The 43332-nt window shown below is 36.9% G+C and carries 36 protein-coding genes and 3 pseudogenes; 18 read left to right on the top strand and 21 right to left on the bottom strand.

What is annotated here, in order from left to right; genetic code table 11:
• The 4 genes and pseudogenes from HCUR_RS02860 to prfB form a co-directional block, all read left to right on the top strand.
• On the top strand, positions 1-1260 hold a 1260-nt coding region (locus HCUR_RS02860), incomplete at its 5' end, for a hypothetical protein (RefSeq protein WP_165780679.1).
• A gap of 833 nt (positions 1261-2093) precedes the next feature.
• Complete coding sequence (locus HCUR_RS08385) at positions 2094-2270, top strand: hypothetical protein (RefSeq protein ID WP_165780678.1); 177 nt, start codon at positions 2094-2096, stop codon at positions 2268-2270.
• Positions 2271-2856: 586 nt separating this feature from the next.
• Positions 2857-2952 (top strand): annotated as a pseudogene (locus HCUR_RS09545) (IS630 family transposase); the annotation flags it as partial.
• A gap of 127 nt (positions 2953-3079) precedes the next feature.
• Positions 3080-4190, top strand: a protein-coding gene (gene prfB, locus HCUR_RS02845; RefSeq protein ID WP_423751888.1) for a peptide chain release factor 2 whose coding sequence is annotated in 2 segments (ribosomal slippage) — positions 3080-3148 and positions 3150-4190 — 1110 coding nt in all. Because the reading frame shifts where the segments join, the coding sequence is not laid out codon by codon here.
• Between the two features lie 359 nt (positions 4191-4549).
• On the opposite strand, the gene HCUR_RS02835 is transcribed toward prfB, so the two are convergent.
• Positions 4550-4828, bottom strand: a complete 279-nt coding sequence (locus HCUR_RS02835; RefSeq protein ID WP_104206651.1) for a hypothetical protein — start codon at positions 4826-4828, stop codon at positions 4550-4552.
• Between the two features lie 1029 nt (positions 4829-5857).
• Between HCUR_RS02835 and HCUR_RS02830 the strand changes: the two genes are divergently transcribed.
• Positions 5858-8005, top strand: coding sequence for a mechanosensitive ion channel family protein (locus HCUR_RS02830; protein ID WP_104206650.1), 2148 nt, complete (start codon positions 5858-5860; stop codon positions 8003-8005).
• Between the two features lie 161 nt (positions 8006-8166).
• On the opposite strand, the gene HCUR_RS08380 is transcribed toward HCUR_RS02830, so the two are convergent.
• Positions 8167-8319, bottom strand: coding sequence for a hypothetical protein (locus HCUR_RS08380; RefSeq protein ID WP_165780677.1), 153 nt, complete (start codon positions 8317-8319; stop codon positions 8167-8169).
• Between the two features lie 1093 nt (positions 8320-9412).
• Here HCUR_RS08380 and HCUR_RS02825 point away from each other — a divergent pair.
• Positions 9413-9757, top strand: coding sequence for a hypothetical protein (locus tag HCUR_RS02825; protein ID WP_104206649.1), 345 nt, complete (start codon positions 9413-9415; stop codon positions 9755-9757).
• Between the two features lie 1547 nt (positions 9758-11304).
• On the opposite strand, the gene HCUR_RS02820 is transcribed toward HCUR_RS02825, so the two are convergent.
• The 4 genes from HCUR_RS02820 to HCUR_RS02810 form a co-directional block, all read right to left on the bottom strand.
• Positions 11305-11502, bottom strand: coding sequence for a hypothetical protein (locus HCUR_RS02820; protein WP_104206648.1), 198 nt, complete (start codon positions 11500-11502; stop codon positions 11305-11307).
• Positions 11503-11527: 25 nt separating this feature from the next.
• Positions 11528-11701: a hypothetical protein gene (locus HCUR_RS08375; protein ID WP_165780676.1), complete on the bottom strand. Its 174-nt coding sequence runs from the start codon at positions 11699-11701 to the stop codon at positions 11528-11530.
• Positions 11702-12833: 1132 nt separating this feature from the next.
• The gene (locus HCUR_RS02815) at positions 12834-13931 is read right to left on the bottom strand and encodes a ribonucleotide-diphosphate reductase subunit beta (RefSeq protein WP_104206647.1); all 1098 of its coding nucleotides are present in this window, start codon (positions 13929-13931) and stop codon (positions 12834-12836) included.
• Complete coding sequence (locus HCUR_RS02810) at positions 13922-15823, bottom strand: ribonucleoside-diphosphate reductase subunit alpha (protein ID WP_104206646.1); 1902 nt, start codon at positions 15821-15823, stop codon at positions 13922-13924. Before HCUR_RS02810 ends, HCUR_RS02815 begins: the two co-directional genes overlap by 10 nt.
• Before the next feature lie 286 nt (positions 15824-16109).
• On the opposite strand from HCUR_RS02810, the gene HCUR_RS02805 reads away from it, so the two are divergent.
• The gene (locus HCUR_RS02805; RefSeq protein WP_165780675.1) at positions 16110-17804 is read left to right on the top strand and encodes a protein-disulfide reductase DsbD family protein; all 1695 of its coding nucleotides are present in this window, start codon (positions 16110-16112) and stop codon (positions 17802-17804) included.
• A gap of 2 nt (positions 17805-17806) precedes the next feature.
• Entirely contained in the window at positions 17807-18055 is a 249-nt protein-coding gene (locus HCUR_RS02800; protein WP_207760885.1) for an exodeoxyribonuclease VII small subunit, read from the top strand.
• Between the two features lie 148 nt (positions 18056-18203).
• On the opposite strand, the gene HCUR_RS10135 is transcribed toward HCUR_RS02800, so the two are convergent.
• Positions 18204-18335, bottom strand: a complete 132-nt coding sequence (locus HCUR_RS10135; RefSeq protein WP_423751891.1) for a transposase — start codon at positions 18333-18335, stop codon at positions 18204-18206.
• Positions 18336-18546: 211 nt separating this feature from the next.
• Between HCUR_RS10135 and HCUR_RS07760 the strand changes: the two genes are divergently transcribed.
• The 3 genes and pseudogenes from HCUR_RS07760 to HCUR_RS08370 all read left to right on the top strand — a co-directional run bounded on the left by HCUR_RS07760 (position 18547) and on the right by HCUR_RS08370 (position 20080).
• Positions 18547-18783, top strand: coding sequence for a hypothetical protein (locus HCUR_RS07760; protein ID WP_129591864.1), 237 nt, complete (start codon positions 18547-18549; stop codon positions 18781-18783).
• Positions 18784-19022: 239 nt separating this feature from the next.
• A pseudogene (locus tag HCUR_RS02790) lies at positions 19023-19640 on the top strand (transposase); the annotation flags it as partial.
• Between the two features lie 251 nt (positions 19641-19891).
• Positions 19892-20080 (top strand): hypothetical protein, encoded by a 189-nt coding sequence (locus HCUR_RS08370; RefSeq protein WP_104206643.1) that lies wholly within the window; start codon positions 19892-19894, stop codon positions 20078-20080.
• A 704-nt stretch (positions 20081-20784) separates the two neighbouring features.
• On the opposite strand, the gene HCUR_RS02780 is transcribed toward HCUR_RS08370, so the two are convergent.
• The 4 genes from HCUR_RS02780 to HCUR_RS10130 all read right to left on the bottom strand — a co-directional run bounded on the left by HCUR_RS02780 (position 20785) and on the right by HCUR_RS10130 (position 26231).
• Positions 20785-21054: a hypothetical protein gene (locus HCUR_RS02780; RefSeq protein ID WP_104206642.1), complete on the bottom strand. Its 270-nt coding sequence runs from the start codon at positions 21052-21054 to the stop codon at positions 20785-20787.
• 512 nt (positions 21055-21566) lie between these two features.
• On the bottom strand, positions 21567-24917 hold the full coding sequence (gene dnaE, locus HCUR_RS02775) for a DNA polymerase III subunit alpha (protein ID WP_104206641.1): 3351 nt from the start codon (positions 24915-24917) through the stop codon (positions 21567-21569).
• A gap of 253 nt (positions 24918-25170) precedes the next feature.
• Entirely contained in the window at positions 25171-25503 is a 333-nt protein-coding gene (locus HCUR_RS02770) for a hypothetical protein (RefSeq protein WP_104206640.1), read from the bottom strand.
• A 581-nt stretch (positions 25504-26084) separates the two neighbouring features.
• The gene (locus HCUR_RS10130; protein WP_423751890.1) at positions 26085-26231 is read right to left on the bottom strand and encodes a transposase; all 147 of its coding nucleotides are present in this window, start codon (positions 26229-26231) and stop codon (positions 26085-26087) included.
• Positions 26232-26772: 541 nt separating this feature from the next.
• Between HCUR_RS10130 and HCUR_RS10125 the strand changes: the two genes are divergently transcribed.
• The 3 genes from HCUR_RS10125 to HCUR_RS08360 all read left to right on the top strand — a co-directional run bounded on the left by HCUR_RS10125 (position 26773) and on the right by HCUR_RS08360 (position 27350).
• Positions 26773-26868, top strand: a complete 96-nt coding sequence (locus HCUR_RS10125) for a transposase (protein ID WP_104206666.1) — start codon at positions 26773-26775, stop codon at positions 26866-26868.
• A gap of 211 nt (positions 26869-27079) precedes the next feature.
• Positions 27080-27226 (top strand): hypothetical protein, encoded by a 147-nt coding sequence (locus HCUR_RS08365; protein ID WP_165780674.1) that lies wholly within the window; start codon positions 27080-27082, stop codon positions 27224-27226.
• Entirely contained in the window at positions 27198-27350 is a 153-nt protein-coding gene (locus HCUR_RS08360) for a hypothetical protein (RefSeq protein ID WP_165780602.1), read from the top strand. Before HCUR_RS08365 ends, HCUR_RS08360 begins: the two co-directional genes overlap by 29 nt.
• Before the next feature lie 2190 nt (positions 27351-29540).
• Here the strand turns inward: HCUR_RS08360 and HCUR_RS02750 are convergent.
• The 3 genes from HCUR_RS02750 to rpmI are packed head-to-tail and all read right to left on the bottom strand — an operon-like array spanning position 29541 to position 30395.
• Complete coding sequence (locus tag HCUR_RS02750) at positions 29541-29777, bottom strand: DUF2312 domain-containing protein (protein WP_104206637.1); 237 nt, start codon at positions 29775-29777, stop codon at positions 29541-29543.
• Positions 29774-30175 carry a 50S ribosomal protein L20 gene (gene rplT, locus HCUR_RS02745; RefSeq protein WP_104206636.1) on the bottom strand — a complete coding sequence of 134 codons (402 nt, stop codon included), beginning with the start codon at positions 30173-30175 and terminating at the stop codon, positions 29774-29776. Before rplT ends, HCUR_RS02750 begins: the two co-directional genes overlap by 4 nt.
• Before the next feature lie 13 nt (positions 30176-30188).
• Positions 30189-30395 (bottom strand): 50S ribosomal protein L35, encoded by a 207-nt coding sequence (gene rpmI, locus HCUR_RS02740; RefSeq protein WP_104206635.1) that lies wholly within the window; start codon positions 30393-30395, stop codon positions 30189-30191.
• An 850-nt stretch (positions 30396-31245) separates the two neighbouring features.
• On the opposite strand from rpmI, the gene HCUR_RS02735 reads away from it, so the two are divergent.
• The 3 genes from HCUR_RS02735 to HCUR_RS02725 all read left to right on the top strand — a co-directional run bounded on the left by HCUR_RS02735 (position 31246) and on the right by HCUR_RS02725 (position 34270).
• Positions 31246-31506 carry a hypothetical protein gene (locus tag HCUR_RS02735; protein ID WP_165780673.1) on the top strand — a complete coding sequence of 87 codons (261 nt, stop codon included), beginning with the start codon at positions 31246-31248 and terminating at the stop codon, positions 31504-31506.
• Positions 31507-31829: 323 nt separating this feature from the next.
• Positions 31830-32591, top strand: a complete 762-nt coding sequence (gene sfsA, locus HCUR_RS02730) for a DNA/RNA nuclease SfsA (RefSeq protein WP_104206633.1) — start codon at positions 31830-31832, stop codon at positions 32589-32591.
• Positions 32591-34270, top strand: a complete 1680-nt coding sequence (locus HCUR_RS02725) for a metal ABC transporter solute-binding protein, Zn/Mn family (RefSeq protein ID WP_104206632.1) — start codon at positions 32591-32593, stop codon at positions 34268-34270. The genes sfsA and HCUR_RS02725 overlap by 1 nt, the downstream gene beginning before the upstream one ends.
• Before the next feature lie 183 nt (positions 34271-34453).
• Here HCUR_RS02725 and HCUR_RS02720 read toward each other — a convergent pair.
• A pseudogene (locus tag HCUR_RS02720) lies at positions 34454-35346 on the bottom strand (integrase core domain-containing protein).
• Positions 35347-35886: 540 nt separating this feature from the next.
• Here HCUR_RS02720 and HCUR_RS09080 point away from each other — a divergent pair.
• Positions 35887-36159, top strand: coding sequence for a transposase (locus HCUR_RS09080; protein WP_207760884.1), 273 nt, complete (start codon positions 35887-35889; stop codon positions 36157-36159).
• A 1128-nt stretch (positions 36160-37287) separates the two neighbouring features.
• Here the strand turns inward: HCUR_RS09080 and HCUR_RS02710 are convergent.
• From HCUR_RS02710 to HCUR_RS02685, 6 genes are all read right to left on the bottom strand, one after another.
• On the bottom strand, positions 37288-37461 hold the full coding sequence (locus HCUR_RS02710; protein WP_129591862.1) for a transposase: 174 nt from the start codon (positions 37459-37461) through the stop codon (positions 37288-37290).
• Between the two features lie 115 nt (positions 37462-37576).
• The gene (locus HCUR_RS02705) at positions 37577-37933 is read right to left on the bottom strand and encodes an IS630 transposase-related protein (protein WP_423751889.1); all 357 of its coding nucleotides are present in this window, start codon (positions 37931-37933) and stop codon (positions 37577-37579) included.
• 193 nt (positions 37934-38126) lie between these two features.
• Positions 38127-39164, bottom strand: a complete 1038-nt coding sequence (locus HCUR_RS02700; protein ID WP_104206630.1) for a hypothetical protein — start codon at positions 39162-39164, stop codon at positions 38127-38129.
• A 154-nt stretch (positions 39165-39318) separates the two neighbouring features.
• Positions 39319-40809, bottom strand: coding sequence for a cell division protein FtsZ (ftsZ, locus tag HCUR_RS02695; protein ID WP_104206629.1), 1491 nt, complete (start codon positions 40807-40809; stop codon positions 39319-39321).
• Between the two features lie 25 nt (positions 40810-40834).
• Complete coding sequence (gene ftsA, locus HCUR_RS02690) at positions 40835-42088, bottom strand: cell division protein FtsA (protein ID WP_165780672.1); 1254 nt, start codon at positions 42086-42088, stop codon at positions 40835-40837.
• Positions 42075-42851: a cell division protein FtsQ/DivIB gene (locus tag HCUR_RS02685; protein WP_104206627.1), complete on the bottom strand. Its 777-nt coding sequence runs from the start codon at positions 42849-42851 to the stop codon at positions 42075-42077. Before HCUR_RS02685 ends, ftsA begins: the two co-directional genes overlap by 14 nt.
• Between the last annotated feature and the right edge of the window lie 481 nt (positions 42852-43332).

Here is a 43332-nt window from a genome sequence, read left to right as displayed (position 1 = left end):
CATCTTCCAGCTCCCGCCCCTCAGCTTGCGCAGGATTTTCAAGATGCTTCAGATATCGATTTAGGCAGAGCGAATAAGCCTTTAGACAAGCCTAGTCTCCATGCTCCGCTTGTTCCCGCTCAAAAGAATGCTCAAGCGCAGTCTTTATTTTTACTGCTCGAGCCTCCAGTTCTTCAAGGTTTCGTTCGAAATTCCAAACCTTCTAATAAGAGTAAGGTTAGGTATAAAAAAAGAATTTTAACTGGAAGGATAAAAAAAGTTGACCATCTAAAAATTGATCATTCGCAAAGGGATGCTGAAGAATTAGCAAGACTCAAGAAAAAAGTGGCTGATGAAAGACAACGAAGAAAGAACCTTGCACTCTTAAAAGCTGAAACAACAGAAAAACTTAAAAAAGAACGCGCTAAAATTAAAGAACAGGAAAAAAAATTCAAAAAAGAAATTACTCAAGCAATTTCCGAGGAGCTGAAAATAAAGAAGTATAAATTTCGCGCTCAAAAACAACAAGAATTATTAATTAAAGCACACACAAACAAAACACAGAAAGAACTTTCTGAAAAACTTAAAAAGGAGAGAACCGATGAAAAGCAACAACGACAAGAACAATTTATTCAAATGAAGGCTAACGACCAAGAAGAGAAGAAACAGACAGTGAGTGCTCAAAAACAAAAAGAGTTGGTCACTAAGACAAGAATAAAAAAAATCCAGAAAAATGCATCCCTGTTACTCAGAACATATGGAACAGATGAAAAGCAAAAACGACGAAAGGAATTTTTTCAAGCAAATGTTCAAAGACTAAGCGAAAATAAAGAAAAAGTAGATGCTCGACGAGCACAGAACAAAAAAGGTGTTACTTTTAATACCTTAGACTTTAAAGAAAACTTACTTGAAAAATTTTCTAAATTCGCTACAGAACTGCAGCCTTTAGGAACAAGCAATAAAAACGAGTCTACTGCTAACACTTTCAATCAAACCCTGCATTCTTTGATGGATCTAGAGTTTATTCAAACTTTAAATAAGCCGGAAAAATTAAGTATTGTTCCTAGTCGTAAAAATATAGAAAATTTGTTGCCTAAAATACAGCGCTTAAAAAATGGAACCCCTCAAGAAGAACTTGATCGGTTCATGATAAACAATCAACAGGATGATTTATCTTCTGAAAATCTTTTCAAAAAGGACAATATATGTACACCTCAGACCCCCCTCCTTGAAGACTCTGCTGTTGCAAAAAAATTATGTCGTTTCAGAGATGAAAATTAGACGATCTAGTCATAAGATATTATCCCGGAAACACAACTATGGTAGGACGAAAAAAAATGTCTACAAGCGCATAGATACAATGATTTTAAAAAAAAAGTAATCCATTCCCTAAAAAAAACAAAATGTCAAAAGTGTTTGAGGTACACAGAAAGACAGTAAGGTGGGGGCATAATCAATATAAGACAGAAGGAAAATACAATGCTAGAAAATGTTTAGGATGTAAACAGAAACTAAACTATTCAAAAATAGAATTCTTTCTCACAGATCATAAGAAGACTAGATTGAAAAATATTGGTGTTGAGTTCACTATAGTAATTTAGCCTAAAGATAAGATTTTAAAGAATTGAAGTAAGGCTTTATATCATTGAGTACATTGAGTACATTGAGTAATAGTGCGGTTATTTCATCGTTTCATAATAGCCCAGAATTTCTCAATGGTGTTTAGGACAGGGGAATACGGGCCCGCAGTACAGCGATTCTATCGATTCTTTTGTTTTATAAGAAAATGAGGTATGATCCAAAATGCCTCCTCGTCCGAGCTTTAGCGCCTGGGTTAAACAATGTTTTGCCCAATAATTGAAACGCTTCATAGCGCAAGACTCAGTAAATATTATGGGTTTTATGGATTCGTTATTCGCTAAGGAAGCTTTAGTTTACTTACGCGCTTTTCGCTTTTTTAACCAATCCCCTATCTTTGAAAATTGTTATATGTTTTATGATTTTTAGGTATCCATCTCGCTTTTCTTGCTCTGCTTCCCCAGAGGAAAAGGTTTTTTTGTTGCTAAATTCTGGCGATTGTAGTCACGAGATAAATTGTGTTGAGATAGAGTGATATGCAAACATTCCCTGAAAAAGCTCATGGTCTCTATGATATTTCGGATCATGTTTGGAGACTTTTTAAACCCTATTTTCTAGGTCGAGAGGGGCTTTGGGGTGGGCCTTGCCAAGAGACAACCGGTAATTTAATCAATGATTTTTTGGATTTTGAGAACAGACGATTCGTGGGGTAATTTTCTGCCTAATTAGCACTTTTTGGCTGAAGTAGTCTATGATCACCACGATATCGTGAATCAAGGGGCTAAAATGGTGTGATTTTCGTGATTTCAACGCAAAAAAATGCAGAATTCAACGAAATTACGACAAAAAGCCTTTATAAACTACGTTATTTGATTGAAAATGCCTCACTTCATCTCAAACAATGGCGCAGCATTAGCACACGCTATGCCAAAAAAGCATCCTTATTCCTGGCTGAGGTTCACATCAGATGTCTTGCGCTCTGGCTTAAAATTTTGTGACTACACTCTTTAGAATTGAACGATAAAAAAACTTTTTTCTCTGGGGAAACAGAGTAAAAAAACGAGATAATTATGTAGAAGTAATACAAGAAATATCTCCTGTAATACTTCGATATTTTGATAAAAATTGGATTGAACGAACCACCTACAAAGAATAAAGGTTAGGAAAAAAAGCGAAAAACTCCTAGGTAAAAAGCGTGGTCAATATTACAAAAAAACCATAAGATAGCTGACTTAGCGAATAATCAATCCAGAGCACCCCTAACGGATTTTATAATACAGCTCTTTTTAAATCAAAGCGCTAAAACCCGGCCAAACTATAGATCATGCTTCATTCCATAAATCACAAAAAATAAGAGTGCTCATCGAATCGGTTGATTGCACAATAATATTTATAGGCAATCGAATCTATTTTTATGAACATTGAAACAATGTGTGCTCAGTGTGGAAGAATTGAATGCTTGTAGATTTAGATTTTTTTTTATACACTACGTGTCTGGACATAATAGAAAAAAAGTGTTTTTATGTTAGAGCGTATTATTGAAGTTTTACATAATATAGAAAAAGAACAAAAAATTTTATGGAGGTTTCTTTGACAAAACGTCTATCCAAAAAAAACTTCAAGATCTTGAAGAGCAGTTAAAAGCGCCAGAAACTTGGAACTCTCCTCAAGCTTCAATTCCTTTACTGAAATTGCAAGAAGTTTTGCTACGCAAGCAAAGTCTTATTCAGCATATTGACCAAGAAATTTCTGATATTAATGTTTGGGTTCAGTATATTCAAGAGACCCAAGATATGGAATTTGTTCAGGAACATTACCATAATGTGATTGCCTTAGAGAAAGAGATTAAATCTTTGCGAATGGAAGAATTTTTTACCGATGAAATAGATAGACACTCTTGCTTTCTATCGCTACAAGCAGGGGCTGGAGGAACTGAAGCCCAAGACTGGGTAGCAATTTTGTTAAGAATGTATACCCGTTGGTGTGAAGCGATTGGGTACAAGCTAGAAATTGTGGACGAAACTATGGGAGAAGAAGCGGGTATTAAGTCTGTAACTCTGGCTATCTCAGACGGTGATTTTCCCTATGGTTGGCTAAAGGGGGAAAGTGGCGTACATCGTTTAGTACGATTGTCACCTTTTGATACTGCAAAAAGACGGCATACCAGTTTTGCTTCCGTACTTGTTACTCCTGTTCTGGAAAAGTTAGAGGAATCGGTTATTGACGAAAAAGATTTGCGTATTGATACTTACCGGGCTTCTGGAGCCGGAGGACAGCACGTAAATAAGACAGACAGTGCAGTGCGTATCACACACGTGCCTACGGGGATTGTCGTTCAATGTCAAAGTGATCGTTCTCAACATCGAAATAAGGCTACTGCGCTAAAAATGTTGACTTCAAAACTTTTTGCTTTGGAAAAAAAAGAAAAAGCAGAGCATGCAGCGGCACTACAGCCTGAAAAGAAAGGCATTAGTTGGGGACAACAAATTCGATCTTATGTGCTACACCCCTATCAAATGGTTAAAGACTTAAGAACTGGTGAGGAAACATCCGATACTAAGGCGGTACTAGATGGACAAATTCAAAGTTTTTTAGAAAGTTATCTTGTGCATCAGGTCACGAAAAATGACTAAAATCTAAAGACTTTTTGTTTTTAATGTGTAAACAGGCCTAAGATTAGGTAAAGCATTCGTTTAAAGCTTATTTTAAAGAAATTTTCTCTTTTTGGCTTTAACCGTAAGTATAGGAGGATTTTTTTCTACTGTAAGTTTCTGTGTACTTTTGTTCAACTTTAGTATTGTGCAAGAATTAGAGGGGGGAATAAAATGTACAAAAATTGGAATGAAAACGTGTCTTTATAACGCATCACACATTGTTTCACTTTTTATAAAAATAGATTCGTTTGTATTTTCTTAAGTCACAAGGATATAAAATTCCAATGGAAAGACTGGGAAAAAGAGATTAGATGGTGTCGATATTGACAGAAAACTAACTATAGAACGGTTATCGAGAATAGCACGTCAATTAAACAATTTCTAAAACATCTTATCTGTTTAGCGTGAGCCCATTTGTGCTCAATAGGATTAAGGTCAGGAGAATAAAGAAGGAGGTAAAGTAAAATATGACCAGCATCCCTAATAATTTTTTGCATAGCGTTACCTTTAATGGCGCTGCCGCTTTTGTCTAGGATATTGAGTAAGAACATTTCCTCTACCCAACACATCAATACCTCTACAGAACCCGTAAGCAATCTACAGTCAAGTGGGGCCAATTAAAGCGCTTATAGCATTTGTTCTACCATTCCCACTCTAATTCTGTTTTCTGTAATAATGCTTTCCTTTTAGAGAATATTCGTGAGTTCTTGACATATCATGAGTAAGTCCAAGTTCATCAATTTTGCTTTTTAATTCATCACGTTTTCAAAACGCCAACATCCCTAACCCCACAGCGCTCCGCTCGATCTGGCTAATCAGCATCAGTGGATATCGTGTTCTAAACAGTCCATGTCAATTGTACTGGCTGGCTTATAGCGAACGAATTTCGGTTCTAAACGCCTACTCCCTTTATAGTCTGATTACCCATTCGAAAACGTCTACCCGATTTCTCATAGCTCACCCCTTATTTCTTCTGAATGCATACACTCTCACAACGAAAATCCTATGAATACGAAAAATTTAAATATCTTTTTTTTATTATAACTGTTCTATAGTGAGTTAAGTATATATTATGGATTATTTTGTAATATATACCACCCTTGTTACTAATCAGTTTCTCGATTTTTTCACCAACCTCTGTTTTTGCAAATAGTCCTCTCTATACCACCTTCGTCAATACATACAAGATTTGCATACGCTATATCGTTTGATTGTTTCTTGATCAAGAATCCATATCAGTAAAAGCTTTTTTATCGCTAAAGCCTAACTTTTTAAGTTTTTTATAGACAGAAGCAATACTTGCATTAAATAGCCTAGCGATTTCTCCTCGTGACTTTTACTCACCATAACTATTTTTTCGCTTTTTTTTGATCATTAATTAATTTTATGTATTCTATTAAAATTTACTTTAAATTTATACTCTATTGTTGCTTCATTTTCTGAAAATTATTATTTGGGGAACAAGTTAAGATCCGTAAAATTCTAAGTATACTTTTATAACTTCTTCTTTAGACAGTATAATTTTTTATTGGATGTAAGCTCCTTTTCCTAGGAAAGTATTAAGCACAAACCTTGAAACCTTTCTTAAAAAAAATTATTCTATCAAGGGAAAAGTAAGAAGCACTGCTTCAAAAAAGATAAGTAAAATGTTGTACAAAGTTTTTAGGTACAGGCTTCTTCACATTCTTCTAGGCCTCGGGCTTGGGGGAAGTGCTTCACTTTTGGCCCCCCCTCAAGAATCCAGTGTTTCTTCAGAGTCCTCCTCTAGAACGCGCGCTAAAAATACTCCCAAAGAAATGCAGAAATTTTTAAAGGAAGTAAAAGAAGCAAAGCAGCATCTTAAAAAAAATCAAGAACAGTTAGACCGTATCTTGAAGCGTCTTCAAAGCTACGATGTGCCACTTCCAAGCGTTCAAGAGGAACAAAAAGTTGACAAAAGCTCTCCTCTACTCACTCATTTAGAATTTTTTTCTTTTCAGTTGAAACGTGTATTACATAATTTTTTTTTCGGATTTGAACATTTATTTCGGTTGGTTTTTGCCCCAGGATTTAGTCCTAAATCTTTTGGGGTAGTACTATGGATGCTGGGAATTTTTATTGTAAGCGGATTGAGCAACATTTTGTTGTACCGAAATTTTTATACAGAGATCCATAGAATTTCTGGAGGAACGGGATTCAGAAGTATTATTTTTCTTGGAATTCCTTTCCTAGTCTACGCAGGACTTGGGCGCATATGGTTTTTTAAGCGCTGGTTTCTTCCCTCGGCGTGTACTGAATTTTTGGCTTACTTACCGTTGTATACGTACACGTTAATGGTAGGATATTATAGTGTGGCCACTTATTTTACTTCGGTCATCCGGGTACAGTTCACCACTCCAGGAGTGCAAGTAGCACTCCATGCGTTTCAAAGAATTTTTTTAATTCATTTCGCATCTAAGATACTTAAAGAAATTTTAACATTAACCCAGGCGGATTCCTTGGTATTTTCTACATTTACTCAAAGTTTTGCGATTATTTTTAGCTTAGGTTTGTGGAATGCACTAAAGAAATTTAAATATATGATTTTATCTGAGATAAAAATTTCCGCTCAGAGAAATCGTCTAATTTTGTTGTTGAGTTTATCCCAGTGGGGCGTAGGTTTATTCCTAACCCTTTGGTTGTTTTTCCCTGGAATTTTTATGGCATTTTTTATTCCTACCTTGGTAACGGTTGGGGTATTATTGAGCATAAACACAGTGCAATTTAAAATTTATCGATTATTTTTAGAATTTCTTTGGAAAAGAAAATATCAATCTTTTATTTTTCCTTTATTATATCAATACCGAAAAAGTGTTTTAACTGTTACAAAGGCTCTGGTTTATATCGGCCTACTGACACTATGGGGAGAAGTATTTCAAGAAATCCAAAATAATGCGATATTTAGCGTAGTTTATTGGTTGTCTCCGATTTTTATTAGTCCTTGGGTGACCCGTGGTTTTAATGCAGCCTTAGTGGGAGTAGCATCGTTTCTGCTGATTAAAATCATTAATAAAGTTTTGAGGTATTATGTTGAGGACCGATATAGCGTTCAGTCCTCAGAAAATAATTTTTTATTTACGCGGCTTAAAACAATGATGGCTATTATCCGAACGATTGTGAACGTATTGGTGGGGGGACCTGCATTAATTTTTATGATTTCTCACATTTTTGGTGTACAACTTAAAGAATGGGCTGCCAGTGTGGGGGTTGCAGGATTTGGATTAACGTTTGGGTTACAAAATATTGTTCGGGATTTTATTACGGGATTTTTTATAATTTTTGAAAATAACCTTATGGTGGGAGACGAAGTAGATATTGATGGTCGCACAGGGAAAGTTGAGGCTATTGCGGTAAGAACAGTAAAAATTCGAAGTGAAAACGGAACTCTCATGACCATTCCCTTTGGTAATATTATTGTTATTGGAAACCGTAATAAGCACTTTTCTGCAGTCCTTATGAATATTTCTGTGGCCTACCATGAGGATCTGGACAAAGTACAAAAATTAATTGAAAAAGCTTTTTATATATTGAAAAAAAACTCCCCCGTAAAGCGTTATGTTTTGGGAAATTTAGAATTTAGAGGGGTAAATGAAGTAACACCCTATTCTGTAGTACTATTAGCTAAAATTCGCACCACGCCAAATTGTCAAGATCAAGTACGTCGACAATTTAATCGGGTGTTAAAAGAGCTGTTTGATGAGGCAAATATTAAGATTCCCTATCCTCCCAATATAGCATTGAATTCTACGCCAAGCTTAACCAATACACATATTTAAAAAAATTTTAGAACAAAGAAAGATATATAGTAAAATAACTATAAAATGATTATAGAGAATAGCGCGTCAATTGAACAATGTGTAGAACGTCGTATCTGTTGAGCGTAATCCCATTGTTTCTTAATGGGATTACGCTCAGAAGAATAAAGAAGGAGGTCAAGTCAAGTATGACCAGCATCCTTATGCATGACAATATCAGGGTTTTCTGGGATATTAGGGAGTACTATTTCCTTTACCCAACCCCAACAAGTCAATATCTTTGCTCCTAAAGTAAAGCCTATTAAAGCCCCTATAAATCTTGTTTTCCGTAACAACGCTACTCTTTTATAGAATACTCGTGCGTTCTTGGCATATCATGGGCAACTCCACGTTCATCAACTTTGTTTTTTAATTCATCACGCTTTTACTACAATACAGATCTTTTTTCTGGATCAACCTTTGGATAATTTAAGGTTTTTTTATCACGAACACCAAAACGTCTCAGGGCTTTCAAAATGCCAATAGCCCTAACCCCAAAGCGCTCCGCTCACTCTGGTTGATAAGGCATCAGAATATATCATGATATCGTATTCTAAAGAGTTCATGTCAATTGTACTGGCTGGCTTATAGCGAACGAATTTCGGTTCCAAACACGTCCTCCATCTATACACTGCCTTCTGACCTATTCTAAAACGTCTACCAGAGTGCTCATAGTACCCCTTCTTTCTTTTTAATGCCTCACCCCTTACGACGAAAATTTAATGCATACGACAGCTTTAAATGTCTTCTCTTTTCTTCTACTGAAACCATTCTATAGTTAGTTTTTTATAAACTTTAAAAGCCGAAGGCATGAATTGAATCTATTAGAGGTAAAATTTTTTCTCCCACCATATTCTAACGATTTAAATCCAATAATGTAACGATGGATCAAGGATAAAATTATTCAATGTAATAGAGTGTACGATGCCTTGTTTCATTTCTTTAATACTCAAACTTCAACTTACTTTACTATATTCAAGTACTCTACCCAAAAGCTTATAAAATACACATGATTCTCGATCGCGGACCTTACAACATAAGTATCGAAATTAAAAAGCCGCTTTTGAGAGAAGCGTTCAGCTGCATTATTTTTCCACCTTACCGCCTCAACAAAAACTCTATTACTCGGGTGGAAGAGCATGAACGAACAGGTGCACCATAATCGATTCTTTACCTCTGACGATAATTTTTAAAAGGAAAATTATGCACTTTTTTAAGAGAACTTGTCAAACGATTACTAGGGATATGACTGCGCGTGTTAACAATAACTTTTAGTATATCGTCGCAGTTCCTTCAATTTGAAGGGATATATGTAGACTGGTTTACTTTTTCAGAAAATTAAATTTCTCCCTTTATAAGAAAAAATTTATATTTTTTTTCTAAAAAAAATTGTACACTGAGTCTGAATATTTTTATGATTTTACATATATGTGTGCATTTCACCCCTTACAAAAACTTTTATATGTTATAACTATTTTTGGATCTTCGGTCTTAGCAGAAAACATACTCCCCCCAGAAAATTCTGTATCTACACCCAATAATTTAGCCGCTCCACTTCCTTTAGAGTCAAACTCTGAAACTAATAGCCCCCCTCCAGACAATGAAACTTATGAAGAGGAGCCTTTATCTAAAGAAGCACAACAAGAAAAAGAGCTGTATGATTTTAATGCTTATTTCGACAATTACATGGATCCTAGACCTTTTGTTATTGGAAGTACAGAATTTGGTACGTAATTTACAGTTTAAAAACTCCTGTAGGCCAACTTTTAAAAAGGTTCTACAGCCTCAGTCTTTTTGTATTCAGAAGTTTCCAAATTTTTTGAATACTTCTAAGTAGATCTACTGATCACTTCCTCTAATTAATTTTTTAATTTATGGAGTCGACATTGAGGATGTATGTTGAAAGAACCACAGGATTTTTTCTTTTAGGTAAGCAATACCTACCAGCTTTTTGTGGAAAACGTCATACATTTTGGTGTAGATCAGATTTATACCCCCAAGATCTGGAATAGCTAATCCATATCGGTGAGGGTGCACTGGATTATTGATGTAGTTGGGTAGTCAATACTTGCTGTCCAAGGTTTATTTAGAAGATGGAATAGATACAAAGAGCACGCGTTATTAAAAGCTATGGTCTTCCAAAAGGGAGTAATACAAAAAGAGGAGAAAAAAATTTTTGGCTTCCCCTTGCTTTTACCTTGATCACGATAGTGATGATAGTAAAAGGTTTTGAACGTTCACACAAAAAGTGATGGGCACCTTTTTCTTAAATAAATTATGTCTGAATTAATACCTTTTCACTGATTACGGGAGAGCATCTCTATTATTATTTCCTTTCTTTTCCTTTCACACAGATCTCTAGGAGAAGAATAATCTACTTTAGTTGTTCTAGGTAAAAACGATTATATTCACTGGACATTTTTTCAAAAAAAACACCTAATACTTATGGTCTCAAACAAATGAAGCATTAAAAATAGCAGTCTTCTAACAAACTCAAGTGCATTCAATACATAGCTCCTATATCCAATCTCCTTGAATTAGGTACATGAAGGTGGTATAGCAGAAGGAATTGAAGAATAATATATTAAAAAACGCACTGATTGTTTGATATAAACCTTGATATCGCGCAACTTTTTCTAATGCATGGTTTGGTAGTAGCTCAGTATGAATAAGAGAGTAAAAATACTATCTTTGAGGCAACAGATTCGATAAGCACTCTTATCTTTTCTGATAGATCTAATGAACAGTGAGCGATAATTGGGCTGGGTTTTAGCACATTGATTCAAAACTGTTCTCTCCAATGATTAAAAAGATTAACATTGAAAGATCCGTTAAACTCTATTGGTTCTATAGATTGGTTATTCACTATAGTAATTTAGCTTGAAAATAGGATTATATTTTTCATCATTGTCAGAAGACAATAAAAATACAATAGAGTCCAGACTTAAAGGAAAGCGTCATAGAATACATAAACTTAGGTAATGATTAAAAGACAAGCGCAAAAATAATTATGGTGAGAAAAGTCATAAGCAGAAATGACTAGGTTATCTAACACAAGCATCGCTTTTGTTTATAGAAGGCTTAAAAAGTTAAACTTTAGCGATAAAAAACTTCTACCTAAGGAAAATCTTATGAAGAAAAGGGAAATAAATATCAAGAAAAAATCAACAATATAGCCCCTTAAAATCTTATATATAGCCAAATAACTATAAAATAATTGTAGAGAATAGCGTGTCAGTTGAACAATGTGTAGAACGTCATATCTGTTTAGCATAAGTCCATTATTTCTCAATGGGATTAAGTTCAGAAGAATAAGAAGGTAGGTCAAGTAAAGTACGATCAGCATCCTTATCCATGACAATATCAGGGTTTTCTGAGATATTGGTGAGTACCATTTCCTCTACCCAACAAGTCAATATCTCTACCCCTAAAGTAGAGTCTATTAAAGCGCCTATAAACATTTCTTCTACTTTTTGCACCCCAATCTTGTTTTCCGTGACAACGCTACCCTTTTATAAAATACCCGTGCCTTCTTAGCATATCATAGGAAACTCCACGTTCATCAACTTTTTTTAATTCATCACGCTTTTGGCACAATACAGATCTTTTTTCTGGATCCACCTTTGGATGATTTAAGGTTTTTTTATGGCGAACACCAAGACGTCTTAGGGCTTTCAAAATGCCAACAGCGCTAACTTCAAAGCGCTCCGCTCGCTCTAGCTGATAGTCTTAGGATATATCGTGTGATATCATGTTCTAAAGAGTCTATATCCATTGTTCTGGCTGGCTTAGAGCGAACTAAGTTCGCTTCTAAACGCGTACTCCCTCTATAGTCTGCTGACCTATTCCAAAACGTCTACCTGATTCCTTATAGCTCACCCCTTCTTTCTTCTTAATGTCTAAACCCTTACGACGAAGATCCAATGAATACGATATCTTTAAATATCTTCTATTATAACCATTCTATCGTGAGTGGGCTATATTTTAGCGTAATACTAAAAAAGTGGTGGTAAAAAGAGTTACATTACGTGTTCTTTTTAGGTCATAATAAGCCTGGTCGCTGCTATACATTGGAACTCTCAAATATAATTTTGACAATTTTTCTCTATTATTGAAGCTATGAGGATAAAAATTTTGTAGAATACTTTTTTATATCTCAAGAGTCCAAATCTTAGACGTTCTGCGTAAGGATCAAATTTTAAGATGAAAAGTTGAACGTTAGGTAAAAAAGTGACGAAACTATGGCAATACCCTAAAAAGTAAATTCCTATAGGAATAACTTTTTTGAGGCTATTTGATGTAAGACCGAAACAAGCACAAAAAATAAGCCAAACATCCTAGCTTTTATGAAAAAAAAGATTCTCGGCCGCTATAAAAAACCTTGGCATAACTTAAAATCCCATATTCTGTTAAAGCATGCCAAAGTAACGCTGTGGGAACTCCCCAGAAAACTGCTTCTATGAAGCGACGAGTGTCTTTAGGTTCACGCCTCTTTGCTGTGAACAGGGATAAAAGCCACTCTAATTTTTTCTAAACTGTGTCATCAATAACTATTCTTACTAGCGTCACTCCTGCTTTTCACTTAGGTCGCAAGAGTATAGGTGCTGAATTGATTTAGGAACACACTTTAGATACACAATCAATAGATCTAGATTTATTTCATAAGTCAGACCATCAAAAACCCACGCCCTACCTAAGATTTAAAACAACTCTTAGCAAAAATGACTCTTATTTGTTTATTCTATAATCAGAAAGGTGTAATAAAGAAAAGTGAAAAAATTCACTCTTTATAACCTTTCTGAACGTGTATTTACCCGAAAGATAAATTTTTAGCGTTTTCTCGATCTAACTTTGCAAATGTGTCATCCCAGGATCCCTGGGTAGCACTTTTTGTATATTCTGTAGCGCGATTTTCAAAAAAATTTGTGTACTCAATGCCGCTAAGCAAAGGATCAATCCACTCCAACGGGTTTTTTGTTACATGATACACAGGCTTCATAAACAACTGCTCAAATCTCCTGTCCGCAATATAATGGATATATCCCTTCACCATTTCTGGAGTTAACCCTTCAATGGGCCCCTGCTCAAAGGCAAGATCAATAAAAGCTTCCTCATGAGAAACAATAGTTTTTCCAATAAACTCCACCTCCGCCTTCATAGCCTCTGTCCAAACTCCTGGGTGTTCTTGTAAAATAGTATAAAATAGCTTAAGCAAAGAATGTACGTGCAATGTTTCATCACGGATAGACCAAGTTACAATTTGTCCCATTCCTTTCATTTTATTAAATCTTGGAAAATTCAATAACATAGAAAATGACGCAAATAGTTGAAGCCCTTCTACGAACGCAGCATACACCACCAATGTAACGATCAAATCTCGAAGCGTAAATTTGTTTTTAAAGCGCTTCATGTAATCCCACTTATCTTTCATTTCTTTATATTGTAAAAATGCTTCGTATTCCACTTCTGGTATTCCCAAACTATCCAAAAGGTAAGCATAAGCAGCAATATGTACCGTTTCCATATTGGCAAAAGAAACCAACATCATTTTCACTTCAGTGGGCTGAAAAATGCGAAGATAGTACCCAGTATAACACCCCCCAACTTCAATATCAGATTGAGTAAAGAATCGAAAAATGTGAGTTAATAAGTTCCTCTCTTGGTCGGTAAGTACTAACTTCCAATCCCGCACGTCATTATAAATCGAAACCTCTTCTGGAAGCCAGTGCATACGCTGCTGCGTTTCCCAGATTTCGTAGGCAAACCCATATCGAAACGGTTTATATACTGGATTTTCTCGAAACAAAAATGACTGACTGTCTTCAATCGTAGAACGCTCTGAAATCCAGCTGGACTTTATTGAATGATTTTTTTGAATACTCACTTTTCGTACTCCTGTTATTGACATACCAAGCACTCCTCGTATTCTAAACGCAACATTCCATTTTCTGAATGATTTTGAGGTAACATTGATAAAAAACTTTGGTGTGCTTGTTTTGCGTCATGGTGCGTTTCTCCAGAACGTAAAGCTCTGGAACGTAAATAATACAAGCTTTTTACTCCTTGCTTCCAAGCACTCCAGTGGGCATTGTGTAACTCCTCTTTTGATATATCTGGAGCCAAAAATAAATTAAGAGACTGCCCTTGATCAATATAGGGAGTACGGTCTCCCGCAAGTTGAATAAGATCCTTGGGATCAATTTCATAAGCGGTTAAAAATACAGCTTTTTCTTCTTCGGATAAAATATCTAAATGTTGTACAGACCCGTCATTTTCTAAAATAGAATCCCATATTTCTTTTTTATCTTCTCCCTTTGCTCTGAGTAGTTCCCTCAAGTATGGATTTTTAATAAAAAACGAACCACTCATTGTTTTATGGGTATAAGCATTGGCTACAACAGGTTCAATACCTGGAGATGTTCCCCCACATAAAATAGAAATGGAAGCCGTAGGCGCCACAGCCCTGGTATAAGAAAATCGCTCCATAACATTCTTTTCCTTAGCATCTTTGCAAGGTCCCCGCTCTTGAGCCAAAACTCTAGAAGCTGCTTTGGAAGCGTTATGAATATGAGAAAAAATATGTTTATTCCATGTGCGCGCCAATAATCCGTGCATGGGGATTCCAAGAGACTGAAGAAAAGAGTGCCATCCCATAACACCAAGCCCCACTGCTCTCCCCCGCTCTACACCGTACACAGCATGGGCAAAGGAAGACGGTGCGTTACGAATAAAATCTTCTAATACATTATCTAAAAACCGTAGGCAATCTTCAATAAAAGTGGCGTGTTTTTGCCAATCCAAAAACTTAGTTAAATTTAAAGATCCCAAACAACATACTGCTGTGCGATTCACGCCATACTGATCCAAACCGGTAGGTAAAAAAATCTCAGTACATAAATTAGACGTCTTAATCTCCAAACCTAACTCTTTCTGGTACTCAGGAATAGACGCATTCACGTGATCAATAAAGATCAGATAAGGTTCACCCGTTTCTAGACGAACGGTCAGTAACTGAACCCATATTTCCCGTGCATCTAGAGTCTCTACAACAGTTTGAGTTTGGGGGTTGATAAGATCCCAGGGTTTTCCATACTGGACTGCCTTCATAAAGGCATCTGAAAGCAGTACACCGTGATTTAAATGAAGAATTTTACGTTGTGGATCTCCTCCAGAAGGACGCCGAAATTGGATAAAATCTATAATTTCTGGATGAGAAACAGGCAAGTAGACCGCAGCAGCACCTCTTCTCAGTCCTTGAGAAACACATTGGGTAATAGATTCTATAATTTTTGCAAAAGGAATAATTCCGGCAGCGTCTTTAAGCCCAGTTTTTCCCGCAGGACGCAAATTTCCGAAATAACTTCCGATACCTCCCCCTCCAGCACCTAGAAACATATTTTCCATCAGCAGTCCTGCCACTGAATCCAGAGTATCTTGGGCTTCATTTAAGTAGCAAGATATAGGTAAATGTAATGAAGCCGCTTTTTTATGAGTTTGTTTATGAAAATCAATAAGACCTGCATTACCCAGTACAGGAGTTGCGGGCATAAACCAAAGAGAGGAAATATACTCGTACATACGCTGTCCATGCGCATTATCATCCGCATAGGTGCTGGCAACACGCTCAAACATTTCTTGATACGACTCACCCGCGTAAAGGTATTGATTTTGCATAGTTATTTTTCCAAACTCTGTTAGGAGCTCATCTTTTTCAGGATTAAGATTGACAAATCCATTACGTAAAACAGAATAATTTGCAGTACGCAATAAACTTTTTTTATTTTTTATAGAAGATATCATGGAATTAATACTTCTCCAAAAATTCACTTAAAGATTTTATCACAATCTGTTTACAAAACCCATAGCTTACCCCAAAATTACCAAAAGTCTGCTATAAGAAAAGAAGCGCATACAAGAAGACATTTAGACAGTACTTTCAATTCTTGTGAAAAATATTTGCATAATAGAAATGATTCATATATAATTTCTCCATCCTTATATGAAATCTTTTTTTATTTATATATAAATGTACAGAAGAAAATTAAAGTTTATTAGGACCTTTTTAACTATTTTACTTTTTTACGTTTTGAATATAAATATTCTAGGAGCATCTCCAGAATCCCCTGTAAAGTTGCAGTGGGGAGAAGTCGTTTATGAAACTGCAACCTATGTAAAAGTCCCTTTAAAAATTTTTATTACACCCCCGTGGAAATTAATGGGCCCCAAAGTCATTGGCGATACTTTAAGCTATCCTCCAGAAATTTTTTGGAAAAATTCTGAAAATATATACGATGTACAGGTGCTATGGCCTGCAACGATTACATGGTTTGAAGCTAAGCAAAGAGGTCAGATTTATCGTCATCACGTATTTGCTATGCTTTACGTGCAACTTAAAGATCGCAACGGTGGAAAATTAAATATTGAATTTCGGGGACAGTGCTGTGGAAATGTATGCCAAATGGTCAAGGAGACACTTTCTTTATCCTTAGATTCCAATCATATGTTTCGTGGAAGAAGCTGGAAAATGCTATTGTTTGCGTTTTTAGGAGGAGCCATCTTGAATGTAATGCCCTGTGTATTACCAGTTTTGGGCTTAAAACTTAAAGGATTATCCCAGGTATCTCCTTTTTTGTTGCGACGAACATTTTTAATGACCAGTTTAGGAATTTTTCTGGGTTTTTGGTTGTTGGCGATCATAACAATCTTATTAAAATTTGTATTCCAAAGAGAAGTAGGGTGGGGAATTCACTTGCAGAATCCATACTTTTTGGTCGCACTTTGCTTGGTGATGGTCATTGCGTCTTACAGTCTTTTAGGACTGTTTCAATTTAATATTCCAAGATGGACGTTACGATTCGTCCCAAAAGAGTATCGTACTTCTTTGGGGGCTCTGGGTTCTGGGCTATTGGCAGTGGTACTTGCTACTCCCTGTTCTGCACCGTTTTTAGGGCCTGCTTTGGGGTATTTTCTGTGTGGCACGATACAAGAAATCCTTTATGGGTATACGGCTATTGCTTTAGGGTTTTCCCTTCCGTATTTGGTTGGGCTTGTATTACCAGTGTATCGTTTACTTCCTAAACCTGGGACATGGATGGTGGTGGTAGAGCGTATCGTGGGTATTTCTTTCCTAGGAGCCGCTATTTGGTTAGTAGGATGGCCGCTAGGGTCTTCTCTTTCCACAGTTGCACAGCATTTGGCTTTAGGATTACTTGTTTTAATCGCTTCGGTACCGCTGTTGCATTATTTTTTAACGTATCACTTATCTCTATTATGGAGAAGTATATTATTTTTCGCGCTTCCTGGTATGGCAGGAATAGGACTATTTTTACTCCCATTTTTTAGTCGTCAATCTCGTCAAAGTATCTCCATGCAGGATGGAAAAATTCAATGGATTCGCTGGAGCCCTGCGTTAATGCGCCAAGCCATACAAGCAGGACGTACAGTATTTATTGATGTTACAGGTACGGGATGTCTAACCTGTATACTGAATAAACAAGTTTTTTTACATCCCTCCATTCAATCCCTTCTTGCTAAACCTAACATGGTGTGCATGCGGGCGGATTATAGTACTGGATCGGATGATATTACTGCTTTATTAAAATCTTTTTCTCGAGCTGCTATTCCGTTTAACGTGCTTATTTGTAAAGATTTTCCAGGGGGTATTGTGTTAAGCGAACTCTTAAGTGTAAAAGAAATTGAAGAAGTGCTAACTTTGTTCAAAAAATTAGCTCCGCCTAAACCTGTACATTCTACTAAAATTTTATTGAAAAAAGGAGTATGACCATGACTGAGCCCATAGAGACAGAAATTTCTTCTTTATCTTTTGAAGCTGCGATGAAACAATTGGAAGAAATTGTACGAAAATTTGAATCTGGAGGATTAACGTTGGAAGAGTCAGTCACTGCATATGAACGAGGAATGCGACTACGTCAATACTGTGATGAACGCCTTAAAACGGCAAAACTCCGTATGGAACAGGTGGCTAAAAATGCAGAAGAGGAAAAATTAGATGATTCAGATCATACCGTATAATCTATAATTACCTCAGTATACACGTAAATATTGATTCGATTTTTTGATTTTTTAAAATAACTTTCACTAAGAACAGAAAGACGAAAATAAGCGTTTTATAATTTATCAAAATGTGTGATATGTTTTTGATGCCTCTTTTCATATGGGTTCAACGTCTTTCTATTGAATTGAAATTTGGTGAGTAGGGAGGTAAAAAAATTAACTTGCATCTCTCTAATTTTATGGATTCTTTTGTCTTTTTAGACTTATGAAATGCAGTATTATATGTGATTACGTAGATTTTAATTTTTTTATCAAAAATTATTCATTCTATGTTTCAAACATCTTAGATAGTGTAGTGATAAGATATAGTAATTCAATTTAAAGATGGGATTATATTTTTTCTCTGTACCGGACAAAACTAATTGGTTAGTTAGTTTGCATTGACAGTAACGCGCTGAAATAAAAACAAAAAGTGTATAATCTCGATTATCGAAAAAGAGGTATACATCATGGTTTCAGTCAACGAGTTAAAGCGCATTTTAAAGCCATATTTCAAAATCGACAATAGGCGTCTTGATTGCTTAACCCAAATGTTAGGTGCGCTTATCACTGTTCGCACAGTTAATCTTGTCGAATTAGCCCAAGCCATGAATCACTGGCGGTGTTTTCGATACAAGCGGATTAGGCGATTTTTAAAAGAATTTAATGCGTTCGGCTTTGAGACGCTATCAAAATTTATCGCGTAGTTTTTTTACCTTCTGGCGAAAAATGGCAGATTAGTATGGATAGGACGAATTGGAAATGGGGCCAAATCGATATTAATATTTTGATGGTATCAGTGGTTTGTGGCACTGTCGCTATCCCTGTTGTATGAAAATTTCTCCCCAAAAAGGGGAATTCAAATTGAGAAGAGCGCGTTGAAGTTGTTGAAAAATTTATTCATATTTTTGGAAGCTCGATCATAGTTGATTGAGTTGCAGACAGGGAGTTTTTCGGCAGAGAATGGTTCAAATGGCTGCAAGAAAAACAGATTCCATTTACAATTCGGATCAAGAAAAATACGCGAGTGGATAGCGCAAAGGGTAATACCGTCCACGTGCGCCAATTGTTTATCAACCTCAAACCAGGACAGATCCGTTATTTGAGAAATAAGAAAGATATTTTTGGCATACGCTTATGGTTAGCAGCTAGGCGAGCAGAAAATGGTGCGTGGGTCATTGTAGCAACCACTGATGATCCCGAAAATGCTTTGACGAGATCCAAAAAAAGATGGAACATCGAAACACTTTTTGGTTTTTTAAAATCAAAGGGGGTTAATTTTGAAGACACACACGCTACATTCCCAGAACGCCTACATAATTTACTATCGATATTAACGATTGCTTTTTGTTTTGCGTACAAAATGAGTCAAATTGTAGTAAAGGAAGCCCCTATCAAAAAGAAAAAGCATGGTCGTTTGGAAAAAAGCGTGTTACGCGTTGGCTTGGATCTGCTGCGGAAATTATTTTTTAAAATTGATCGTTCGGTTAACAATTTCGTGAATGATATTGCGTCAATTTTTAATCAAAACACTGTAATTGAGCGGGTATTTACAGGGAGATAAACTTTTGTCCTGTACAGAGATATTTTTTATACTTATCAAAAAATGACAAAAAAACAATACAGCCTAAACTTAAAGAAAAGCGTAATAGAATGCATAACATTAGGTAATAATCAAAAGACGCGCAAGACAATAGTTCCGGTGAGTAAAAGTAGCGTAAGTATAGGGTGAATTCGCTAGGAAAAAGAAGGTGTGATCAAACCTAAAGCACCATTAGAAAGCAAAAGAAACATCATCCAAATCCGCTAAAATATATGTTGAAAATAAAAAAGATAAAATATGAAGAGATCGCTTGGCTATTTAACGCAGGCATTTCTTGTGTCTATAGAAGACTTAAAAAGTTAGACTTTACCTATAAAAAATTCTTTACCTTTGGGGAAGCTTGTGAAGAAATAACTATCAAGAAACAATCTAACAATATATCACCTGAACGTCTTGTATAGAGTGACGAGCGTGGTGTAGAGATGACGCTTTGCAAAAAAAGAGAGTCAGGTAAAAGAAGTAACCCACTATTTGGTAAGAAGCGTGGTACATATTCTAAAAGAACCTATGGTATCGCTGGCATAATCAATCCCTAGCACCTACAACGGGTTTGATAATACCGGATCTTTTTAAAGCAAAGCGCTAAACCCCAGCCAGATTATAAATCATACTTCATTGCATACATCCCAAAAGACAAACAAGAGCGCTCATCCACTCTGTGGACTGAAAAATAATATTTTTATCCCCTTATTCACCATATTTAACTCCCATAGAACAATTCTAGGCTACGATGAAACGATGAATTAACCCTAGCATTACTCAATGTACTGAATAATATAAGACCTTACTTCAATTCTTTAAAATCCCATTTTTAAGCTAAATTTTTGTAGAACACGCTTGATATTTTATATCTGGCTTTTGATTTTCTTTCTGGAATTTGTCTATAGCTCAAATAAATGTCAACACTACCTAGGGAAATAATTTTTGTTATAAATAATACAGACTGGCATAGCGGGCTAAGAACACCCAAAAAATAAAAATAATATGTCTACAGTCCTATTTACGAAAGCTAAATTCAGTTGAAAAATTATGGCGCTACTTCAAAAACAATACTCTAAAAAATAAAGTGTATGATATTTTGGATAAACTTAAATCTGTTACTTCATCATTTATTGCCTTTATCCATGCGCATAGTACTGCCTCGATATATTCCCCCTGGGTTGTAACCCTTGAGCTTCGTTCCATTCATTATAATTTCTAAGGGGGCCTTTATTACAATCAGATCGCGCTTACTATTCAATAACTGAGTACGCCTGGAAAAAGTCAACCCATCTTGCACAGGACTCCTAAAAGCTACTGTTTTTGAACAGTCTTCACAAAACCCAAAGACCTGGCCCAATAAAATGTGGGCCATCACCTGAAGGTTAGAATACATTCAATGAAACTATTGAGATACTGCAAGAAACGCGTCTTTCTGGACGAAAATTTAATTTTCTTGGTCTATGAGGCGTTAGATGCTTATTTCGTCAAATCAAACGCTGATTTTTTCAGAATTTTTCGAGGAATTATTAAATTTTCTCAGTGCGTTTTTTATTTTACTTAGGTTTTTTGGAGATTACGTAGAAAGATCTGATTGATTGAGACAGCTTTGACAATATGAAACCATTCTTTGTTGCGTTTATTGATACATTTTTTTAGCACTTAGCGACTCTACATTGCCTCTAGTTTTCTATTTTTCCACAGTACTCTTTCGCTCTATCCCTTTCTTCGCAAATCCGTTGTCTTTTTTTGTTCCCCTTTCACACCGCTCTCTTCTAGAAAGATGACGCTCGAAAAAGATGATAAGAGATGTCCTGGAGAGGGTACGAGGCATCCTTTTCTGTACTAAGGATGGCTTCAGGATCATGAAGCGCGCATCATACAACCCGGAGCACATGACGATAATATCTAGTTTTCTTCCAAGAGCGATGTCCAAGCGGATTTTTGCTGGGGAGTCAGATTGAATCCTTCTTCTAAAATTCCTGATACCAGAGTGTCCTCCTGTACTGAAATAATACACCGAACTTTAACGGATCCAGGACCCACGGATTTTAAAAAATTTTCAAGTTTTTCAATATGCTGGGCGTGTTTTATAGAACAGATCCAAATCTCGTTGGGAAAGGATAAAGGAATAAGGTCTTGGGCGATTAAACGCACTGTTTGATCTTCAAGTCTTCCTATAGCGTGCAGGTCTACTGCTTGGCCTGGGCTCAATAACTCTCTACATTCCACTAAAAGATCAGAAAATAGTGTCACTTCATAGCTTCCATCTCCATCAGATAATGTAATAAAAGCATATTTTTTACCTCCTTTGCTGACTTTTTCCTTCACTTCCATTACCATGCCCCACATACGAAACCCTTGATTTTTACGAATATAATGGGACATTTTTTCGATGTTTTGAGAAGTGACTATGTCCGGTGCATTTTTCAAAAATTCTGTTAATGGATGAGACGTTAAATAAAACCCTAGCGCTTGCCTTTCATATTCTAAAGTTTCAAAATGGCTCCAAGAAGGTGCTGGCTGAAGACGGAGGGAGGATGATTCTACGGGAAATAATGTTCCTGTCACAGGCTCAGTGCTTAGTTTTAATAGCCGATCTATACTGTACATTAACGTGCTCCGATTTGGGCAGATCTCATCCAAAGCGCCTGCCATAATCAGTGCTTCCAGTTGTTTTTTATTGAGCGTGCGGGATAAACGATGAAGAAAATTTTCCAAAGAAGGAAAGGGCCCACGAAGTTCTCGTTCCTTTTGTAGGCTTTGCATGGCTTGCATTCCCACATTTTTCAATGCTGCTAATCCATAACGAATAGTTTTTTGATCCTCTACTCGGCAAGAAGCTTGGGAAGCATTGACACAGACTGGTGCAATATGAATCCCCATACGCTTGGCTTCTGTAACAAATAATCGCAATTTTTCCGTGTTATGAATATCGCAATTCATAAGACTTTCCATGAATACACTCGGATAGTTGGCTTTTAAGTATGCAGTTTGATAAGAAATTAGTGCATAAGGAACTGCATGGGCTTTAGGAAAGGCATATCCTGCAAATTTTGCAATTTGATCAAAAAAATTACTTGCAGTTTCACGATGACCTCCGTGATTTTTTAAAACCCGCTCTACAAAAATAGTGCGCTGAGCATTCATCTCAGATTTAATTTTTTTACCCATAGCTCTTCGCAGCAAATCCGCTTCTCCTAGGCTGTATCCCGCTAAGCGCTGAGCAATGGTCAACACTTGTTCTTGATAGACCATAACGCCGAAAGTGGATTTAAGGATGTTTTCTAGCACAGGATATTCATAAGACACTACTTCTCTTTGATGGCGACATGCAATGTATCTTGGAATATCATCCATAGGACCTGGACGATATAAGGCCACCAATGCAATGATTTCCTCAAAAGATTCCGGTTGAAGTTGGCGTAATACATCGCTCATTCCGGTACTTTCCAATTGAAAAATTCCTACAGTTTCTACGCGTCTTAATAGTGCATAGGTTGCGGGATCTTTTAAAGAAATGTGGGATAATTCTAATGTAATCCCTTGAGCTTTTAACGTATTGATGGCATTTTGCAAAATAGTCAGTGTCTTTAAGCCTAAAAAATCAAATTTAATAAATCCACACGCTTCAATATATTTCATAGAAAATTCTGTAGCGGGTAAGGTGTTGTTTTGATCTTGATACAAAGGAACTCTTTTAGACAAAGGCTCATCAGAAATAATCACACCGGCAGCATGGGTGGCGGCATGACGGTATAAGCCTTCTAGAGGTTTTGCAGTTTCAATGAGTGTACGTACACTTTCATCTTCTTCCCACATCGTCCTAAGAGAAGGCTCTTGTTTCAACGCTTCAGTCAAGGTTATCGGATGAGCAGGTTGGTAAGGAATAAGTTTACATATCTTATCTACTTGACGATAGGGAATTTGTAATACGCGTCCTACATCCCGCAACACGGCCCGCGCTTGAAGGGTACCAAAAGTAATAATATGGGCTACGTGATCCTTTCCATATTTTTTCGCAACGTAATCAATAACTTCATCTCTGCGCTCTTGACAAAAATCCACATCAAAGTCTGGCATACTTACGCGTTCAGGGTTCATAAATCGCTCAAATACTAAGTCAAATTCCACAGGATCTACATCCGTAATATCTAAGCAAAACGCCACCAAAGAACTGGCACCGGAACCTCGGCCTGGACCTACAGGAATATGGTTTTTTTTGGCCCATCGAATAAAATCTGAAACAATTAAAAAATATCCAGAAAATCCCATAGGTTCAATAACGCTTCTTTCATAATCCAAGCGCTGTACATAACGTTTTCGCACTGCATCTTGGTCTATGGACTCAGAAAGTTTAGGAAAAATGTGTTTAAGAAGTCGATGCTCTAGTCCTTGCTCACTTTCTATACGAAGCTGCTCTTGTTCGTGAGGACAGGGAAAGGAGGGGATACGCATCGCGCAAGATTCCAATAAAAATCCTATGCGTTGAAAAAATTGGGAGGTATTTTTAATAGCCTCAGGAATATCAGAAAACAAACACTGCATTTCTTTTGGAGTTTTAAATCGGTACTCTGGTGTTAGTTTAGGACGATTTTCTTCTACTACATAGCGTCCCAATGCGATACAGCGTAACGCATCGTGCGCTTTAAAATCTTTTTCTTCCATAAAAAATGCAGGGTTGGTTGCCAACAGGGGAATTTTTTCTTTGTAGGCCAGCTGAATGCATGCCTCATCTAGGGTCTTAGAAGCACCAGGATCACATCGTTGTAATTCAATATAAATGTGATCTTTGTAAATATTTTGTAATAAATTTAATGTTTCTTGGGCCTCTTGGAGTTTATGTTGGGCTAAGAGGGTGTACAAAAATCCATTTTGTCCCCCGGTAGTTAAGATTAATCCTTCAGAAAAAAGCTGAAGTTGTTCTAGAGTGACTTTTTCTCGCATGTCACCGATATTGGAGACTGTCGAGCAGGTAATAAGCTGACATAAATTTTCATATCCTTTTGCGGTTTTAACCCATAGTGCCAACTCCCAATGATAGGTTTGAAACGCTAGGGTAAGCGTGCATCCCAGAATAGGGAAAATTTTCTCGCGTTTACAGGCCAAAGAAAATTCCATAGCGCTAAACCAATGATGACGATCACACAACCCTAAAGCAGGCATTTCCAACATTTTTGCAGCGTGAATCAGTTGAGGAATACGAATAGAACTCTCCAGCAAAGAATAGCTACTGTGATTGCGAAGGGAAATGTACACGCTGAAGAAAACACCAAAAAATTAATTATTCTTTATTTTGAAGTAAAAAAAAAAAAAAGTCTATGCCATACTGTGCTTATAAAAGATTAGACTTTTTGTGTAAGTAGATAAATCGTTTCTGGACAAAGTGTTCCCTTTTTCCGGACAGACTATAGGAAGCAATATTTGAGGTTCAGGATAGCGGCGATAATGTTGAATTTCATGCTATAATCCATGATTGTGTTTAGTTTTAGATGGTTTGATGTTCCCAAAACTAGGCTTTACCAAGACTCAAAAGTAAAAAAGCACTGGAGGCTTGTTTTTGAGATTTTATAAGCAAATCGAGGTTTTGATGGGTATTGCTAATCCCTTGATAGCCCGAAGCTTTTTTGGAAGACGTTTTTTTCCTTTTAGAACCAGTACAATCCTGGATAGCCCAGGATAAGATTTTGGGACCTACAAGAGGCGATCTTAGACTGGGCGACGTATTGCTATTTTTAGAGTATGGCACTGTTTTTTTCGGCACAATAAAGTTAAAGTTTTTAGCGTTCTTTATGGGTTGCTCCGTTGCATCAATAATGAGGATTTCCGTCGCCTCTTTCGACACTTTTTTACTTTTTAAGGACTATCCCAGAGACTAAAATGAGCTCAAAATCATCAACGTTCTGTCTGAAAAGTCTAACTTTTTTTACAATTACGTAAAAACACTTCACTGAAACACTAAAAAAATGGTAAAATGTGCTGAGGTTCCTACCAATCTTGGTGCATTTTAAGAACATAAAAACGCTCTTTTTGTCGGTAATTCATACCTAATGCTATAACCCATACCTAATACTATAGTAATTTAGATTAAAAATTAGATTTAAAAAAATTGAAGTAGAGCCTTATATCATTCAGTACATTGAGTAACGTTACAGTTAATTCATCGTTTTGTAGTAGCCTAGAATTGCTAAATGGGGTTTAGGTCAGGAGAATAAAGCGATAAGAACACTAGCCCGGAGCCAAGCGATCTCATCAATTGCTTTTGTCTTATAAACTGTTATCAAATGAGGCATTATCCATAATCAGGCCGGGGGTTGGTACTTTGATTAAAGAATGCTCTACCCAATAATTAAAAAGATCCGTATTGCAAGACCCATTAAACCCTATGGGTGCTATGAATGGATTATTCAAGCCATAGCCAACTAACTATAAAACAGTTGTAAAGAGTAGCGCGTCAATTGAACAATGTGTAGAACATCGCACCCGTTTAGCCTGAGCCCGTTGTTTCTCAATGGGATTAAGGTCAGGAGAATAAGGAGGTAGGTAAAGTAAAGTATGACCAACATCTTTAATTATTTTTCCGTATAGCTTTACCTTTATGGAAAGCAGCGTTATCTAGAACAACACCACGGTTTTTTGGGATAACTCGTACGCAATCCAATGGCTCCTAAAGTAGAGCCCATTAAAGCTTATACCATTTGGTTTACTTTCCCCAATTCTGTTTTCCGTCACAACGCTGCGCTTTTACAGAATACCCGTGGGTTCTTGACATATCATGGGAAACTCCACGTTTATCAACTTTTCTGGTTCATTCATCGCGCTTTTGGCACAATAGAGATGTTTTCTCTGGATCCGCCTTTGGGATGATTTAAGGTTTTTTTTTATAGCGAACTCCAAAACGCTCCGCTCGCTCTAGATGATCGGCATCAGGATACATCTTGATATCGTGTTCTAGAACCTATATTCATGGATAAAATGAGGGAGTATCGTCAAGTTGAGAGGGAATCAGAATAAGTAATCCAAAGGATTGAATAGATCATGAATAAGAGCTCATTAAAGAGCATTTTGAATAGAGAAAGTATAGTAATAGAATTAACCACGAGAAAAAAAGCCTATTAATGAAGTAGTTTACATAATAAAGAGCGGCTGCCCATGGCAAATGCTTCCTAAAGATTGTCCGCCATGCTCCACTGTACATTCGTTTTATTAAAGCTTCAGGATCAAAAGAATATGGGAAACAATACTAGGCGCACTTGTCAAGATACGTCGAATAAAGGCTGGTGGAAGTGAGCACCCGAGCTATCGCAGCATTATTCACACAGTGTCAAAACTGCTGGGACTTGTAAACAACGCAGCATTCATGGAGAACAAAAACAAAGGGACGTAAACACCATAGTGTTATGGATACACAAGGCACTCTCGTGCACGCTACCGTTCATGACGCTAATCACAATAGGGGGGTACAATATTTTTTAAGAAGCTCTGCAACACTATCCGACACTCAAAGACGTTTTCGTCGATGCCGGGTATGGAAAAACCATGCTAGCGTTTGTGGGAAACGTTCTTAACAAGACAATTGAAATTTCAGAACTCCAGGATGGGCTGCACTCGCCAAAAGATGGGTCGTTAAACGAACTTTGGCTTGGCTCAATCAGTATCCAAGATTGTCTAAAGCGTACGAAATTGATGTAACAGCTCTCGAAAATAGGGTGATGATCACTCATTCTATGCTCTTGTTAAGACAGGTCGCTCATATATAAATACAGGTTATAAGTTCGGTTCTCAGCGCGCACTCCCTCTATAGGCTGCTTACCTATTCTCAAACGTCTACTTAAGTCCTCACTGCTAACCCCTTCTTTCTCAACGCCTAAACCCTTACGAGTAAAATCCTATGAATACGACATCTTTAAAATATTTTTTCTATATTATAACCGTTTTATAATTATTTTTCTATAGTTTTGATTGTTTGATTATTTTTTAGCACTAATAGTGTGATGTGCAAGTTAAATACCTTAATTCATCTTATGAGGGAGGATGTTTTCAAAAATAGTCTCCACTTAATAATTTTGTATTCTTAATAGTTTCGAAATTTTAAAAGAAGATTCTAATGAAAAAAGATGGTCGTGGTTTTTTTATCAGACTTTATAATTTCAAAAAGTATTATATTGCTTTTACAGCAATCTACTAAGGAGTATCTTACAACACCTACAAAGCGTCTTGTACCCATCCATATTAAAACGTTTAGCGATTATTTTATATACCCTTTTAGTATATCAATGCGAGGTACTAGGCAACTTTTAAAGGTCACTGAAGTAGCTATTCTTAAACAACTTTATAGATCTGGCCAGCCATTCATGATGTTTCGCTCAAAACATTCACATAGCAATAGTGTGGCCATTTTCCAACGAATTATTAAGAAAATCCATGCAGAAAAATACACTTTTGTCATCGATAAATGGAGCGAATTCTTCAGCATTTTACCTGAACACGCGTTTCATACTTTGCTAAAAATACGTTAAGATACGTATGCCATGTCACTTATGTACAAAGAAGGTGTATAAAGCGTTTTTTTAAGCAAGCAGCTTAGGTTATTTTAGGATTTCTTTTTCAGAAGTAAGTCCGATGCCTTTATCACAGGATAACGTTCGTGGCTGCTTAAATAACAAAAAATTTCAACCAAAAGAGATTTTGGCAACGTTCAATCAATAATATCAGCGCATAAGAACCGTGTTCGTTGATCGCTGATAATACTATCTTATCGAAAACACACAGTCAAAATAAATCTTATGAATTATCAATATTCTGGGAATATCCATAATGTCATTGTAGGCATTGGCCTGATTAATATACGCTCGCATAGCTTATAAAGTGGTCAATCTATTCTTATTGATTATTGTGTTTACGATAAATCCCTTGATAAAAAAACAAAGGCTAGGTACTCTTAAAGCGATTAGCGCTCATGGTTGGGACCACGAATAACATTGAGAAAAAATCCTATTATAAATCGTGATGTTGGGGTAGAACCATTGGGAGATCTCCAAAGAAGGACTTTTCGGTTCATGTACGTAATTATGGTTGGGTGTTTGTATTCAAGTTTGTAGAAAACAACGGCCAAATTCACTTACGTGGCAACAACCATAAAAAACATAACACGTGCACTAGAAAAACACATCATAGATCCCATGTCTGGCCTGTTGAGGCCTATCATCGTGAGGTCAAACAAACATATGGAATAGCGCGTTGTCAGTGATCCACAGGCTAAGAGGAAAAAAATACAAGTTGCGCATTACAAAAAAAATTATGATGTATCAACAAAATTGATACGTGATTAAAACAGAGATTCAGGAACAGACAAAGCTCTTAACACTTGTAACTGGACAACATAAGTACCAAACTCGTACTAAAAAAGGCATTATTTAGGGTTTACTACTAAGGAAACAAGCAGCGATATTGGTCATCGTCTAGTTCACTTTAAACAAAAAACTAATGCTAAATCGCAGAGTATAAATATGGCTTAATCGTCTCTACTTATTTTATCATTTTTTACAAAATTATCCAGAAAATCTCTTTCATTCTTTTGTTAAATGTAATTCCACTAAAAGCGCTCCTCTGTTGTAATAGAAAACACCAATAAGCATTAATAGAGTATTTTTCCTAGCTTGGATAGAAGAGTAAAGATTTTTTTGGTTCTACCAATTTCTAAAACGCTTTAGTGTATGCAATTTTTTAATTATTACACTATTTTTTTGAGAAACTCGACACAACTTTAACACTTTTTAATTAATGCGGAAGAGTATCCCAAGTATTAATACTTTAAAAATTTTATGGAGTTCTTAAGTGTTCTCAGTTTACAATACGCGTTATGAAAGGCACTCTAGAGCACTAATCTGTAGAGAGGGCATCAATATAAGTTTGAAGAAGCGCTTCTTGCTCCGAAAACTTTTCCGGCTTCATACGACGAATTTGTAACACTTTTTTTATAATTGTTATATCAAAACCTTCTCCTTTGGCATCTGATAACACTTCTTTCATTTCCTCAGCAATATGAACACGCCTCTCTTCAAGCTGCTCTAGTTCTTCAATATACTGCTTAAGCTTTTTACCACTTACTTCTATCATAAACTCGTCCAACCTTCAATGCGTCGATACCCAGGTATTACAGCTTTAACGTGCTCGACTAGTACAGCAAGAGCATTAGGTGCATGAATCGCCATGTCTGCTAAAATTTTACGATTCAGCACCTCTCCTGAGTCCCCCTGTAAGAGGTTTAATCCGTGAACAAAGTCTCCGTAGGTAATGCCATACCCTCGAACTGCGGCATTAATTCTTTGGATCCACAAAGATCTAAAATCTCTCTTTTTGCACCGTCTATCTCGGTACATATACTGTAAAGCCTTTTCTACCCGCTGAAGAGCGATACGAAAGCAAGACTTAGAACGACCTCTGTACCCTTTAGCCATCTTAATAATTTTTTTGTGACGTGCTTTCCCAGTAACACCTCTTTTTACTCTAGTCATAATTTACACCCCTTTAACTAAGCCCATAGGGCAAAAAACTTTTTTTGATTACTTTAGCATCACACGAATCCATAATACACATACCTCGTGCATCCCGCTTCATATCAGTAGGTCTTTTACGCATATTATGTCGCTTCATAGCATGACCACGACGTATCTTTCCACTGGCTGTCAACTTAAAGCGTTTTTTTGCACCACTATGGGTTTTTAGTTTAGTCATTTTTTTTCCGCTTGGTCCCTCGTATTTTTAGATTATATCTAGATTTTATCAATTTTCAATACATACCCGCACTAAGACCGCACGTTTTTAGAATAACAAAAAGGGTTTTTTGGGCTAATTATAGGGATCAGATATATTCAACACATCGCAGTAATTTATATAGCTTTCCCCAGTTATAATCTGATATGATATATTTCTTTTAACGATCTCATTGATGTAGGTTAAAACCATTTATGGAGGTTTAAAATGAAAAAAATTAGCATCATAGATCAGGAATAGGTGGATAAAGTTACAATAAAGCTGAAAAGTATGGTGTATCTGTCAGAAAAGTTGAACCGAAAATACATTTTTTTGATGCATAGAGATTGGATAAAAATTCTAGTATAAGTTGTCCATTGTTTAAAAAAACCACAAGCACTAGATATCGTCATGATATATTTAACCAAAGTAAAAGACACCTAATTTGAGAAGCATAGAGAAAAAAAATACTGTATTTTGGTTTTAGAGCCTGTATTTATGGATGCGCGATCCGCCTTTAACAAGCGTATAGGATTTGAGGGATCATCACCCTATTTTCGACAGCTTCTACAGCCATTTCGTACGCTTTAGACAATCTTGGATAATGCTTGAGCCAAGCCAAGGTTCGTTCAAGAACCCATCTTTTGGAAAATCCAGCCCATCCTAAGGTTCTGAAATTTTAATTGTCTTGTTAAGATCGTTTCTCACAAACGCTAGCATGGGTTTTTCATACCCGGCATCGACGAAACCGTTTTTGAGTGTCGGATAGTGTTGCAGAGCTTCTTAAAAAATATTGTACCCCCTTATTGTGATTAGCGTCATAAACAGTACCATGCACGAGATTACCTTGTGTATCCATAGCACGATGGCGTTTACGTCCCTTTTTTTCCCCCCCGTCAATGCCGCGTTGTTCACAAGCCCGGGTAGTTTTGACACTGTGTGGATCAATCCTGCGATCGCTCGGATTTTTACTTTCACCAATAACGAGTGTAGCGTGGAGTATGGCGGAAAATCTTTAGGAAGCATTCGCCATGGGCAGCTAAAATCTCGATTAATTCTATTACCTACTTGTCCCATTCAAAATGACCCTTAATGAGCCCTTATTCATGATCTGTTAAATCCCTTGGATCACGCGTTCTTATTATCTCCAAGCTTGACTATACTCCCTCCTTTTATCCATGAATACAGGTCTTTAGTCTTCAGATCTAAACCCTATTCAGCCAAAGTGGGAGAAGGCTAAAATAAAGCACCGGAAAAGTCTATCATTGATTCATGATTTCAAGAATTAATATTTATAATCTTTTTACTTGTTCAACACTATAACCGGTAATGCTCATTTAAAAAAAATGAAAAAAGTAGGTGAAATTTTTTAGTGATTAGGGTATACTTAGGGTAAAGATATCGCTGTAAAAGGTAATGAAGTTTTGGGCCCCTCTTCAAAGAGGCACGATAATACGTCGATATAAGCGTTTTTTTGTGGATATAGAATTAGAAAATGGGTCCTGTGTTACTGCGCATTGTGTTAATACTGGTGCTATGATGGGGTTGGCGCAACCAGGTTCTATAGCGTGGGTATGTCCTAAAAAGCCCCAATCTACTGGAAAACTTCCTTTCGTCTGGATGATGGAAGAAGTTCAGGAGGAAAAGGAAACAATTTTAGTGGGGACCAATACTACAATACCCAGCGCGCTTGTTAAAGAAGCGTTGATGGAGCGTCAATTTCCTCAATGGTCTTGCATGAAAACACTTCAAAGCGAACCTCGATTAGGAGCATCGCGGTTAGATTTTCTTCTAACATTGGGGGATCTTTCCCTCTTATGGATTGAAGTCAAAAATGTCCATTTAAGTCACCAAAGCATCGCTCTCTTTCCAGACTGTGTTACGCAGCGTGGAACAAAACATTTAAATATCCTCACAGAACTTGCACACCAAGGGAAGCGTACTGCAATGATCTACGTTGTACAACGTAACGATTGTTCTGGCTTCCAAGTTGCGGGATGTCTTGATTCAGATTACGGGAAAGCCTTTGAAAAAGCCCAGCAAGCAGGCGTAATAATGTGGGCTTATGGATGTGTATTATCTCTTGACACTATTGTGCTTCAGCCTACACCTTTAAAAATTCAAGGTGTTCGTTGGGCGCCTTTGAAAAAATTTTTTAACTTTGAAAAAGGATCATAATGTACACGATATATACCTTATTAGAATCGTTCTTCATACATCCTTTTTTGCAACGCGCAGCACTTTTATGTGTTTTATCTTCAGTGCTGTGTGCACTGATGGGAGCAATATTAATGTCTGGACGCACGACATTTTTAGGAGACGCACTTTCTCACGGAATGTTGCCAGGGATAACTTTGGGAATACGTATGGGAGGACCTTGGTGGACCGTAAGCTTTATGGGGGCAGTATCAGGTATTATTCTTACCAGCATTGCGCTATGGACTTCGCGACACAGAGCGTTAGACATGAACAGCAGTATTGCCGGCGTTTATTTAGTTGCCATTGCGATCAGTATGTTTTGGGGAGGAAGCGAGGAAATTATGCACGCATTTTTTGGTTCTATTTTAACCATTCCTCAAAGCTATGTTTATGTTTTGGCGGCCTGTACTTTTGGTTCTAGCATATTTTGTTACTTTTTTCTGAAAGACTTGAGAGCGTACAGTTTTGATGCGGATTTTGCTTGCAGAGCCTATCCAAAAATGCTTTGGATTTATCGGGGATGGATTGGATTGTTTGTCCTCAATGCAGCAGTTCAGTTTCAAGGGATGGGTGCTTTAGTGGTTCTTGGACTTACAATTTTACCTTTCTTAAGTTTTTATGTTTTGGAAACGCATCTTAGACATATTCTTTGGAAATCCATCCTCTGGAATATCTGTGCTACGGTACTTTCATTAGTTTTGTCTTGTCAGAAAGATTGGCCTTACGGTCCGACTCTGATCCTTATTTTAGGTGCGGGATATGGAGGAGCATTAGTCTATAGCCGTATTAACTTTTCCTATTTGTGGCGAGGAATACTGTTATTTGGAATGATCCCAATGCTTTATGCACAGCGCTCTCAGGTGGTAACTTCTTCTCGATTATTAAAACATATTGTAGAAATTTTATTGCCAAAAAGTTTTATAGTAGAGACCCTTTCAGAGAATAATCATTTTCATCATGTATCTTACAGTGCCCGAAATTTAATAAAATTAACCCAAACAGATCTGATTATTATTCATGGAACAGGAATTGATATGTACTGGCTTCCTATTCTACAATCCTTAGAAGTTAAGGCCAGAGTCTTAGTTCTGTCTCAAGAAATTACATTCAAAAATTTTCAAGAAGGGCATGACAATTTAATTTTAGATGGCCATCTATGGCATGATCCTGGGTATGTCATTCAGTATGTTAAAAGTATTGAGAATATTCTTCTTTCACTGTATCCCAAATGGGCTCATCCAATTCGGTCTGCAGCGCATGCTTATGTTCAGAATCTTCTAAGATTGGATCAATGGATTAAGAAACAATGGTTTGGACGAAAAAAAGGAGCTGGGCTAGTGGCCCACGATGGTATGACTCATTACCAAAATCGCTACGCAATCACTTTGTATCCTGTTCCTGAGATCCGTCATCATCAAGGAAAGTATCTAAAAAATTTAATGCAACGAAATATTTGTGCTGTTTTTCCAGAACAAGGCCATAACTCTCATACACTTCATCAATGGGCTGCAGACTTAAATATAAAATTAGAAGACCCACTGTGTATTGATGATCTAGCGTTAGGAGAAACTTACGTGGGGATGATGAGAAAAAATACTAAAATTTTATGTCAGGGGCTTACATTGAATATCAAGAAAAAGATCTCCAGTAATAAATAGATATTTAACCCTAGCTAGAATCTGGATATATCATCATTTAGCTTGAAGATGGGATTTAAAAGAATTGAAGTAACGCTTTATATCAGTCTGTACATTGAGTAATGTTCCGCTTAATCTATCGTTTTATAGCAGCCTAGAATTTCTCAATAAAGTTCAGGTCAGGCGAATATTCCCGTAAGAACACTAGATGTTTAGTCCCGCCAAGAAATGGTTAGGATTAATTGTAAAATATTTTGGATGAATTGTCCACTGATTTAGAATAAATTGCCAAGGAGTTTTGCCTTTGATGGCTTTAAGTCGTTTAGCGAAGGTATAAGCCATTAGATAGGCATGCAGATGCTGTTTCAGCTCATCATGAGATGCATAATGGAAATTGTTTACAGTTGCCTCTTTAAGCGTTCTGTTCATTCGTTCTACCTGCCCATTAGTCCAAGGATGCTTGATCTTAGTCTTTCTATGCTCTATCTGATGCTCATTGCAAACACGCTCAACTATATGAGTAAAAGCATTTTTATGATGATCATGATTGGTAACGTAAAAACTCTGCGGCAATCATCTTAGTCTGGCTTTTATGGAGCTCTGCATAGGCAAATTTTGATGTTGTATCTATTGCTACGTATAAATATAACTTAACCTTCAGCTGTCCTTACTTCTGCTATATCTATATGCAAGTAACCCATAGGATAGTGTTTAAATTTCTTTTTGTCAGCAGAGGTAAATCTTTCTTTTTTAGGCAAAACAGAGCAGCCATGACGCTTTAAGCAACGATGAAGGGTTGATCGACTTAAATGTGGAATAGTTTCTTGTAAGCTATACAAAACATCATCAAGAGGCAATGGTGTAAGCGGTCTGAAAGCCACACTCGCCTCTTCTTCTGTCTCTGATAGAACTGTAGATTTTATCTTTTTAGGTCCCATGGGAAGGTCTTTCGTATCTTCTCTTTTTCTCCACTTGAGGATTGTTTTTGGGTTAATATTAAATCTTTTAGCCGCTTTTCCTATGCTCTCTTTACTATCACGGATCTCTCTACGGATTGCCTCCGTTGTTCTGGCATTTGCGTGTAATACTTGTCCCATAAGCTTTTTCTCCATGCATTATTATCTTCATAATATATACCATAACTCTCTGGGATCAAACAATTAGACTGTGTCGACATTTATAATTAAGTGTTGTACGATTAAGGATTGCAAGGAATACGAGACGACCAATGGGAACAAATAAAAGAAAGTTTTCCTGGGAAAGAAAAGGATTCAGGACGCACTGCTAACGATATAGATTACCCACAAGGGTGCAGTGTGGCGTGCATTGCCAAAAATCTTACAGGAAATGATCAAGGGTTCACAAACGATTGATACGATGGTCCAAAGTCGGTGTGTGGCAAATAGATGCTGATACGGCATAAATCATGATTGATTCCACAATGATTCGCGCCCATCAACACGCCGTGGGCGTCAGAAAAAAAATAGGGTCAAATGGTACACAAGAACAAACGCTGAGGCGCTCAGCAGGCGATTTTAGCACGCAGATCCACGCTGCCATGAGATGCTTTAGGAACCCCCATCAGATTCATTCTATCGTATGGTCAGTACTCTGACCATACAAAAGCCCTTGATTTAATGAAGAATTTTGACTTTAAAACGCTATTGGCGGATAAAAGTTACGATGCCGATGACATTGTTCATTATGCTGGCAGCAACAAAGCCATCATCCCCCCACCTCCACGATCCATGCAAAAGAACCTCAGAGAATTTGACGCAGGGCTTTATAAAGAACACAATCTAGTCGAGCAAATGTTCAACAAGTTAACCTATTTCATGCGCATTGCACCTAGAGATGAAACACTTGTACACGCTTTCCTTCCTTCGTTCATTTTACTGCATCACTTATAATTCTAAAGTAAACTTAAATGTCGACACGCCCTAACTCAAAGCCAAGCGATTCCATCAATTTTTTTGTCTTATAAGCGTTATAGAATGAGGCATGCTCCATAATCAGGCTGGGTTAGCGCTTTAACTAAATACTGTTCTCTTCAATGATTAAAAAGATCTATATTACAAGAATCATTAAAACTCCTAGCAAGAACAGATTGATTATTTCAGCGATACTATAGATTCTTTTGGAATATGTACTACGATTTTTACCAATCAGCATTTTATTTCTTTTACTCCATTTTTTTTCTTTAAAAACGTCATCTCTATACCACTCTCGTCACTCTATACAAGAATTTCAGGCACTATATCGTTGATTCTTTCTTCATACACCTCCCCAAAAGTAAAGAATTTTATAGATAAAATCTCACTTTTTAAGTTTTTTATAGACAAAAGCAATACGTGCGTTAAATAATCTAGGGATCCCTTGCTCATGTTTTACATTCTTTATGTTCAACATACATTTTTAGTAGATTTAGATCTATAGTTTCTTTGTTTCTTCAACTATTGTTACACTTTTTTTTGACGATTACCTAATTTTGTGTATACTCTTCTTCTTTCTTTTAAGTCTAGACTAGATTTTCTTTTTGCCACCTCTACTGTATTTTTTTTATTCCCTTACAATTATGACAAATTTCATCTCATTTTCAAGCTAAATTACTGTAGTATAAAAGCTACTACCGATACTGATATCTCACGGTGTATAAAAGTTGCATAGAAAACCCAGATTACCCAAAAAGAAGACTAAGAAAAAAAAATTTTAACAAAAGAGAATAACAAGACAAACCAAAAAGTTTCTAACAAGAGAGTAACGAATGAAAATCTCATAGATATACTTAGATAATGCAATATCTAAAACATACAGAAAAAAAAGACAAAGATTCGGCTTCATATTAAATGTAATTTTTGCTCTTTACAATACCGAGTTAGTATAATAATTAAGTATGTAATAGGTCTAATATGTGTATTGACTATTTTCGTCTAAAAATTATTACTTTTTAGCATATAGAACATTAACTATAGAATGATTATAGACAATAGCACGTCAGTTGAACAATGTGTAGAACGTCGTATCTGTTTAGCGTAAGCCTATTTTTTCTTAATGTAATTAAGATCATGAGAATAAGAAGACCGGTAAAGTAAAGTATGACCAACATCCTTAATTATTTGTTTCATAGGTTTACCTTTATGAAAATTAGCGTTATCCATGAGAATACTACGGTTTTCTGGGATAGTGGTTAAAACATTTCTTCTACCCAACAAGTCAATACCTCTACAGAATCAGTAAACAATCTAATCGCCCCTAAAGCAGAGCCTACTAAAGCGCTTATGCCGTTTGTTTTACCTCAATTCTGTTTTCCGTAACAACGCTGCCTTTTTAGAGAATACCCGTGAGTTCTTGGCATATGATGCGCGACTCTAGGTTCATCAATGGAAGCACTCTATTTCCTTTGCTTTTTAATTCATCACACGTTTGGCACAATACAGATCTTTTTTCTGGATCCTTCTTTGGATGATTTAAGGTTTTTTTATAGCTTTCACCAAGACGTCTTAGAGCTTTCAAAATCCCAACAGCGCTAACGCCAAAGCGCTCTGCTCGCTCTCGCTGATAAGCATTAGGATACATCTTGATATCGTGTTCTAAACGTTCCATATCAATTTTTCTGGCTGGCTTATAGCGAACCAATCTCGGTTCTAAACGCTTACTCCATCTATAGACTGTTTGCTTACCGATTCAAAAACGTCTACCAGACTCCTCATAGCTCAACTCTTCGTTCTTCTTAATTTCTAAAACTTTACGACGAAAATCTAATAAATACGATATCTTTAAATATTTTTTATTTTTTTCTATTATAACGCTTCTATCGTTATTTAGTCATACTTTCTATAAAAACAATCTCATAAAGTATAAAAATAATGCAACGTTATCATTTGAGAATTATAAGCTCTGGACCAAACAGGCTCTGAACACGGTCTATTTCTTGAGAAGTAACGTTTGATTCAGAAATATCTAATATTTTGAGCTTGGGAAGAAAAAACTTCTCAATTCCTCTGAGACTTGTAATCCCTGAAGTTAATTTCAAGTACACTAAATTAGACAATCTTAAAGAGGGAAAATAAGACAAATCGTTTATTTCTTTACTACCACCTTTTCCTAAAAACTCCGCCACGTGTTTGGAATGACTTTGAAGGTTGCAATATAGATAAAGTACTTTCACGTGAGAAAAATCTATATCCTTTAATTCTGCTAGTGCGGTATCAGATAATAGGCAATTTAATTCAACACACTTTAAAGAGACTAAAGAAATATGAGTCAATCCTTTAAAACTTTCAATATCCATATTTCTGAATGTTAACTTTTCAAGTTTTGGTGATAAATAAGAAATACCTTCAAAATTTTTTAATTCTACATGACGAGAGACAAAAATTTCTTTAAGGTTGGGCGTTTTCCATGTTCTAAAAGAAGTGAAATTTTTAATATTAACATTAACGATCGACAACTGCTCTAAGCGAGGCAAAAAAATCAAGGGGATGGAATCTGAGAATTTTGGAGGCTCAAAAGATTTCAATGTTAAGCTTACAATCCCTCGAGTCGAAGGTAATTTTAGTACACCCCAAGAACTTAATTCTAGTCCGTCAAGCACCAAATGTTTTAGACGGGGTGCTTTGAGTTCAAGAAACCAGTTAATATTTTTTAGCCCTGACAGCGTTAGCTCGTCCAACGCATCAAATTTTTTTATTTCTTTAAATACGGATAAGAATGCGGAGATATTATCTTCATGAAGAAATAAACGCTGTAAACCGTTTAAAGGAACAGGTATGGTTAAATTTTCATGAGAAGTAGGCATTACTGTAGGAGAGGGATCAGAACTAATTTTCGAGAAAGAGAAGCCCGTTACTGAATACGCATTAAAACAAATAAAAAAAATAGTTCTTATTCCTCTACCATATTTTAAACACTTCATAACACTTACTCTTTCTTTAACAATCGAAATTCATCATATCGTATATATAATAAATGTCAAGGGGCGCAAAAATCAGCTTTACAGTGCTTTGAGTACCCAATGAAAATATAGAGAAACAGGCTAGTAGAGAGTAAACTGTTTTTAATCAGTGGCCTTAATACTTATCTGATTTATTCCCCTTACCAGCTTTGCGGAGAAATGCTGGTATCGTCAAATCTTCTGTGTCTTGCTGGTCTCCATGAGAATCTATGTTTTCCTTTACGTAGGGGATGCGTTCTTCCACGCGACGCGAAAAAAATTTCTTTAATCTCGAAACACGTTTCTCCGGAGGACTATCTTTAAGAGAAAATTCTTGCCCGGAACCATAGCCTTCCTCTGTTCCATCTTCACGAAGACTAGAAAATGAAGAAAATCGCTCGGATTCAAAACTAAAATCTCCATGACGTCTTCCTAAAGCAGGAATATCCGCTAATTTTTGATCAAAAAAATCCTCTATGGAAGATGCTAGCTCTGGTTCAAGATGATCTAAGGGGGAAGAACCTGTTTTTTCCTCTGCTGAAAGCACTTCAGTTAAATGGGATGCTTCAATCTTTGGGCTTGCAGCCTCCACACGCTTTATTCCTGTAGCCACTACAGAGATTTGAAGCTCTCCTTTGGGAATTGTGTTGTCGAAAGTAGCGCCAAAAATTATGTTGGAAGGCTGAGGACGATCTGAAGCGTCGTCTTCGATTTGAGACCGAATAAAATGTAAGGCTCCATCAATTTCCGTTAACGTCATATCTTCACCACCGGAGACCTGAACCATGGCAGCTTTTGCGCGACGAATATGTTCTGTTTCCAACAAGAAACAAGAAATTGCAGCCTCCGCAGCCCGCATAGCGCGATCTTCCCCTCCTGCCCGCCCGGTGCCCATCATAGCATCGCCTTTTTCCTCCTCTGCACCATCTGCGTCTCTTAAAATAGCCACAATATCTGCAAAATCTAAATTCACCAATCCTGGTTTTTCCATAAGACTGATAAACATGTCTACCCCGTCTCTTAGAACTTTGTCTGCCCAAGCAAACGCTTGGATAAAAGATGTTTCTACCCCCGCCAATCGAAAAAGTTTTTGATTAGGCAATACTAAAAGCGTATCCACACTCTCTCTTAACTTGATAATCCCTTCTTCTGCCACACTCATCCTGCGATGACCTTCAAAAAAGAACGGCTTTGTCACCACAGCAACCGTTAATATTCCGCGATCTTTTGCTGCTTTTGCTAAAATAGGGGCAGCTCCTGTTCCAGTACCTCCCCCCATACCTGCCGTTACAAACAACATATCTACTCCATCTAAGCGTTCAATGACCGTCTCTAAACTGACTTCTGCTGCAATGCGACCAATTTCCGGACGGGCCCCAGCTCCCAACCCTTTTGTGACCTCAAACCCTAGCTGAATACGGTTTTCCGGAGAACATAATGAACTACTTAACGCTTGCTGATCAGTATTGCAGGAAAGAAACTCCACACCAAGATGACGATCTTGGACCTCTCCGGTATACTCCAGCTTCTTTTCTCGAAGCATAGAGTTTACCGCGTTTCCGCCTGCGCCCCCAATTCCCATAACAACAATTTGAGGACCAAATTTTTTTTTCTCAAATATTTCCACGATCTTTCCTCTCCTTTTTATAAAGCTAATTCTCTTTTTTAAACAACGTATTTAATCGACTCCAAAAAGACTTAGAGCGATAATTTGGAATAAATGAAGACAGCGCAGAACATTGAAAATCATTAAAAGCGTCTTGATAAAAAAATGTTCCACTGACTGCAGAAAATTCACCACACACTCGAGGTGCCTGTTTTAGTGGATAAGATTTTGCGATGCGTACAGGACGCTCTAGAACCTGAGCCACAAGCTCGCGCATGCCCGGCAATTGACTGCCTCCCCCTGTAAGAACAATACGTTGACAGGAAAAAGGCTGAGTTGCACATACTTCATCCATTTTCATTTTCATCATACGGCAAATTTCTTCCGAACGCGCCTGAATAATATTTATAAGAAAGGAACGGGCGATATGTCCCATGGTATCTCCTCCTCCCAAAGATGCCACCGGGATCATTTCTTTATGATCACTGGATGTGGGAAGTGCCGCACCATACAAAACTTTAATGCGCTCGGCATGCTGAATAGGGGTCTCACATCCCCGCGCAATATCTTGTGTAATATGGTCTCCTCCTAATTTAACTGTTTTGGATCCCACCAAGCGTCCCTGAAAAAAAAAGCCCATTCCGGTAGATTGAGCTCCCATGTCAATAATGGTGGCGCCCAATTCTTGCTCGTCTGAGGTTAAACAAGCAAGACCACTGCTATAGAGTCCTAATAATAACCCAGAGAGCTGGATTTGACATCGCTTTAAGCATTCTACCAGGGTATTAAAGCGTCCCTTGTGCACCCAAACAACGTGACAATAGCACATCAAATTTACCCCCGACATTCCCCGAGGATCCTTGATACGATCTTGATCGTCCACACAAAACTCTAAAGGAATAAAGTGTAAGGGGAAATAATCTTGATGCCGAGATAAAAATCTTCCCCACAACTGATCTAATAATTTTTGAGTAACGACCCCTTCATAGATAGAAGATTTCAACACATGATAGTCGGAGTAAAAAAAGTGACCATTTAAAGTAACCACTGCCTGATGAATTTGTACGTTGGACTGACGTTCTGCTTCGTAAATAGCAGCAGTAATTTGAGACTCTAGGGCTCCTACATCTACCAAATTTCCCCCTTCAATGCCTCGCGCCGCTGCGTGTCCCGCTCCAATAATTTTAACTTCTTCTTCGCGCTCCCAAACTCCCGTCCAACAACAAAACTTGCTAGATCCAAGATCAATTCCAGTAGCAAAACGGCCTGTCAACAAACTGGGCATATTAAACTTCTTCATTTTTTTCCTTTTTATCCCGCTGTTCTTTATTCGGCAAAGGACCATTCTTGTCGAATTCCATCAGTACTGAATCCCCAGATCTTAGATCAATAACTTTAACATTTTTGGGGATTTTGTGACGTAATGCTAAGAATCGCTGCAAACCAAACGTTACTTCACCTTCTGGAAGTTTTACACATAGTGTATGGTCAACATACACATCCCAACGTCCAGAGCGTAAGAATACCGCCCGATGAATGGTCTTAATGTGCAATAAAGATAACGCTCTTTGTAAATCCAGCACATTGGACGGGGCGTTGGCTCCCATAATTTTTAAAAGTTTATTCCATTTTACAGTATCTTTTGGATTAAGAGCTACAATAATTGTTCCCTCTTTATCAATGAGATACTGTTTTTGCTCTGGACCTATCCACACTGCAATCGGGTCTTTCTCACACAAACGGATATACACACGATTCGGTAGGATACGCTCAATAACTGCAGACCTCACCCAGGGCATACGTTCTATTGTATTCAATATTTTTGGCAAATCCAAGCTGAAGAGAGACTTTTGGGGAATTAAATTTAACGCACGTTTTATACCTGAAAGATCTGTACGCTTTCTTCCTTCTACAAAAATTTCCTGTACTGAAAATCCTACACAGCATAGAAGGCGATGAAGAGAACTAGGAAAATACACTGTATAGAGTACACTTCCCATCCCAATTACAAAAAATAACGTAGTTTTTAACGCAAAAGGTAACCACTGATAGTATTGGAACACGTAACATTTAAATAAACAATAAGTCTTCTTAAAGCATGCCACTTTATTACAAATTATACAAGAGTTCTTTAAAAAAATCTGAATCTTCCTTTAAAAAATTATTGAAGGACTCAATTATAATCCTATTTTTCCTCCTAAATTCTTTGATAAGGCTTTCTTGAACGGTTCTAGATTTTTAGCTGACGAAAATAGTTAACAAGTCAAATTTTGGGAATACAATAAGTATATTTCCATTATTTACACGATGACTCAATCTTTGTTCTGAGATATTTATGGATGAGCAATCCGCCTTAACAAGCGCATAGAATGCGCGATCATCGCTCTATTTTCTGCTACAGCCATTTCGTACGCTTTAGACAATCTTAGATAATGATTGAGCCAAGCCAAGGTTCGTTCAACGACTCATCTTTTGGCAAATACCGCCCATCCTGGGGTTCTGAAATTTCAATTGTCTTGTTAAGACCGTTTCTCACAAACGCTA

Origin of the sequence: Holospora curviuscula, assembly GCF_002930195.1 — a bacterium.
Lineage (GTDB): Bacteria > Pseudomonadota > Alphaproteobacteria > Holosporales > Holosporaceae > Holospora > Holospora curviuscula.
This window is presented reverse-complemented; position numbering and strand designations above follow the sequence as displayed.

Excerpts from the sequence above, each read along its gene's own strand:
- HCUR_RS02725 (WP_104206632.1), top strand. The coding sequence starts at position 32,591 with ATGTACACGATATATACCTTATTAGAATCGTTCTTCATACATCCTTTT.
- HCUR_RS08385 (WP_165780678.1), top strand. The coding sequence starts at position 2,094 with ATGCAAACATTCCCTGAAAAAGCTCATGGTCTCTATGATATTTCGGAT.
- HCUR_RS02830 (WP_104206650.1), top strand. The coding sequence starts at position 5,858 with ATGTTGTACAAAGTTTTTAGGTACAGGCTTCTTCACATTCTTCTAGGC.
- rpmI (WP_104206635.1), bottom strand. The coding sequence starts at position 30,395 with ATGACTAAACTAAAAACCCATAGTGGTGCAAAAAAACGCTTTAAGTTG.
- HCUR_RS02735 (WP_165780673.1), top strand. The coding sequence starts at position 31,246 with ATGCACGAGATTACCTTGTGTATCCATAGCACGATGGCGTTTACGTCC.
- ftsA (WP_165780672.1), bottom strand. The coding sequence starts at position 42,088 with ATGAAGAAGTTTAATATGCCCAGTTTGTTGACAGGCCGTTTTGCTACT.
- sfsA (WP_104206633.1), top strand. The coding sequence starts at position 31,830 with ATGAAGTTTTGGGCCCCTCTTCAAAGAGGCACGATAATACGTCGATAT.
- HCUR_RS07760 (WP_129591864.1), top strand. The coding sequence starts at position 18,547 with ATGGTTTCAGTCAACGAGTTAAAGCGCATTTTAAAGCCATATTTCAAA.
- HCUR_RS02700 (WP_104206630.1), bottom strand. The coding sequence starts at position 39,164 with ATGAAGTGTTTAAAATATGGTAGAGGAATAAGAACTATTTTTTTTATT.
- HCUR_RS02815 (WP_104206647.1), bottom strand. The coding sequence starts at position 13,931 with ATGTCAATAACAGGAGTACGAAAAGTGAGTATTCAAAAAAATCATTCA.
- rplT (WP_104206636.1), bottom strand. The coding sequence starts at position 30,175 with ATGACTAGAGTAAAAAGAGGTGTTACTGGGAAAGCACGTCACAAAAAA.
- HCUR_RS09080 (WP_207760884.1), top strand. The coding sequence starts at position 35,887 with ATGAAGAATTTTGACTTTAAAACGCTATTGGCGGATAAAAGTTACGAT.
- HCUR_RS02780 (WP_104206642.1), bottom strand. The coding sequence starts at position 21,054 with ATGTATTCTAACCTTCAGGTGATGGCCCACATTTTATTGGGCCAGGTC.
- HCUR_RS02800 (WP_207760885.1), top strand. The coding sequence starts at position 17,807 with ATGACTGAGCCCATAGAGACAGAAATTTCTTCTTTATCTTTTGAAGCT.
- HCUR_RS02750 (WP_104206637.1), bottom strand. The coding sequence starts at position 29,777 with ATGATAGAAGTAAGTGGTAAAAAGCTTAAGCAGTATATTGAAGAACTA.
- HCUR_RS08370 (WP_104206643.1), top strand. The coding sequence starts at position 19,892 with ATGTTGAAAATAAAAAAGATAAAATATGAAGAGATCGCTTGGCTATTT.
- HCUR_RS08360 (WP_165780602.1), top strand. The coding sequence starts at position 27,198 with ATGCTAGCGTTTGTGGGAAACGTTCTTAACAAGACAATTGAAATTTCA.
- HCUR_RS02810 (WP_104206646.1), bottom strand. The coding sequence starts at position 15,823 with ATGATATCTTCTATAAAAAATAAAAAAAGTTTATTGCGTACTGCAAAT.